Origin of the sequence: Thermogemmatispora carboxidivorans (assembly GCF_000702505.1) — a bacterium.
Classification (GTDB): domain Bacteria; phylum Chloroflexota; class Ktedonobacteria; order Ktedonobacterales; family Ktedonobacteraceae; genus Thermogemmatispora; species Thermogemmatispora carboxidivorans.
In genome coordinates, this window is the sequence record NZ_JNIM01000001.1 from 3,167,986 (window position 1) to 3,225,656 (window position 57,671).

A 57,671-nucleotide genomic window follows, 5' to 3' on the forward strand; every position below is an offset into this window, starting at 1 on the left:
GGTCGCCGAACGCGCCACTGAGGCCACCGTATTGACATTGCCCCGCACCTGGGGCGCGCTCCCCGTAAAGTCCACCGTCAGCTCGCTCCCACGCACCGTCACCGTCACCACAATCGGAATGCACTCCCCCGTGACGCCGTCATCATCCAGATAATCGGTAAAGCGATAGGTGCCATCGGGAATGGCGGCAATGGTGGCCCGCGCCATGCGCGCCGCATAGCCGATCAGGGCCTCGACATGCTCCTCCAGAGCTGCCAGGCCCCAGCGATCAACCAGCTCCTGCAGGCGGCGCGCCGCCGTGCGATTGGCCGCCACCTGAGCCGCCAGGTCGCCACGGCGCTCATCCGGCGTGCGCACATTGCGCAGCAACAAGGCCAGCAAAGCCCGATTGGGCTGGCCCGCCTCCCAGAGCTTGAGCGGAGGAATAATCAGCCCCTCCTGATAGATCTCGGTCGCCAGCGGCATCGACCCCGGCGCCATACCACCGACATCGGCATGATGGGCCCGATTGGCCGCGAAACCGACCAGGCGCTGCTCCTCCTCAACTTCGACAAAGATCGGCGCAATCAAGGTAATATCGGGCAGATGCGTGCCCCCCAGAAAGGGATCGTTGAGAGCGATAATATCGCCAGGCGCAAAATGGTCGAAGGCCACCAGGGCCTCGGCCACCGAATCGGGCATCGAGCCGAGATGGACCGGGATATGGGCCGCCTGGGCTACCAGGCGCCCGCGGGCATCAAAGAGGGCACAAGAGAAGTCGCGCCGCTCCTTGATATTGGGCGAGTAGCTGCTGCGCATCAGCACCGCCCCCATCTCCTCGGCAATGGCCGTCAAGGCGCTGCGAAAGATCTCCAGACTGATGGCATCTACCATATGTGCGACCCCTCCTCAGCAAGCTGAGCTGAAGCGGCCTGCGCGGGCTGACGACGCTGCTGCAGGAGCTGCTGCGCGCCCTCCGGCCCATCTCCGGCCAGCTCAATTAACAGGTTGCCAACAGCATCGACGCGCGCCCTCCAGCCGGGCGGCACCACCGTCGTCGTGTCGTATTGGGTGACAATGGCCGGACCGACGAACTGCACCCCCGGCACCAGCGCGCTCCGCTCATAGATAGCCGCCTCATGCGCCACCGGCCCCCCCTCGCCGGCGAAAATGACCTGGCGCCGTTCCAGCGGCTGAACCACCGCCTCCGGCTGCAGCGGCTGACGCTCCAACACTGGTGGCTCAACGAGGCCGCGCGCCTTGAGACGGACATTGACTACCTGCACCGGCTCATTGGGATCGCTGTAGCCAAAGCGCCGCTCATGGGCCAGATGGAACTGTTGCGCCGCACGCGCGCAGTCGCCCTCGAAAGGAATGGTCAGCTCGTACGACTGGCCGACATAGCGCAGATCGAGATAGCGCTCGATCTGAATCTGCTCCGCCGCGAAGCCCTCAGCTAACAGATCGGCCCGCCCCTGCTCCTCCAGAGCCTGCAGCGCCTCCTCGATCGTGGCCTGGGCCTGCTCCTGATCAATCGGCAGCATCAGCGTGCGCACATAGTCCTTGAGGACGTCGGCCACCAGCATGCCGAGGGCCGAGAGGACGCCCGGAGCCGCCGGGATGAGCACACGCGGGATCGAGAGGGCTGCCGCCAGCTCACAGGCGTGCAGGGGACCAGCCCCCCCAAAGGCCACCAGCGTAAAGTGACGCGGATCAAGCCCACGCTCGACCGAGATCAGACGAATGGCCGCCTCCATATTGGCATTGGCAATGCGCACAATACCCAGAGCCGCCTCTTCCAGCGATGTGCCCAGACGCTCAGCAATCCGCCTCACGGCCTGACGGGCCAGGGCCATATCGAGCCTCCGGCTGCCGCCAAGGAAAGCCTCGGGCAACAGGCGCCCGAGCACCACATGTGCATCGGTCACGGTAGCCTCCGTACCGCCACGCCCGTAGGCCGCCGGTCCCGGGACGGCTCCCGCCGAGCGCGGCCCGACGCGCAGGGCGCCGCCCAGATCGAACCAGGCCAGACTTCCCCCACCGGCACCCACTGTATGGATATCGATCATCGGCAGCTTCGTCGGATGGCCCCCAATGCGCCCATCGGTCGTCTCGGTAATCGCCCCATCGACCAGCGAAACATCGGTCGAAGTCCCCCCGATATCGAGAGCGATCAGGCGCTCGATGCCCGAGGCACGGGCCACAAAGCGCGCACCCACTACCCCCGCCGCCGGGCCGGAGAGCAGCGTCCGCGCCGCCTCGCGCCGCGCCATCGCGCTCGATATCGAGCCACCGTTTGACTGCATGATGCGCAGGCCCGTGCCCGCCGGCAGCGCCTGCTCCAGTTGGCCCAGATAGCGATCGATCAGTGGCCCCACATAGGCGTTGAGCACGAGCGTACTGGTGCGCTCGTATTCGCGAAACTCCGGCAGGACCTCCGCCGAGGCCGAGACGTACCAGCCCCGCTGCCGGGCCGCCTCGGCGACGCGCCGCTCATGGGCTGGATTGGCGAAGCTAAAGAGCAGCACCACGGCCACCGCCTCCACTTCTTCGCGTGCCAGCGTGGCCAGGGCCTCTTCGAGCGATCCCTCATCCAGAGGAATGAGCACCTCGCCGCGCTCATCGAGGCGCTCGACGACCTCAACTCGCCGCTCACGCGGCACCAGCGGCGGCACCTTCTGCACGCGCAGGTTGTAGAGGCTGGGCCGCGTCTGCCGCCCGATCTCCAGCACATCGCGGAAGCCCGCCGTGGTAATCAGACCAGTGCGGGCCCCTTTGCCCTCCAGCACGGCATTGGTGGCCACCGTTGAGCCATGCACCAGCGTGCGCAGGCGCGGCAACGCCCCCAGCTCCTGGAGACCCTCCAGAATGGCCTGCGACGGATCATGCGGCGTCGAGAATACCTTATGAACGCGCAGTTTCCCCTCCTGAAAGAGCACCAGATCGGTAAACGTGCCACCCGTATCAACTCCGGCAAGAATCGCAGTCATTCCTGTACTCCTCGACAGTCCTCTCTCCTCTCCTACGACAAGCAGCAAGCGGGCCAGCCCGGTTCGGCCCGGCCCGCCTCACGCGCTAGCTCAGGGCGCGCCCGTGCTTGTGCGCTGCTCGATCTCCTGGTCGCGCCAATCGGTAATAAACATATACCCTGGGGCATGAGTGATGGCAAGCGGCGGCTGACTCTCCAGGATCACCGCCTGTGGAGTGACGCCACAGGCCCAAAAGACCGGTACCTCGTCGGGGGCCACGGCGATCGGATCGCCCCAGTCGGGCCGGGACAGATCGGCAATGCCCAGAGCCGCCGGCTCGCCGCAGTGCACCGGCGCCCCATGCGCCAGCGGATAGCGCGCCGTCACCGCGCTGGCCCGCGCCACCTGGTCGCCTTTGATCGGGCGCATGCTCACCACCAGCGGCCCATGCAAGCGAGCCGTGGCCTGACAGGGCCGGCCCGTGCGATACATGGCCACGTTGCGCCCTTCCTCCAGATGACGCAGACGGACCCCGGCCTCCAGCAAGGCCCGCTCCGCCGAGAAGGAGCAACCGAGCAGGAAGGCCACCAGATCGGGGCGCCAGAGCGGGAGGAGATCCTCCCGCTCCTCAACCAGCCGCCCCTCGCGGTAGACGCGATAGCGCGGCAGGTCGGTGCGCAGATCGGCTCCAGGCGCCAGATGGCGCGGCTCGGGGTCGCCCGGGGCCGTCATTTCCAGCAGAGGAAGAGCCTGGGGATTGCGCCGACAGAATTCAGCAAACTCCTCAGCCCAGTCGGCGGGCAGAATCACCAGATTGGCCTGCACATAGCCCAGGGCCAGCCCGGTCGTCGGGCGGCGCCAGTGGCCCGCACGGATCAGCTGGCGCGCCTCCGCCGCGCTCAGGCGAGCGAGTTCCTCCATCTGCATGGCAGTCGTCAGAACCTCCTTTCAGATCAAGGCAAGGCACGGCAACAAGTCAGCACCGCGGCCTAATCGACGGCCACCAGACGCTTGCCGCGCGTCTCCGGCAGCAGCAGGAGAGCGATCAGACAGAGGGCATAAGCACAGGCGCCGAAACCGATGGCACCACCCAGGCCAATAGCGCCCGAGAGAAAGCCAATGATCGTCGGGAAGAAGGCCCCCACGCCACGCCCGAAATTGTAGCAGAAGCCCTGGCCAGCCCCACGGGCCCGCGAGGGGAAGATCTCCGCCAGGAAAGAGCCAAAGCCGCTGAAGATACCCGAGGCAAAGAAGCCCAGCGGCGCCCCCAGGACTAGCAGCAGCCCATTTGCCCCCGTCGGGATCTGGGTATAGAGGAAAATCAAGGCGGCGCTACAAATAGCGTAGATGGCAAAGGTCGGACGGCGGCCCAGCCAGTCATTGATATAGCCGCTGGTCACATAACCCACGAAGGAGCCAATAATCACCACCGCCAGGTAGGGAGCGCTGCCCACCACTGAGAGATGGCGCACCGTCTTCAGGAAGGTCGGTAGCCAGGTAAAGATCGCATAATAGCCGCCCTGGGCCCCAATGGCCAGCAAGGTGGCCGGTAGCGTACGCCCAAGCAGGTCCGGCTGAAAAATCTGCAGCAAAGAGCTGCGCGTACTGCGCACCTGGCCCCCGGCAGCTTCTTGCTCAGCGGCGCGCGTCTGCACAAAGACCTCCGGCTCCGGCACACGCGAGCGCACGTAGAGGGTCAGGAGTCCGGGCAAGATACCCAGGCAGAAGGAGATACGCCAGGCAATCGAGGCCGGGAAGAAGGAGAAGACCAGCGTATAGGCTACCAGCGACAGACCCCAGCCGACAGCCCACGAGCTTTGTACCATGCCGAGCACGCGTCCGCGCTGGGCCGGATCAGCGACCTCGGCGATGAGAATGGCACCAGCAGCCCACTCACCGCCAAAGCCCAGCCCCTGCAGCGAGCGGAACAGGAGCAGGAAACCGTAGTTGGGTGCCAGGCCCGAGAGAAAGGTAAAGAGCGAATAGACGGCAATCGTCAGCATCAAGGTGCGGACGCGCCCGATCAGGTCAGCAAAGACGCCGGCCAGGATGCCGCCGAAGGCCGAGACGACCAGCGTCACCGTGGCAATCAGGCCCGACTGACCGGTCGTCAGCCCGAAGGCCGCCGCCGTGGCCGTCAACACAAAGGAAAAGATCTGGTAGTCGAAGGCATCGAGGGCGTAGCCGAGGAAGGCGGCCCAGAAGGCATGCCTGGAAGAGCCGCGCAGGGTGCGATACCAGTCCAGAGAGAGGAGACGGCTACGCTGGGGGGTCACGAGACTGCTGTGGCCTTGCTCAAGGTTCATGGCAGTGGGTCCTCCCGCAAGTCAGCGAAAGACATAAGGCAGACGAGCGGAGCGGAGCGAAGCGAAGCGAAGCCGGACAGACCAGAGCAGGCCCAGGCCTTGCCCCAAGCCTTAAGCGATCCCAAGCCGGGCCGCCCGTGGCCTCTCTTCCCTTCAGCTCAGCTCTGATTTGATAGAGAAGACAGTACCTGAGAGCCGGCCACTGCGCCAGCCCAGCGGGAGGACAAACAGGGATCATCTGCTCTCCTTCCCTTCCCAGCCAACGCCGGAGAGGAGACAAGGAGAGAGCAGAGAGCGAGGAAGAGGAAGGGCCGCGCGCTAGCATAGCAGGCCGGATCAGATCGGGCGGCACCCTCAGCTTTCCAGTAGCCCCTGCTCAGCACGTAGCTGAGCCGGCGGCGCAAAGAAGTGGCGCAGCACCAGGCTGCCCGCTCCGCGGGCCCAGCTCTCGTAGCCCGGCTTCTTGACCGTCAAAAAGCGCAGGCCCCGCCCCATCTGGGCAAAGACATGCTGCTCATAGGTGGTACGCAACGAATCGAGAAGCAGATCGCTGACGCCAAGGGAGGTGTCGGGACTGGAGAGGATGATGCACTCGGGATTGAGCAGATTGACAAGATTGGCCAGAGCTACCCCCAAGAGAAGACCAGCGCGCCCAATGGCCGCCCGCGCCGCCTCTTCGCCAGCCCTGGCCCGCGCAATGACCTCGCCCAGCGTCGGCGTGGGTGGCTGCCAGAGCGGATCAAGCTGCAGCGGGACCGCGCTCGCCGCCTGAACAGCCTCCAGATAATTCTGGACAATACCGCTCTCCGAGACATACGTCTCCAGACAGCCGCGATTTCCACAGTTGCAGCGCCGCCCATCGAGGGCAACCGCCGTATGACCGAACTCACCCGCCCCCCCGAAGGCCCCTCGATAGAGGTCGCCGTTGAGGATCAAACCCAGGCCCACACCACGCCCAATGGCCACAATCAGCGCATGATCGCAGGTCCGCGCCAGCCCAAAGAGCTTCTCGTAGATCGCCAAACAGTTGACGTCGTTATCGACAAAGACCGGTAGACCCAGCCGCTCCTCCAATGGCTCCCTGATCGGCAGCTCCTTCCAGCCGAGAATGTGCGACTGTAAACACCAGCCCCGTTCGGCATCGATCAGGCCACTGAGTCCTAGCCCTAGCCCAATCACGCGCGCCCGCGGCAGCTCACTACTGCTGAGCAGCTCCTCAACAGAGTCCGCTATCAGTTCCACTGCCCGCTGCTGCTGACCAGCCAGCGTCAACGGCCATTGCCGCGTCTCCACCAGGTCACCCGTCAGATTGACAATGGCCGCCGTCAGCGAATCGGGCTGGGGTATAAGGCCAATGGCAAAACCACCCTCCGGGTGTAGCTCCAGCAGCCCGGCTCTGCGCCCCCCAGTCGATTCCATCCCTTCGCGCTCCAGAATGAGCTGACGCTCCAGCAGGCTATTGACGATCTTAATCACCGTCACCTGGCTCAAACCCGAGAGAGCCGCCAGCCGCGGACGCGAGATCGGGGCATGGGAGCGAATGAGATTCAAGACAATGCTCTGGTTGATCCCGCGGATCAAAAAACGATCCGCCGCCTTCCGAGGTTGTCCCTGCGCGGCCAGTTCCGCCACCACCTTTCTTAAGTTAGTAAGAAAAATGGTAGCGCAAAAAACCTGCGGCGTCAAGCCTGAGTCGCTCCTGCCTCAGCACGCTCTCCATCTCAATAGGCGAAACATCCCCCTTCGCAAGCCCAGTCGTTGCACTGTTGCCCTCGCCCATTGACAAGCCCCCTACGCCTGACTATACTATCTACTAATTCCACTTTACTTAAGTTACTTACTTAACTTGCCAGCGCCAGGAATCTCCTCTGAGAGGCGGGCGGTCAGGAAACCTGTCAGCCGGCTGGCAAGTTTGATAAGCGAGCAGAGAAGCACCAGGAAGAAAAGCGTGGCGCAGGCCCGCCATGCCAGTGGCGGCAGGCGGGTCGGATACCCAGGAAGCGCGCTCATCATGGCAGATCGGACTCACTGAGCGCGAAGGAGTGCGGGCAACGGGGCCCACCCAGGCCCATCCGGGTCGCTGCGAAAAGAGGGGCCGCAGCGAGCCAGCGTTTGTCTGCCTGCCGACGCGAGGTGAGGCGATGCGATGCAATGCAATGCGATGCAATGCAGATGCACTGGCCCTCTTGCTTGGGTCAGCAATCCAGAGGAGGATCGACGCCTATGCAGACCACAGACGATCTCGACCTCAAGGCCCTGCTGAATCGGCGCCAATTCGTGCGCCTGGCTGGGGGCGCCACGCTCGGGTTGGCGGCCCTGCTAAGCGGCTGCGGCGGCGAGTCTGGCGGCGGGAGCAGTGGCTCCGGCTCGCTCGCCATTCACTTCCTCTCGGTCCAGCAAGCTGGCACGGGCTGGCCCCTGGTGCTGCAGACCATCACCGCCGACTACGCCAGGAGCCACCCCGGAGTGAGCTTCACTGTTGACTACATCGCTCAGACGAACCTCTATCAGAAGGTGCAGCTGCTGGCCGGACAGGGCGCTCTGCCTCTGCTCTACAACAGTCCGCCTGTTGACACCCTGCTTCAACTGCAGAAGAACGGCCAGGTGCTCGACCTGGAAGCCACTTTCCGTCAACTGGGGGTGCTCGACCAGCTCGTGCCCGCCGCCGTCACCATCATCAAGCAGCTCTTCAATAACCAGCTCCTGGCTCTCCCCTTTGAGCTAAATATCGAAGGCTTCTGGTACAACAAGAGCATTTTCACGCGCTATGGGCTGCAGCCGCCGCAGACCTGGGACGAGCTGGTGCGCCTGGCCGGGCAGTTGCAGCAGCACGGTCTTCAGCCCTTCGCCGCCTCGGGCATTCAGGGCTGGCCCCTGACACGCCTGATCGGCAACTATCTCTTCCGTAAGTATGGTCCCGAGGCTCTGCTGCGCGTCAAAAGCGGGCAGGCGAAGCTCACCGATCCGGGCTATGTTGAGGCCGCGCAGGCTGTGGCTAACCTGGGGAAACAAGGCTATTTCGGCAAGGGCGTCGCCGAGCTGGATTATGATCCCGCTGAGGATCTCTTCTTACAGGGCAAGGCCGCTATCTTCTATATGGGGAGCTGGGCCTTGCGCGACTTTAACAACCCGGCGCGCAATAAGATCGGGGCCGAGGCCATCGGCTATTTCCCCTTCCCTACGGTGGCCGGTGGCAGCGGCAGCAGTGACCAGGCCCCGATGAACGCCGGCCAGACCACCTCTGTGAACCAGGCCAGATATAATAGTGCCGCCGGCGACTGGCTGGCCTACGTCGCCCGTCACTACGGCGATGTCGCGCTCCAGAAAGAAGGGGCCGTCACCGGTTTCGTCGTCCATCAGCAGCCGGCCTCGGTTCCAGCTTTGACGCGGCTGGTGCTTGAGCTGATCAGCCAGGTGAAACAGCCGGTGCTCTGGTTCGAGGCCCTTTTCTCGACCAAGGCCACGACCCTGTCGCAGCAGAATGCGGCTCCCCTGGTGACCGGAGCGATGTCACCGCAGGATTTCATGGCCGCCATTCAGCAGGCGCTTGACCAGGGCTAATCTTCCTCCGCACGGCAGGCGCGCGATCCTGGTGTGAGCGCCGCGTTGTGAGGCGCCGGACCCTTGCCTTATTCGAGCCGGGCCGGGGATGCCCCTTCTCTTGCCTGGCTGTTTGCCCGCCAGCGGTAAGGCTCCGGCGCCTTCCTTACGAGACCACCGCCTTGGGGGAAAAAGAGCCGTCTGCGCTTCCTGTCCTGGGCGGGCTATGCTGACAAGGAGAAGCAAGGAAAGGACAAGCGAGGAAGGGAGTGCTCTTTGTATGGAACAGATCTTGCACAATCGGCGGGCGATCTTGCTCCTGGTGGGGCCGGCTCTGCTGGTCTATAGCAGCGTGGTGCTGCTGCCAGTCGTCTGGTCACTGGTCTATACCTTCTTTGAAGGCAACGTTATCGGTGGCTTCCATTTCGTTGGGCTGCAGAACTACCGCCAGCTCCTGAGTGATGCCGCTTTCTGGCAGGCACTGACTTTTACGCTGAAGTATGCCGTGACGGTGACGGCGGGCCAGATTCTGCTTGGTCTGCTGCTGGCCTTGCTCTATGTGTTCTACCTGCGCCGGGCCTCGGCCCTGGTGCGTACGTTGGTCTTCTTTCCCGTGGTGTTACCGACGGTGGCTGTGGCGCAGCTCTTCGCCAAGATCTTCGCCATCGCTCCACAATATGGCCTGGTGAATGCCGGGCTGGCACTGCTGCATCTTGACGGCTGGATTCAAGCCTGGCTGGGCCAGGGTTCGACGGCTTTTTGGGTGCTGGCTCTCATGGATATCTGGCGCGCAATGGGGTTCTACGCGGTCTTGCTCTACGCGGGTCTGGTGGAGATCCCCGCCGAGCTGATCGAGGCCGCGCGCGTCGATGGCGCCTCCGGCCTGCGCCTCGTCTGGCATGTGGTCCTGCCGCTGCTGCTGCCGATCCTGCTCTCGGCCCTGATCTTCAGTATCAATGGAACGCTGAAGGTCTTTGATAGCGTCCTGGCCCTGACAGGCGGCGGCCCCGGTCAGGCTACTACCCCGCTGACGCTCTATATGTTCAATACGGCTTTTTCCTATGGCCAGTACGGCTACGGCAGCACGCTGGCAATGGCCCTGGCGGTGCTGAGCCTGCTGGTGACCGTCATGATCTTTGGCTCAGCGCGCCGCGATGTGGCTTGAGCCGCGCCTATCAACTAGTCAGCCTGTCTGGCTTACGTCAAGGACCGGCGCCAGTTTCACTGTCGCTGTGAAGCAAGAGATAGGCAGGGAACAATCAGACAAAAGAGGGAGGCCGTTTTCAATGATGCGCTCTGATGTGGCCGCCAGATCGTCTCGGCCTGCTCCGGCCCCTGGTTTCACTCGCGTACCTCGCTGGCCGCCGCGGGGCCAGCGCTCCCGGCAGCCGCGCCGGCGGAGCCACCTGCGTTGGTTGCGGCGCCTTCCTGTGCGCCTTCTCCTGGTGCTCTTGCTCGTGATTGAGGTCTATCCGTTGCTCTGGCTGTTGCTCTCCTCTTTGAAGGAGGACGCGGAGTTCTCGCTCAAACCATTGTGGGCCTTGCCCGCGGGCCTGTACTGGCAGAACTATGTAGAAGCCTGGACTACGGGCAATATCGGCCTCTACTTTCTCAATAGCGTCCTGACCGTCTTTCCAGCTCTGGCGCTGATTCTGGTGCTCAGTGTGCCCGCCGGTTTTGCTCTGGAGGTTATGCGCTGGCGTGGGCGCAATTTCGTACTGTTGCTCTTCCTGGCGGGCATTATGGTGCCGCTACAGATTCTGCTGCTGCCCCTGTTTACGATCTATTTTCGTCTGGATTTGATCGATACACGCTGGGCCTTGATCGTTACGTATACGGGCTTCGGGCTGCCGCTGACGGTCTTTCTGATGGCCGGCTACTTTAAAGCTATTCCGCGCGAGCTGCTGGAGGCGGCTATTCTCGATGGGGCTGGCCTGGCGCAGGTGTTTTTCCGCGTGGCGGTCCCCCTGGTGAGTAATGGCCTGGTGACCGTGGCCCTGGTGCAGTTCTTCTTTCTCTGGAACGATTTGCTTTTCTCGCTGACCTTTATCAGCAGCGACCAATTGCGCACTATTCAGACGGGACTGCTGAACTTCACTGGCCAGTATGGACAGGTGGCCTGGGGGCCGACGTTCGCTGCGGTGAGTCTGGCGGTTTTCCCAACCCTGTTGCTCTACCTGCTGCTCAATCAGCGTGTGATCAAGGGGCTGACTGCTGGTGCTCTCAAGGGTTAAGTCGCCAGGAAGCGAGTGAAGTGAACAGCTCGCGGTCGCTGCCCTTCCGCTGCTGCAATCTCTGTGTCTGTAAGGAGCAAGCATGACCGATCACGAAGGACATCAGTATGAGCGCGACCAGGCGCTGGCCCCCGGCGCCGAGGTTGGAGCAGAGAAAGAGGCGGTGGTGGTACATGTCCGCCGCCTCCGCGTCGAATATCACCAGGAGGCGGCGGTGCTTGGCCTGGGCGTCGAGTGCCCTCGCCTCAGTTGGATTGTTGAGACGGATCGTCCCACCTGGCGCCAGGCCGGCTATGAGGTCGAGGCCTATGATGCCGCTGGCCAGCTTTGGGCGAGCAGCGGCCTACTCCGCTCGCCTGAGTCGGTGCTCGTGCCCTGGCCCTTCGCTCCCTTGCACTCGCGGCAGCGTCTACAGGTGCGGGTGCGCGTCGAGGGGCAGGATGGCAGCCGCTCGCCCTGGAGTGCGCCAGCCACGGTCGAGGCCGGGCTATTGCAGTCCTCCGACTGGGAGGCGCGCTTTATTACGCCCGACTGGGATGAGGATACGACCCGCCCGCAGCCGGCGCCCTTGCTGCGTCGCGAGTTTGAGGTGACGGCGGGACTGCAAGCGGCCCGCCTCTACATTACGGCTCTCGGCGTTTACGAGGCTCAGCTGAATGGGCAAGTTGTTGGCGATCAGGTGCTGGCCCCCGGCTGGACCAACTACGATCAGCGCCTGCTTTATCAAACCTTTGATGTGACCGCGCTCTTGCACGAGGGGCGCAACGCTATCGGGGCGATCGTGGGCGACGGTTGGTTTCGCGGACGCCTGGGCTTTCATGGCGGACGGCGCAACCTGTATGGCGAGCGCCTGGGGCTGCTGGCACAGTTAGAGCTATACTATGCCGATGGACGCTGCGAGCGGGTGGTGACCGACCTGAGCTGGCGCGCCAGCACCGGCCCGATCCGCGCCAGCGATCTCTACGATGGCGAGGAGTACGATGCGCGCCTGGAAGAGGATGGCTGGTCTGAGCCGGGCTACGATGATCGCGCCTGGCGCGGTGTGCGTCTGTTGGAATGGGACCTGACGCGCCTGGCCGCTCCCGAGGCTCCTCCTGTGCGGCGCATCGCTCTCGTAAGACCGCAGGCGATTCTGACGTCCCCCAGCGGGCGTACGATCCTCGACTTCGGCCAGAATCTGGTCGGGCGCCTGCGCCTGCGTGTGCAAGGCGAGGCAGGGCGGCAGATTACGCTGCGCCATGCTGAGATTCTCCAAGAGGGCGAGTTATGCACCCGTCCGTTGCGCACCGCCCGGGCTACTGATCGCTACATCCTGCGCGGCGGCGGCCTTGAGATCTGGGAGCCGCGCTTTACTTTTCACGGCTTCCGCTACGCCGAGGTCGAGGGCTGGCCCGGACCGCTGCAAGTTGATGACATCCAGGCGGTGGTCTGTCACTCCGATCTGGAGCGTACGGGCTGGTTCAGCTGCTCGGAGCCGCTGCTCAACCGCTTCCATGACAATGTCGTCTGGAGCATGCGCGGTAATTTCTTGTCCATTCCAACCGACTGCCCTCAGCGCGACGAGCGCCTTGGCTGGACGGGCGACATTCAGATCTTTGCGCCAACGGCCTGTTTTCTCTACGACTGCGCCGGCTTCCTTTCTTCCTGGCTGCGCGATCTGGCCAGCGAGCAGACGCCGGAGGGTGTTGTTTCCTTCGTGGTGCCCGATGTTCTGCGGCGCATTCCAGCGCTACCTGCAGAGCAGCCGCTGCCGGTGGCGGCCTGGGGCGATGCCGCTGTGCTGGTGCCGTGGACGCTCTACCAGCGCTATGGCGATAGCGAGCTGCTAAGGCGGCAATTTCCCAGTATGCGGGCCTGGGTTGATCTGCTCGATCGGCTGGCTGGCGCGGAACATCTGTGGCGCAGGGGCTTTCAATTCGGCGACTGGCTTGATCCCGCAGCTCCGCCAGAGGAGCCGGCAGCGGCGCGCGCAGCGCCGGAGGTTATAGCGACGGCCTATTTTGCTCGCTCAGCAGAGGTCGTCTCACTGACGGCGGGTGTGCTGGGCCGCCGTGAGGAGGAGGCACACTATCGGGAGCTGGCCGCCCAGGTGCGGGCCGCTTTCCGGCGGGCCTATGTCGGGGCCGATGGCCGTATCCTTAGCGATGCTCCCACCGTCTACGCGCTGGCCTTGCAGTTCAATTTGCTGGAGGATGAGGAACTGCGCCAGGCTGCGGGCCGGCGTCTGGTGGAGCTGGTGCAGGCTGAGGGCTATCACCTGTGCACAGGGTTTGTCGGCACACCCTTGCTCTGTGATGCGCTCTGCCGCGTTGGGGCCGCAGCGGTTGCTTTCCGCCTGCTGCTGCAGCGCGAGTGTCCTTCCTGGCTTTACCCGGTCACAATGGGAGCGACGACCATTTGGGAGCGCTGGGACAGCCTGCTGCCCGATGGTTCGGTCAATCCTGGCGAGATGACTTCCTTTAACCACTATGCGCTCGGCTCGGTGGCCGACTGGTTGCATCGCACGGTTGCCGGTCTGGCACCCGCGGCGCCGGGCTATCGTCGGCTGGTGGTGCACCCGCTGCCGGGCGGCGGCCTGACCAGGGCTGAGGCTCGTCTGCGGACTCCTTACGGCCTGGCGGCGGTGCAGTGGCAGCTTGTCGATGGCTTCTTTGAGCTGATGGTCGTCGTTCCACCGAATACGACGGCCAGCATCGTTCTGCCAGGCAGTGACCAGCCCTACGCCGAGGTGGGGAGCGGTACCCACCGCTGGCGCCTGCCCTACCCTGCCGGAGCCGAGGCGGATTCTATCAGCTCCTAGACCGGAGCCGTGGGTCGCTCAGCTCAGGGCTGGACCCAGGGAGAGATTGGCGGCTTTTCCTCGCACCGCCTGCTCAGCCGGGCCCAGCCCTTGGCTCGTGCGCTCCTCTCTACTGCCGTCCATTGCATTGGCTGGCGCACCCAGCTCCCAGGCCGACGACGATTCGTCAAGGTGAACCTTCGCTTTTCTGTCGAGCATCGAACCGACTGCCCCGGGTTGAGAGGGAAGCGTGCAGTTTCTTCCAGTATTGCTGGAGAGCTGCCAGTCGTCCTGCTTCAGCGGGTCGCCCTCCGTAGCGCTCGGGCAGATAGGCTTGCGTGAGCTGGCCCCCGAACTCTACCAATTGCTGAGCCGAGACCGCTGCCTTATCCTCGCTGACGTTGCCCGTCGCCTGAAGCGAAGCGCGAAGGCGCGCCAGATATTCTTGCGGTGTTTCTGCTGGACAACGTGCCCATGTCCGATCACGGGCAGCCACTTCCTGCAACCAGGCCCGGTAGAGCCAGCGCAGTGAGGTTGGAGCCAGCGGCTCTATCAAGGCTTGCCTTCGACGCTGACGTCGCCTCTGTCTTAGACGTTCGCCGAGTAGCGCCAGTGGATTGAGCATCTCGCGTTCCTCCTCGACCTCAGGTATGAGGGGCCGCCAATGCCCAAGATGGACCACACGGAGCACGAGCCAGAGGAGAGCCCCGATGATCAGGAGAAGCAAGAGCAGACGCCCAGCCATGAGAAGGAGCGGCGGCACAGAGAGATGGCTCTGCCCTTGCTGCGTCAGCAACTGCCGCCGGAGGGTCGCAGGCGAAATCAGGACGGGAGCGGAGGCTGGTCCCCCCTGACGCACAGCGGCCACAACGAGAGCAAAGAGATCAAAGAAAGGCGTCAGTATGAGGACGATGAGCCAGAGGAGGGCCTCGCTTATCCAATCCCAGGCCCTTGCCAAAATGGGAGTGAGCAGCGTGATTGCGCTCTGAAACGTAACGAACGAAAAGATCGTCTCCAGAAGGGCTACCAGCAGCAGGATCAGGAGAGAGAGGAGAAACAGAGCCAGGAGCCAGGGGCGTGTCGGATCAGCAACGGCTCCCGTACCTCCGGCGCGACGCAGACGCTGGCGGCGAATCGTGCTCAGACGTGCCAGCGAGAGCGTCTGCAGGCCGGCGAAGAAGAAGAGTGGCAGCGTCAGACTGAGAGCGGCCAGCAGGTCGCGCCAGGAGGCCAAGAGGGCCAGCATCAGGCTAGCCAGCAGCGCCAGGAAACCCAGGCGGAAGGAGCGCGCCAGCGCTTCATGCTCAAAGCCGAGACGTGCCCGCGCCAAAGCCCGGCGCCAGAGCCAGACGAGGAGCAAGGCAGCCAGGAAAAAATCGATCAGGAATCGGCCTGTCAGTACCTGTGGGAGCAGTGGCCCCCAAACACCTCCCAGAGCCAGCACCAGGGGCAGCAGCCTGGCCGGAGCGCGCCAGCGCGCCAGTGCTGGTCGTCGTTCAGTCCAGGTTTCGACAGAGCGCGCCCACCAGAGCAGAATCAGCCCCCCGAGACAGGCCAGCCAGGCGCTTTGTGGGAAGAGAAGCAAGGGCAATAGCGGCCTGCCTTCCAAGAGCCTGGCAGCCACAAGGAGCAGCGAACTGGCCGGCTGGGCTTCCATCAAGGTGACGCTCAGTGGCAGAGCCAGGCGCTCAAGCCAGTTGGGCGGGCGGCTCGGACTGTGATATCGCTCGGCTCTGTTTTTCCATATCAGCCATCTGGAGCAGCTCACGCCATTGCTCCTTTCCTCGGATATGTTGCACAGGAATCAGTCCAGCGGCCTGCGCCAGCGCCGCCTCAGCTCGCTCATCTCCTTCACCACAGAGCACCAGCTGCACTGCTCTCCCAGAGCGCCGCAGCTCTAGCAGCCGCTCGATGGTACTCTCCTGCAGGACAGCGGCGGCACAGACGAGGATCAGCGTGCCCCCTGTTGACAGAGGCAGTGCCTCCTGCTCCAACAGGGGATCGATGGCAGCTCCCATGTAGGGTAGGAGACGTGCCAGAGTGGTGAGCAGATGTCTCTCCTGCTCGCCACCCCGTGCGCAGGGCACTGTAACGCGCGCATGATAGGTGGCGTCGGCGCTGCGTACCAGTTGACGCCCCTCCTCCAGCTCAGTCTCATCGTCGCCCCAGGGTGCCAACAAGCTGTTGACCAGCAGACCAACCTGGTAGCCGGCTTTCAAGCCCCAGACAGCCAGCGAGGCCGTCAAGCTGATAAGCCACTCCTGCCGCTCAACATCAATACCCATCCACGGCTCACGAAAGGTATTGATGTTGAGCACCAACAGCAGGCGCGCCGTGCTGGCAGGGTCAAAGACCTTGCGATAGAGACCAGCACCACGGGCGCTGGCTTTCCAATGCAGGTAACGGGGGTCATCGCCTGGCTGGTAGGGGCGCACCCCGGCGAAGCGCAGAGGGTCCTCCAGCAAGTGCAGCAGCGAGGTCTGCATCCCAAGAGGAGCCAGAGGCGTCAGTCCAAAGTCTTCGAGCGAAGCCACCAGGGGATAGACTAACAGCCGCACCTGCCGCTCTAGCTGTTCCTGGCGGATGAGCCAGCCGAAGGGATCGCCGGTGCGTACCATGACTGGCCCCAGACTGTAGACGCCCCGCTGGGGACAGTACAATCGGTAGCGACGCCTGACACGCTGAAATCCCCAGATGGCCAGCGTGTTGACAAGCAAGGCCCGCTGCACTTTATAGCTAGGTAGGCTGCGCCCGCTTAAGAGAGGCAGCTGTGCAGGGATCTCGATCTCCACTTCCAGCCACGGTAAAGGCAAGAACTTGCGGTTCTCAACGCCCAGAGTGAGCACAAGCTCCTCTCCCAAGAGGAGAGTGCGGCGATCTAGCTCCAGGTCCAGTCGCAAGTGCTGCAAGGCGCGCCGATACCATAGCTCGGGTACCAGAGCGCAGATCAGCGCAAAAAGGGCCGTCAGGAAGACCAGCGACTGCCGGCTGACGGCGCTCAGCACGAAGAGGGCCACAGCCAGAACCAGCCAGGGACGACGCTTGAGCAGGATCTCGCGCGCCATCTGTTGCGACAGCGTGGGTTCGCTCATGGGCGCTCGCTCCTTGCGCTCCGCCAAGAGTGAGCTGATAGGTCAGGAGTCTCGACCGGAACTGCTGTGCTTTCCAGGATTTCTTGCAGCACCTGCTCGGCTCCCTGACGTTGCAGGCGAGCACGCGTCGTCAGCATCAGACGATGAGCCAGCACGACAGGAGCCAGACACTTGATATCGTCCGGTAACACGTAGTCGCGTCCACGAATGGCGGCGTAGGCAGCGCTGGCACGCTGGAGAGCCAGCGTCCCACGTGGGCTGACGCCCAGACTGATCGCTGGATGATTGCGCGTGGCCCGTACCAGGGTCAGCAGATAGCGCTCGACGTCGGGCTGCCAGTAGAGACGACGAATCTCACGCTGGGTCCTGAGAATAGCCTCCGCGTCAGCTACTGGCTCCAGTTCCTCCAAAGGCTCAACCTCCCTGAAGCGCTGGAGCATCACTAGCTCCTCTTCTTCGCTGGGATAGCCGAGCGGCAGGCGCATCAGAAAACGATCGAGCTGAGCTTCCGGGAGGGAAAACGTCCCTTCCAGCTCAACGGGATTCTGCGTTGCCAGCACCAGATAGGGCTGGGGAAGAGGCCGCGTCTCGCGCTCGATCGTGATTTGCCGCTCAACCATCGCTTCGAGCAGAGCCGCCTGAGCGCGGGGGGTCGCCCGGTTGATCTCGTCGATCAGGACAACATGACTGAAGAGGGGGCCGGGACGGAAGACGAAGGTACTGCTGCGCTGATCGAAGTAGGAAATGCCTGTCATATCGCCTGGCAAGAGATCAGGTGTGCCCTGAATGCGCTGAAAGCTCAGGTCCAACGAGCGCGCCAGCGCTTTCGCCAGCAGCGTCTTCCCAATGCCAGGTACATCCTCTAGCAGCACATGCCCATCGCTGAGCAGGGCCACCAGCAACAGATCAATGACAGCTTCCTTACCAACAATGACCCGCGCGACATTCCGCCGGAGCCTGGCAGCCAGCTCCTGCACCTGCAGGCTGGTATGAATCTGTGAGGCTTTTTTCTCTTCCCATTCCATAGGGCAATACAACCTTATTTCATCGAACATTTCACCATTCAGTACTACAAAAAAAGCTTCTACAGCCCCTTCTCCAAGAGGATGTAGAAGCTATCAGCGCTGGCTAGCGCGATTCATACGGCGAGCTTCATCGCCGTGTATCAGTTGTCTGGCGTTAGTATAGCTCAGGAGAGCACATAATACAAGGAGTCGAGCCGCTGATCATTCTCACCTTGACAGGCATCTGACCACTATGCTATTGTTTCTTAGGAAGTATAGCAACCTGCGATGAAGCCCGCGTAATGCCGCAAGGCTGATGGCTTCTACCCAGTACGGAAGATGAGCCGTGCTGAGTAGAAGCCTTTTTTCATGGGCCGCGGTTGTTCAGAGGGAAGCCGCCTCTTTGGGGCCATTGAGGGGCGGCTTTCCCCTTCCTTCTTTTGCCCGCGAACGTCTGGAAGGCCCAAGCCAGCCCTCAACCCTGGTTTACTAGCCCAGCGCAGGCTCCTTTCCCTCTCTCATCTGTCTCAGCTACTTGCTCCTCAGCCGGGCTTCACCCCTATCTTCCTTCAGGTCAGAGGCAAAGACGCGGGCATAGAGATCACGAGCATAGCCTGTCTCTTCCGGTTCCCCTTCCACTATGCGGAAGGTGCGCCTGCCGTCAGCCTGACGTTCGGCACGTAGGAAGAGCATCTCCGGTCGATGCTCTTGCGCGAAACGACGGGCCAGGGTAGCGAGATGGGTCACATAGCAGACAGTGATGCCATGCTCAACCAGAGCCGTTATCATCTGGTGAGCCAGCTCGCTCCCCTCGCGCTCATTGGTGGCAGCAAAGGATTCGTTGAGCAGGAGCAGGGCATATGGCCTGATCTCGTCAACAATAGCGCTCATGCGGTTGAGTTCTTCATCAAGCTTCCCACTCTTCAGAGTGGTATCCTCGCGTCGGCGAAAATGGGTGAAGAGGCCACTGCAGAGACTGGCGTGGAAGGCGCGCGCTGGTACAAACATGCCACTCTGCAACAGGAGCTGTGCCAGGCCCAGGCTGCGCAGAAAGGTGGACTTTCCTCCCCGATTAGCCCCCGTAATGAGGATTAGACGTTTGCCATCGGCCTGGCCATCGTTGGCAACGATGGCCGTCCGTTGCGTGAGGGCCAGAGCGGGGTCATAGAGGCTCTCGAAGCTGCGACGCTGCTCCTCCGCCGGCGCCACCGCCGGGAAACAGAACGGCAGCTTCCGCTCGGTTAGCGCCTCAGCCAGGTTGAGGCAGCCGACATAAAAGGCCAGTTCGCGGCGCAATAGTGCGAAGAAGCTCAAGATGTGCTCAGTGGAACGTGCCAGGGCGTTGGCTACCAGATTGAGGCCGCGGTTGCGCAGCTCCGACAAGGCCCGCGCTCCGGCCTCATCACGCTCGGGAATGCGGAAGGTGTAGCCCGGTGCTCGCTTTCCTCGACTCAGGAGACGGCTGAACCACGGGCCTTGCGGCGCAGCAACACGGCGCAGGGTATAATCGCGGCCTTTGTTCCCCTGACCCAGGCGCACACTGAGCAGCACGCCATCGCGAAAGTGCAGCTCACGCAGGTGGTCCTCAACACGCGCGAGATAGTCATCACTTAGCTCGCGCCGCAGCATAGCACACAGTTCACGCAAGCCCTCGGAGCAAAAGGCCTCTGCCTGCTCGTCAGCAATCGCACGCAGCTTATGCAAGACAGCGAAGAGCAGTTCCAGGATCTGAACCGAGCGCATGAGCATGAGACTGGGATCTTTGAAAAAAATGAAAGAAGCTTTGCGCTCGCTCTCCTGCGCCTCAATGGTAAGCTGGTAGAGGGAGCGAATCAGGGCCGGCTGGCGTAGACAGTCTTCTAGCACGGCCTGCCGATAGCGGACGGTCTCCAGATCGCTGACAAGGCTGGAGAGGATCACTCTCCTGGCCGTCTCGAATACGAAACGGTCACCGCGGGCCATCGCATTGAGCACCGTTTCTAGCTCCAGATCCTGCACGAGGTCAGCGGCATGAGGCGGCAACGGTTGCGTGACATCAAGGTCACGGTCACGATAGAGCAAATGTACTTTCATGCTTGCAGTCGCTCCTTGAGACAGGCAGAGGTCAGACGATATTTCTGGGCCAGGGCCAGGGCATAGGCCAGGCCATCGGCTGGACGACGCAAGAGGTGAAATGTGCGGCGCGCCGGATCGCCCGGGTCAACTTCGGCCACCATGCTCACCGTCTGCTGGCTGTAGGAAGCTAGCTCATCGAGAAAGGTCACCCAGACACCAAGGACATCGAGAGCGAGCAGGCGGCGCAGAAGCTGCTGCGAGAGAAAGAGGGCATCTTGCAGCGTCGTGGAAGTAAAGATCTCATTGAGAATGATGAGGCTGGCGGGAGTGGCCTGCTCCAGGATAGTACGCAGGCGGACAAGGTCATCCTCCAGCTTGCCACGCAGGTTCTCAATCTGTTCCTCGCGTTCAAAATGGGTGAAGATGCGGTCGGGCAGAAAGAGGCGAGCGCTGCGAGCAGGCACAGGGCAGCCCAGAGAGGCCAGGTAGTAGAGCTGACCCACTGCGCGCGCAAAGGTGGTCTTTCCTCCCTGATTAGGACCGGTGACGATCAGCATACGCTCCCGCCCAGCGAGGGCAAAGCTATTGGAGACAACCTGGCCCCCCTCTCGTAGGAGGAGGTCGGCTAGTGCCAGGTCAAAACAGTCTTCGGCAGCCGATGCTTTTTCCTCCAGAGAGAGCTGAGGATAGCAGAAGGGTAGGCCACGCCGCCGGAAGGTGGCCAGGTATTCCAGATAGGCCAGATAGAACTGGATTTCGCGCTCAAAGCGCGCAATGGTCTCGTCGAGATACCGCTGATAGCGCAGACAGTAATCATCTAACTGAGCAAACACCGTGGGATAGAGACGGGCCACCCGTTCGAGAATCTGAGCCTCAACGTGATTCATCTCCTGCCAATCGATCAACTTGACACTGTAATCCTTAGCTGCCCCTTGTTTAAAGCGGGCAAAGGTTGCCCCAATCTCAGCGCTGTAGTCCTCTTCGCCGGCATAGAGCCGCACAGTAACAGCGTCGCCCTTGATGTGCAGGCAGTAATGGACCTGAGCCAGGGCCTCCATGAGGGCCTCCGTCTCTTGCTGCAGGGCCAGAAAGGCGGGCGAGGTCAGGTAGCCCTGAAGATAGCTCAGGAAAGCCCGCAGGCCGCGTGACTCGATCGGAAGCTGTTCCAAACCCCGCGTCAAGGTGACCAGAGCCTGACAATAATGGTCAATGGCGTCGAGCCACCAGCGTTCTTGCTGATAACGGTAGTAGAGCTTCTCCGCCTGCTCCCGATAGCGGTGCATCGTACGCATGTGCTTCGAAAATTGATCGAGGAGGGCAAAAACCTCCGGCTTTTCGAGATCGCGCATGACCTCATGGCGATAGGCGATGAGATCGAGATCGCGCAGAGGCGTGTAGAAGAAAGGCCTGAGACGGTAATCCGCTTTCGGGGTCGTGATCGACTCGATGATACGTTCAAGCTGAAGGTCGCTGAAACAGGGAGGCACCGGATTGGCCTCGGCCTGCTGACCTTGCTCGCTGTCAGCAAACAGGATACTGCGAAAAACCATGTGTGAGACAAGCCTCCCGTACAGATACTCAGGTGTCTCGATCTTCCGCCCTGATTAGGAGCAGAAGCTTCTCCGAGAGAAGAGGTAACGCCTTGGGGACGAGCTTATCTTGCAGGGGCGCTAGCGTTGCTGGAACATAGGGAGAATTCGCCAGCGTCTGGTCCTGACGGCACGGCGCGCGGCAGACGAGGCAATTCTGGCAGGCAGAAAGCAGGTTTCGACAAAAATAGCTTCTACCCCTTAGCCAGCCACGCACTGGCACGCGCCAGCGCACCCAAGGCTGTGAGTAGAAGCCATCAGCCTCCTGGCCTGGCCACCCTGCCCCCTTCGACAGCAAGCGCAGGACAGCACCCAGCCAGTCAGCGGTAATGCGGGCCTCATCGCTATGTAGTTGTTGTCTAGCCTCCTCGTGTTGAGAGGCCGCATCTCTTTTCAGTATAGCCATGTACTTCGAGAGGCGTCAAGCCAGGTCTACGCTAGCTTAGCGGTGGCAGCTTCCCCATCGGGTAGCTCCTCAGTCGTTTTTGCCCTAGAGATCAACAGGAAGAAGGCGTCCCAGCAGCCAGCAAGGTAGTGAGTAGTGACGACGCAGCTAAGCCGCTCCCCGGGAGAGCATCGCCCTCATCCGCCTCTGTCTGCTCTCTCTCGCCGAGGGCCGCCGAGCTATTCTACTTGCTTGCTGTGCCTCAGCATGCTATCATGGGAAATATCTGCCGAAAAAATGCGCTGTTGCCGTCAGAGAGTCTGCGAGCCGGCCTTGAGGAGGTAAAGCACAGATGATGAGCAAGCCCGACGAGGGTATCCCACCTTCAACCTACGTCATCGATCCAGAGCAGGCAGCCGAGCTGGCACGCCTGATGCAACAGGAGCGGGTGGTGACCGAAGGGATGGGAGGTCTCTTCCCCGAAGGACAGGAGTTCCCCGAAGATGGGCGGGTGCTGGATCTGGCGTGTGGCCCCGGCGGTTGGGCGCTGGAACTGGCGTTCGCTTATCCCCAGCTGAGTGTCTACGGCGTCGACATCAGCGCTTCCATTATCGAGTACGCCCGGGCGCAAGCCCAGTCGCGCCGCCTGGAGAATGTGCACTTCCGCGTGATGAATATTCTGCAGCCGCTGGCTTTCCCCGATGGCTTCTTTGACCTGATCAACGCGCGCTTCATCGCCTGGTTTATGACGCCAGCAGCCTGGCCCCGCTTGCTGGCAGAATGTCGGCGGCTGCTCAAGCCCGGCGGGGTGCTGCGCCTGACCGAGGGGGAGCCACCGCTGACGACCAGCGCCGCCTTTGAAGCCCTGATGGACCTGGCGACTCGCGCGCTCCAGCGGGCCGGCCAGAGCTTCTCACCAGATGGACGCCATGTCGGCATCACGCCCATGCTGCCCCGCCTGCTGCGCCAGGCCGGCTTTGAAGAGGTGCGCCTGCACGCCAGCGCCATCGAATGGTCGAGCGGTACCCCAGCCCATTACGGCTTCTTCAAGGACTTCTTGATCGCCTTTGAGATCGGGCGTCCCTTCTCGATCAAGCTGGGGCTGGCTACCCTGGAGGAGCTGGATCGGCTAACCCAGCAGGCCGTGGCCGAGATGCAGCAAGATGAGTTCTGCGCCGTGAGCCTGCTGCTGACCGCCTGGGGCCGCCGTCCCCTCACAGAGCCAGCTCCAACCTCAGCATCAGCTAGCCAGCACGAGGGATAGGCCGGCTGAGAGCAGTCCCACAGTCGCATCCAGTGCTCACCCCGGCCCCGGCATTCTCCGCGGCTGGCCAGGCGAGACCAAGCCCGGAAGGACCACAGCCTCATTCTAGCGTGGCCCGGCCTTGTAGCCGAAATCGGGAATGGCCTGCCAGCGCGCGCGCAGGGTATGGGCCGCCAGCTTGGGCCGCCGCTCACGGGTAAAGATCCCCTTGCGATTGCCCTGCACGCGCGTGATGCCCTGCTCCGTCTGGAAATCGGCGAAGTTCCAGACATGCTCACCGATAACGGCGGGGCAGGCATCCAAGACCTCATGATAGATCTGCAACAGCGCCGCCTGGTACTCTTCCGAGAACATGGTCGGCGGCTCGTCATGCATGCCGGCAATGGCATCGGCTCCGTACTCGCTTATGAGAATCGGCTTGCCCGGCAGACGCTTCATCCACTCCTCCAGCTCGGCCCGCAACAAGGCTCGCGCTGCCTGGAGGCGTCCCCCGTGGACGTACCAGCCATAGTAGCGGTTCAGGGCAATGACGTCGAGCAGGTCAGCCACGGTATCACTGGCCGGCGTGGCCCACATCTGCAAGGCAATGGTCAGCGGACGGCGCTGCGGATCAAGCTGACGCGCCAGACGCAGCAGCGGCTCAAAGTAGGCCCGCGCCCCCTCCTCTTCAGTGGCCGGTTCGTTGGCCACCGACCACATGACAACGCAAGCATGGTTTTTGTCGCGGGCGATCAGTTCGCGCAGGGCCTGCTCATGCTGTGCCGCCGTTGTCAGCTCTCGCCAGGTCTGGCGCCGCGCGCTAGCCGGGCCAGAACCAAGGTTGAGGTGAAGGCCTACCGCTGGCACCTCATCGATGACGACCAGGCCCAGACGGTCGGCCAGCCGCATCAGCTCCTCGGCATAGGGATAGTGCGAGGTGCGGAAGGAATTGGCCCCAAGCCAGCGCAAGAGCTGCAGATCTTTGACGCAAACGACCTCGTCGAAGCCACGCCCGTGAATCGGGAAATCTTCATGCTTGCCGCAGCCCTTGAAATAAAAAGGCTTGCCGTTGAGCAGGAACTGCCCTTCCTCGACGGTCACCGTGCGCACTCCAAACGGCTCCTCGTAGCTGTCCAGAGGCTCGCCACCCCCGTCAGGGTCCCAGAGTTCGACCAGGCAGCTGTAGAGGTAGGGCCGACCTGGCTCCCACAGCTGCACATCGTTGATGCGTAGCTGACCTGCAGTCCCTTGACCACTGGCCACCGTCCGGCCCCCGGCATCCAGCAGCCTCACACGCACAGCGACCTCCTCGCGCCCGGCTCCATCGACGACCACGCGGTAGGTGACCAGGCCATCGGCCCTGTCGAGGGCGCTGGTGAGTACAATATCGCGGATGTAGGTGGCGGGCGTCGTGTAGAGACGGACCGGGCGATGGATGCCGGCGTAGTTGAAGAAGTCGAAGTTGGGGATGTTCGTGACCAGTTGGCTGCCGTCAGGGAGCTGCTCCTCGCGATAGTGGGCAACGGGCAGGGTGCTGTAGTCAAGAGTGGTGTCAACCAGGACGGTCAGGCGGTTCTTGCCCGGCTGAGCGAGGGCGTTGATCTCGGCTTCGAAGGGCGTAAAGCCACCGCGATGGGCGACCAGCGGCTGCCCGTTGAGGTAGACCTGCGCGGTGTGGGCTACCGCGCCAAAGCGCAAGACCAGGCGCCGCTCCAGCAGACGGCGGGGAATGATCAGCTCGCGCTCGTACCAGATGCGCCCAACGTGCTCGCGATCGCCGGCTGCGGTGCTCAGTTCGTTAAAGGAGGCCGGCACCGGCATGGGCACACTCTCGCGCAGGGGCCGCTCATACCAGCGCTCGGCCAACCCCTGACCTGGGTCATGACGAAACTGCCAGATGCCGTTGAGATCAAAGACCTCCCGCGTGACGGTCATCATGGGATAGAGCATCGCGCGCTTTCCTCTCCTTCCCCTCAGCTGCTGCTCCTGCTACTCATGACCGGGACGATCCTGCCTGCTCGCTGCTTCCCTCTCTATTGTAGCCCCAGAGCAGCCCCAGCCCCAGCCGCAGTCGCAGTCGGCCAGTACATCAGGTTCGTTCAGGCTTCCCCCTCCTCTGGCTTGCGTCCCCAGACGGTGAGGAAATTCCAGACGGCGCAGAACTCTTCCTGCTGCATTTCAGCGACCACCTGCTGGTAGAGGCGCGCCAGCTCTTCACGGGTGGCCACGCCCGCGCGCACCATGAATGGCTGAATGAGGTCCAGAAAGACCAGGTAGTCCTTGAAGAAAGGATAGTGATAGGGGGTATCCGCCGACCACTCGATGGCACAGGGACGCAGGCGTACATCGACAAAGCCGGCCCGGCGTACCAGACGCGGCAGGACGGGCGTGATGCCGAAGTGGCGTCCGTCGGGCGAAAAGCTGAGCCCCGCGCGCTTCATGGCCAGCGCCCCCAGGGCAGCAAAGTGCTCAAAGGCCGGGCTGGTCGTCAGCACCGGCTCCATCTCGGTCAGGCGGACGATTCCACCAGGCTTGAGCAGGCGCCGGCACTCCGCCAGCAGCCGGGGCCAAGCCTCGGGTCGCATGAAGCCGCACATCAGGCGTCCGTTGACCAGATCGAAGGAGGAGTCGGGGAAAGCGAGCGGCTCCATGACATTCATAACGCGAAAGTGAACATTCTCCAGGCGACGCGACCAGGCTTGCGCGTTGGCGTACTCGACAATCGGGGGACTGATGTCAACTCCAATGACCTCAGCGTGCGGATAGGCAAAAGCAACCTCCAGGGTCCAGCCCCCAGGGCCACAGGCCAGATCGAGCAGGTGCCCATCTTCGGGCAGCTGCAGCCCTTCGGGGAAGAGTCCCCCCAAAGCCTCCGTTAAGATGCGATCCTGCTGCATGAGGCGCGCCAGCTCGGCGGCCTGCTCCGAGTCGATGACGTAGGTGTTCTGGCCCGGCTGCGCCTCATTGCGCTCATCCATGCGCTCCCTCCTTCTTCTCATCTCAGTCGACTGGCCCACGATCAGCCAACTGGTGTGCGCGCATTGTGCTGTCGCGCCTTACGAGCATGGTACCATACCTGTAACAAGGGCGCAAGCCTATTTCAATCTACAGATGCAAGGACAGGAGATAGACGGCTTCCGAGGACAAAAGGTCTACCCGGCGGCGCGACGACAGCGAGCGCCAGCGAGGCTGTGATGCCTTTGTGAGGGCGAAAGCACCGGGCGTGATAAAGTGGTGATTCTCTCTCTGCTAGAATGAAGGAAATCCGCTCTGGAGAGGAGAGGATCGGAGCATACTGGGCTGCTTGCTCGACTGGCAGAGGCGCGCCTCCCGCCCTCTGAGCAGAGGGGCAGAGCGCCCAGCCGGGAAGGGAGTCAGGAGAGGGAGAGGAGCCGCTATGAGCTATCGCGATCGCTCTTTGTTTGCCAATGAAGCCACGCAGGCGGAGCGGGGCACGGCTCTGCAGAGAGAGCTGCTGACCCTGCTGCCAGCCCTGACAACGGCGCCGCCGGCGGAGGTAGCCGCGGCCTTGCTGCAGGCGCTGCGTGAGACAACAGCCGCCGAACACGGCGCCTTCTTCTTACACTGGGAAGCCTCCCACCCAGCAACAGAGGTCCCGCGACAGGTGGAGAGGCTGCAGCTGCTGGCCGCGCAGCGCCTCGACGAGGAACAGGCCCGGGCCCTCGTCAGCGTGGCCGGCTCCGGCAGTCCCCTTACGACAGCCAGCTCCGACGCCGGCGCCTTGCCCCTGCGCCGGAGCCAGGTGCAGACTGCCGAGGCCGTCTGGCTGCTGCTGAGTCTGCCGCTCGTGCCATCGCGCACAGAGACAGGAAGAGGCCCCACTCTGGCCAGGCCAGCCCTGGTGGTGCTGCTGGGACGCGGCGGCCAGCCAGCCTCGTTGGCAGACTGGCTGGCAGAGAGCACGGCGATTGTCACCACCAATCAGCAACTGCTGGCCGCGCTGCTGCGCCAGGCGTTGCTCACGGAGCTGCTGGCCGGAGCCGGAGCTGGTCAGGGACCGCCTGCCTCAGCGAGCCTGGCCACGCCGATTGGCCCTCAAAGCGAGCTGCTGGCGACGCTCAGCCATGAGCTGCGCAGCCCTCTGGCGGTGATTCGGGCTGCTGTCTCCACTCTGCTGCGCCACGAGCGCCGCCTCCCTCTGGCCGAGCGTCGCCTACTCCTGGAGAGCGCCCAGACGGCTGGCGAGCACTTGATCCAGCTCTGCGATCGCTTTCTGGAGTTGAGCGAGCTGGAGGCCGGGCTGCTACACCTGGAGCCGACCGCCGTCGACCCGCTCAGCGTGGTGCATGAGGCCCTGCTGGCCGCTGAGCAGCGCTTGCCCCCCGAGCAGGCGAACGCCTTTTCTTTCCAGGTGATGCCGCTCGATGCCAGCGGCTCACCAACAGAGGGCGTTCCCCTGGTGTTGGCCGACCGCCGCCGTCTGCGCGAGATCCTTGATCATCTGCTGGAGAACGCTGTCCGCTTCTCGCCCGAGGGGGGCGAGATCCGCGTAATCCTGCGTCCGCAGGCCATCCCTGCGACTGGAGAGGCGCAGCCCGCACCGGCGGTGGAGATCTGCGTCAGTGACCAGGGGCGGGGCATTCCTCCGGAGCAGCTTCCGCAGATTTTCCAGCGCTTCTATCGCGGCGATAGCGGCCTGGCGCGCCAGACCGGCGGCCTGGGGCTGGGTCTGGCGCTCTGCAGATATCTGGCCGAGCTGCAGGGCGGCCAGATCTGGGCCGAGAGCGAGTCGGGACAGGGCAGTACCTTCCATCTGCTCCTGCCGGCCCTCACCGGCCCTCAGCCTCAGCCCCTGACTTCAAGCCGGTTGGTTTGATCCGACAACAACGCGCTCATAAGAGGAGGATGACCGGAGCATGGTGCGTAAGATAACAATCTTGTGCGTTGACGACGATCCCCATCTCTTGCGCCTGGTCTCGCGCAATCTGGAGCTGGAAGGCTACGCCATCCTGACCGCCAGCGACGGCGAGCAGGCCCTGACTGTCTTCAAGGAGCAGCAGCCGGACCTGATCCTGCTCGATGTGATGATGCCCCGCCTGGATGGCTTCAGCGTCTGCCAGCGCGTGCGCGAGTATTCCGGCGTGCCCATCATTCTGCTAACGGCCCGCGGCCAGGATCAGGATAAGGTGCGCGGCCTGGACCTGGGCGCCGACGATTACCTGACGAAACCTTTTAGCATCGAGGAGCTGCTGGCCCGCGTGCGCGCCGTGCTGCGCCGCGCCCAGTTCAGCAGCGGCGAGCGCGTCAGCGGCCTGCGTTCGATTATCGCGCTCGGCGATTTGATTATCGACGATACGCGCCATGTGGTGACGCGCGCCGGGCGCGAGATCGCGCTGACGCCGACCGAGTATCGGCTGCTGGCCTACCTGGCCCAGCACGCCGGACGAGTAGTGACCCAGGACCTGCTCTTAGAGCGCGTTTGGGGGGCGGAGTATGTCGGCGAGAGCCATATGCTGCAGGTCAATATCAATCGTCTGCGGCGCAAGCTGGAAGATGACCCGGCTCACCCGCGCTATATCCGTACAAAAGTCGGCGTTGGCTACATGCTGGTCGCTCCCGACGACCTCGCTTCGTAACGTACGCCAGCCTCAACACTGGCCGTAGCCGGGCCGGAGAAGACAAAAAGAGAGAGCCAGGCGCGATCGCACCTGGCTCCTTTGCTGCAGCATCGCTATATGTGAGCGCGGCTGCGCTGCCCATTATTGACTCCGACTAGCGACCTCCGGCTCCAGCCTCCAGCGGTTGCGTGCGCTGCGCGCGCAGGCGGCTCAGCAGCGAACCGGTCCAGGGTGTGCCCAGCAGCGGCAGCAGGATGCTATCCAGTCCGTAGTAGCCGGCGATGCGCCAGGCCAGCATCAGAAGCAGGCCGAGGATGCCCAGCACTGGGTTGATGCTGACTGCCCCAGCAAGCAGAAAGTTCAGGTTCATGAAGACGCCGAAGAAGGCGGCGATGCCCGTCAGGGCACCGAAGATTAGGCCCAGACCAACCAGGACCTCGCCAAAGGTTACCAGGTAGGCAAAGAGGCCGGCATTGGGCAGGACAACCTGCTGCAGAAAGGCTGCGTACCAGCCCTGCACCGCCGGGTGTGGCCCGCTGCTAAGCGCCAGCGCTCCCTTGACAAAGCCTTGCAGAGCCACACCGTCATGGCCGCTCAAGATCCACGGGCTGCTGACGCGCTGGCCAAAGCTAGCCCCAACGGCGAAGTTGTAGCCGGTGAGCTTCTCCAGTCCAGCGGTCAACCACTCATAGCCGACGTAGAGGCGCACGAGCAGCCATAGCCAGGCCATGCGCGTGTCGGCGAAGAGGAAGCGCGCCAGCGGCGGCTCAGGGATCTGCGTAACGGAACGCGGCTTCAAGACGCTGATGATTTTCATGGATGGTCCTCCCTCCTGTATCCAGACGAACCAGCGATTCTTCTGCATGACTCCAGCCATCTCGCCTGCGCAGTCTCCGCTGCCCGCCCCACTGGGACGAACAGCGGAGGACGTTCGCAATCAGGCTGTCCCCCTCTTCCCCGCCCCCGCTCCCGCCCTCCCGCCACCCTTACCACCGCCTCCAGGAGGGAATATAGCCCATTCCACTCACGGGCCGCTCTCGGCCTCCCTCGCTTCCATCACAGGAGCGTCACAGCCCCTGCACCGGCTTTCCTTTCCTCTTCCCTCTCTGCCCGGTGCCTCTCTAAGCATGACTATAAGACTTACAACAGCGCCTGGGGCCGGTCCGCCGACCTCAGTCAGCCCAGCCGTCAGGCACGTCATAGGCAGTGAGACCAGCGCTGGAGCTGTGATGTTTCCGAGAGAACGGCAGCCGGCTTTGTGAGCCAATTGACACCTGGCAGCGCTACTGTTGCTGATGCGGGCCGAAGCAAGCCGTAAGTCGGCTCGGCCCACACCACAGCCCACAGATGGTGCGATCGTTCAGCCTGGACAGGCAAGTCAGAGGAAGAAGCGTACCAACCATCCCTGTTCATAGATAGGAGGCAGCAGAATGGCATCGTCAGAAGAGGGAAAGACTGCTCTCGAAGAGCAAGAGCAGGGGCCACAGCCGCAAGCCACAGCGGCGGCTCCGGCCAGGGACGAACAGGCCTCAGCCCAAGGCCCCATCATTCTGGAAGCGGGCAGCTATCGCCCGGAGATCTACCGCCAGTTGGCAGCCGGGAGAGGCAGCGTCGTTTTTGTGCGCCGCCGCCAGCCGGGGTCTGCCTACCCCTGGCGCCGCATCATAGCGCCCCTGGCCGTCCTGGTCGCCGCCCTGCTCGTCATGGTGGCCGTCCTCAGCTTCGGCCTCGGCAGCACTCTGGCCAGCGGCGGTGGTGCGACCAGCAGCGCCAGCTCAGATCAGAGCGCCACCATGAGCGGCATGAGCAACATGAACACGGGCAGCCAGGACGCTGATGCCACCGCCACGGTCGCGGCTCTGCCCCGGGCCACCCAGAGCCAGGGCAACCAGCTCGCCACGTATGTGCGTGACCCCGACGGGGCCAAGCATTTCACCCTGACCGCCGAGCAAGTGCTTTGGGAGGTCGTCAAAGGGACCTGGGTGCCAGCCTATACCATCAATGGCACGGTGCCAGGACCGATGATTCGCGTCGCCGCCGGCGACCACGTGCGCATTACGGTGATCAACCACTTCCATGAGGCGACAAGCATCCACTGGCACGGCCTGGAGGTACCCAGCCAGCAGGACGGTGTACCCGGCCTCGGCCAGCAGCCAATTCAGCCAGGTCAGCGCTACGTCTACGACTTCACGGTCCACGACCAGGATGTCGGCACCCACTGGTACCATAGCCACTATAACGACCTGAATGAAGTGGCCGGCGGCTGCTATGGGGCCTTCATCGTTGACCCACGCCCTGGCTCGCCCCAGGCCCGCGTGGAGGTCCACGCCGACGTCGACTATACGGCCTTCATCGGTACCCTGCCCGGCGGCTACTACGTCATCAATGGCAAGAGTTTCCCTGATACTCAGCCGCTGCACGTCAGGCACGGCCAGACTGTGCGCCTGCGCCTGATCGGGGCCGATACGCTGGGCATCCACCCGATGCACCTGCACGGTCACATCTTCACGGTGGTCGCTCAGGATGGCCACCCCTTATCTCAGCCGTACCAGCGCGATACCCTGCAGGTGGCCCCCGGCGAGACCTACGACCTGGTCTTCACGGCCTGGGCCGCCCCGGGCAGCAGCTACCCCTTCCATTGCCATATCCTCTCGCACCTGATGAACCCAGGGCAAAATGAGAGCGAGATGGGCGGCCTGGTCATGCTGGTGATCTACGACCGCTAGCAGATGGCTGCTCGCGTGCCGCTGAGGCACAGGTTCCTGTGAAGCCCCACCCAAAGGAGCAAGCGCCTGGATCAGAGGATGATCCAGGCGCTTCCTTTCGTCTGTGAAGGCTGTGAAGGCAAGATGACAGCACAAGGCTGCTCTTTGTTGGGCCAGTCAGAATCAGGCACCGGCCTCCCTCACGGGGGGCGCCGCCGGTGTGGTCTCTTCATCTTCCGGCAGCTCACAGCCTTCCTCACTCTCCTCGCCCAGGAGCGGCAGGCGTACAAAGAAGGTCGAGCCTTGCCCCTCTTCTGACTCAAACCACAGGCGACCGCCGTGCTGCTCCACCAGGGCACGGGCCAGATAGAGGCCGAGACCCGTTCCTTCGATGCCCCAGGCGCGCGCATTCTCGGCCCGCATGAAACGCCCACCGATCTGACCCTGCTGATGGCGGGGGATGCCAATACCGTGATCCTGCACGCTGATCAGCACCGCCTGCCCGTCGCCCTCGCGCCCTATTCTGACCTGAACCGGACCCCCTTGGGGGCTGTATTTCATGGCATTCTCGACAAGATTGGTCAGGACCTGCTCCAGGCGATGGGGATCGATCAGGGCCACCAGTGGCTCCGCCGGCGCCTGCACCTCTAGCTGATGGCGTTCGCTCGTTGGCTGCAGGCGCCGCACCACCTGGCGCACAAGGGGGACAATGTCGGCTGGCAGGCGCTGGAGCTGCAGACGCCCGGCCTGCAGGCGGCTGAGGTCGAGCAGCTCCTCGGTCAGGCCAGCCAGGCGCTTCGTGCCCTGCTGAATCTCTTCCAGGGCCTCGCGCTGCCAGGGGGCCAGCGGGGGACCGTGTCCGCGCTCGGTCTGGCGCAGGAGCATCTCGGCATAGCCGGTCAGAGCCGCCAGCGGCGTGCGCAGCTCGTGGGCGGCGATGCTGATGAACTCGTCCTTCAGCTCCTCCGCCTCTTTGAGCGGCGTCACATCTTGATGAATGACCAGGGCCAGCGGCTCCCCAGGCGCTAGTTGCCGCAACAGCTCGCCTTGCAGGGCCTCCGGCGGCACGTGCAGCGGGAGGGCGCTCACCAGGACCGGCAGAGGCGAGCCGTCGGCACGGCGGATCTGCTCTTGATAGAGCGCGATGGCTCGCTGCTCGCGGAGTACGCGCAGGGTGACCAGCTCCTCGGGCGCCAGGGTCTTGCCCCGCATATCGCTGATGATAATGCGATGGGCCTGCAGAAATTCGAGAAAAGGCTGCCCGAACGGCCAGTCCACTCCCCACACCCGGCGCACCGCCTGATTGGCCAGCACAAGACGGGCCGTGGCGCCAGCCACCAGGGCGACCGCCAGGGGCAACGCCTCAAAGAGCTGCTCCAGCAGCGAGAGATGGCCGGCCAGCATGGCCCGCGCCTCCCGTTCGCGCTGGCGCCGCTCGCTGATGTCGCGATTGATCTCCAGGGTGGCCAGAACCTGGCCCTGCTGGTCGCGTACCAGGGCCTGGCGGCTCTCGACCACCAGCAGGCGCCCATCGCGAGCGAGCTGGGTCAGCTCACCTTCCCACTGGCCATCACGCTCCAGGGCAGTGCGTACCGCCCCTTCTCCGCCGGGGAAGTCGGTCCTGAGCAGGCGCGTGCTGATACGCCCCAGGGCCTCCTGCGCCGGCCAGCCGTAGAGGCGCTCGGCTCCGCGATTCCAGAGCAGAATACGGTCGAGGGAATCACGCACAATGATGGCATCGTAGGCCTGGTTGAGCAGCTCCCCCTGAACGCTCAGGTTCTGTAGCAGAAGGGTACGCTCGCGCTCAGCCCGGCGCTGGGCCGTCATGTCGCGCACGGCAGCAATGACGTACAGGCGGTCGCCGACGTGCAAGGGGCTGAGGCTGATCTCTACCGGGAACTCGCCCCCGTCTTTGTGGCGGGCAAAGAGATGTAAGCCAATGCCCATCGGACGCAGACGCGGGACTCGGAAGTACTGGGCCGCATGCCGGCGGTGGATCTCGCGAAAGCGCTCCGGGAGAAGGAGATCCAGCGTCTGGCCAAGGAGTTCCTCACGGCTATAGCCAAAGACCGCCGTGGCCTGGGCGTTGGCCTGGACCAGGTGCCCTTGCTCGTCTACAACGATGAGGGCATCAGGCAGAAGGTCGAGAAACTGGCGAAAGAGCACAGAGGTGACGTCAGCAATGCCTGGGGGAAAGGTCGAGGACGCGGGCACTGGCTGCCCCGGCGTCTGCTCCGGCGCTCCTTGAGGATCGTGCGCTGTCATGACTCCTCCGCTTCCCACGCAAGCAGGCCGCCAGACCGCTCAGGGAAGGGATCAGACGGCTGCTCTCAGGTTGCGTTGCTGCCTGTCAATGCTGCTAGCTCTCGTCAGAAGGATTATAGCATCGCCGCTCGCCAGCGACAAGCGCGACTCTCGCCTTCTCTTCTCGCCTCAGCCCTCTCCCGAGAGGCCCTGGCCGCTTTCCCTCCCTGTCCCAGCCTGCACCAGAAGGGAGGAAGCAAACGGTTCAGGCTCAGGCCCAGGCTCAGCGGACGGAACAGGAGCCGTGCGCGCCGCCTGATAGGCCCGCAGGATCGAACGAGCGGAAACGTAGCCAAGCAGGCGCCGGGAGCCAGCGCGCTCCTCCACAACCGGTAACCAGTCGTAGCGCTGGTCCACCAGCATGGCCAGCACCTGATCCAGCGGGTCTGTGGGCGCAACCGCCAGGGCTTGCCGCGACTCAAGCAGTTCCGTCACGCGCCTCCGCTCCCGCTCGCTGGCTTCCACGGCCAGCACCTGCGCCAGCGTCAGCCTGCCCAGCCAGGCCCCTTGCTCATCGATGACCGCCGCACTGGCAACCTGCCACTTCCGCAGCAACGACTCCGCCTGAGAGAGCGTGAGAGCGCCTGGCAGCACAGGCTCAGGAGGCAGCAGGGCCTGACGAACCTGGAGCAGCGAGAGCAGCGGAAAGGCCCAGCGCCGGCGATGGGCCGGCGAATCGGCGCGCGTCTTCAACTGACTGCTGTAGATCGATTGCTCGCCGACGGTCAGCACGGCTACCCCCACAGCCAGCATGGCCGGAGCCAGGAGCGAGAGATTACCCGTCATCTCAGCCACCATCAGCATGACCGCCAGCGGGGCATGAGCGATCCCGCCGAAGAGCGCCATCATGGCCACGATCACAAACGGAGCAGGCACCGCCGGTAAGCCTGGCGCCAGGGGACTAAGCAGGCGCCAGAACGCCGCCCCCACGGCAGCCCCGATCACCATGCCGGGACCGAAGATGCCCCCCGAGCCACCCGAGCCGATGGAGAGGCCGGTCGCCAGGATCTTGAGGAAGGGGAGCGCGAGCAGCACCCAGAGCGGCCAGGCGCTCAGGCCCGCTTGCATCCAGAGCTGCACCCAGCCATAGCCCATGCCCAGTACCTGGGGAACCGCCAGGCCGATGAGACCCACCAGCAGACCGCCCAGAGCCGGTTTGAGCCAGCGCGGGAACGGCAGACGGTGAAAGAGGGCCGTCAGTCCGTAGAAGCCCGTGGCATAGGCCCGCCCAACCAGGCCGCAGCCTACTCCCAGCAGGCCATACCAGAAGAGCTGCAGGGGCGAGCTGAAGGCCAGGTTGGCGGGAACGGCAAAGATGGGACTCCAGCCGGAGAAGGCCCCAAAGACACTATAGCCGACAATGGAGGCGATCAGCGCCGGCAGAAGCGCCTCAACCTCTAGATCGTCCTTGTAGAGGATCTCGGCAGCCAGCACGGCCCCCCCAAGCGGCGCCCGAAAGATGGCGCCAATACCGGCGCCGATCCCTGTGGCAATCGCCAGACGGCGCTCGTGGGCCTCAAGATGTAGCAGCGTCGCCAGGAGGGAGCCGAAGCCAGCGCTGATCTGAGCGGCAGGCCCCTCACGCCCGCCAGAACCACCGGAGCCAATGGTGATGGCCGAGGCAACGAGCTTGATGAGGGGAACACGCGCCCGGATCGGCCTGCCCTGATGAAAGGCCGCGATGGCCGCATCGGTCCCGTGCCCTTCAGCCTCGGGCGCCCAGAGAAAAACGATGAGGCCGGCCAGCAGACCACCACCGGTCGTCACCAGCGGCAGCAGCCAGGGACGAGCTGCACCCCACAATGGCGCCCAGACCGTACTGCCTTCACCAGTCGGATCAGGCGGTCGATAGCCAATCAGTACGCCAAGGAAAAAGGCGCTCGCCAGGTGAATGGCCTCGAAAAAGGCGATGGCCCCCAGACCAGCTACCAGACCAATGGCACTGCTGAGTAGCAGCCATTTCCAGAGCAGATAAGGACGCTCTACTCCTTTCTCGCGACGCTCCCGGCCCCCACGACGCTCCCAGCGCCGAAGGCCGACGATCAGTCTCTCGCTCAGCATGCGGTATCTGCCTCCTCTGTATGATGATGGGTGGGTGGTCAGTCAAAATCAGAGCCAAAAAGCGAGCAGGGAGGGCGCGCCACCGCGCTTTATTCCTGCCGATCAGGGGAGCGGCGGGCTGAGGGCGCGAGACCATGCAGGATGAAGTCGGCCACCGCCCCGGCCTGGTCCGCGAGCACAGAGGCCGGGTAGCCCAGGACGCGCGCCGCCAGGACGTAGGATTCGGTCACCGAGAGCACCATCAGGGCGCTGGCCTCTAGCTGCTGGACGCTCAGCTCGCCCCGCTCCTGACCCTCGGCGAGCAGACGGGCAATGGCCGCGACGTACTCCCTCAGTAGGGCCGTCGCCTCTTGTTGGAAGAGGCGGTTGACGCCATAGAGCGCGCTCATGAAGACGTGGAAGCTATCGCTCTCTTGCTCCGCTAGCCTGACAAAGGCGAGAAAGAGACCCTCCAGGCGCTGCTGCACGCTCTCCCCCGCCGCCAGAGCGGCACGGATCTCTTGCAGGTGGGCCTGAGCAATGAAGCGCAGCATCTCTAGAAATAAGGCTCTCTTGCTCTCAAAGTAGAGATAGATGGTCCCCTTGCCAATCCCGGCCTGCTCCGCAATGAGGTTGATGTTGGCCTGCTCAAAGCCCAGGCGCGCGAACTCCCGGGCCGCTATGCGCAGGATACGCTGGCGCGTGGCTTCGCGCGTCTGCTCGTCGACGATCTTCGGCATGGTCTGGCTCCTTGACAGCGGCTGCCTCCGCTTGAGGGTCCACCGTTTTTGGTGAGTGACCGGTCACCCATATTCAGGGTACGCCCAGGCCACACCACTTGTCAAGGGCAGGCAGAGGGGAACCAGGAGAAGAGCCAGGAAGCCACTCCAAAGGAGGGTAGACAGGCAGTCCAAAAAGAGCGGTGCCGCGACTGAATCAGAGAGTCAGCCACGGCACCCGCCTCTGACCGAACGAGGAGTCCCCGGGAGAAAGAGGTTGTGTCTGTGCCCCTCCTCTCCCGGGCCGGGTCCTTCCCTTCGCTTGCTTCATGCCCGGCTTGCTGGCCACGTCAGGTACGGCGGCACCCCCTTTGCCCTGCTGTCTCCACCGCCGCTCCCTTTCTTGACGGCAAGCCTCTTTGTGCTTCTCTCTCCCAGGTCACCGCTCCTCGCCCTGCAGAACCCGCCAGGCAGGTTCTGCAGGCTGGGGGAGGGAGCGAAAGCATCCTTGCATTTCTGTTGGTGACGAAATCGGTACCGCAAACGATTACGTAAGCGGTTTCAAATAGAATATAGTCGGGGAATGGGCTTTTGTCAAGGCCCCGGCGAAAATTTTCAGGGGGAGAGATGGGTGAGGTGGCGCGAGGAGCGCGAGGAGATGGGTGCGGAAGGAAGGCCCAGGCTCGGGCAGAATGGCCGGCGATGGTGTAGAATGGATCTGCTTAGGCTGAGTGACGCTGACCAGGGTGGGTCGGTCGAGCCAGGAGGGGCGGCGGCGCTGTCGCCCTGGCCAGGCGGCTCGCATGGGTGGGGACCGATGCCATCAAGTGCGAGCGGAAAGACAGTGTAGAAAGGACGATGTTGCACGTCAATGACAGAGGCTTTCGATAGAGATGCTGTGTTGGGGCAGGTGTACCGCGAGGTGGAGGAACGTTTTCTGAGGTCGGGGAGGGTCGATCTGGCGCACGGCTGGGATCATATTGAGCGTGTCTATCGGCTGGCGCTGGCCATTGCGCAGCGCGAGGGGGCGGATCGCTTTGTGGTGGGGACGGCAGCCCTGCTGCACGATCTGGGACGGGTCGCGCCAGAGGAGAGGGCGCTCACTGCTCAGGGGCCTGCTGCCTCGGAGCGGCATCATGCTGATCTGTCGCAGGAGTTGGCCGCTGAGCTGCTGGCCGCTTATGGGGTGCCGACAGCGGAGCGCGAGGCGATTCTGCATGCGGTGCTGGCCCACAGCTTTAGCCGCGGGATCGAGCCGCAGACGCTGGAGGCGCGGGTGGTGCGCGATGCAGACCGCCTGGATGGGCTGGGGGCGATCGGGGTGATGCGTTGGGCGATCACGGGGACGCTGCGGGCAACGGCGGAGACGCGCCCGTATGATCCGGCTGATCCGTTTGCGGAACGGCATACGCCCGATGATCGGCGCTATCTGCTGGATCATTTTTATACGAAGTTGTTGCACCTGGGAAAGACGATGAGTACGGCTACGGGGCGGGCGCTGGCTCAGGAGCGCCTGGCGTTTATGCAGCGCTATCTTGAGGAGTTTCGGCGAGAGCTGACGCTGGCTGGCCTGCCCGGCTGAGATGAGACCCGGCCTTCGGGAAGGCCGGGCGGCTTGCGACGGGCGTTTAGTCTTTCTTCTCGCCGCCACCGTCGGGCTGCTCGTCGCTGGCAGCGGGCGGTCGTTCGTACAGCCCTTCCAGGCCCTCGGATGGGGTGTCGAGGAAGAAGAGGCGCAGGCGCCCGGGCGGGGTGCCGAGGACTTCGTGGAAGATTCTGGTGGCTTCACGGGCAAAGGCCCGTTTCTGGTCGGCGCTGAGCGGCCTGTCGTCGGCGCGCAGTACTTCGAGCATGGGCATCGGCGTCCTGACTCCTTTCTGGTTTGGTCTGGCCTGATCTGGCGCTGCGTTGCTACCTGTTGGCCCCAACAGGCAAGGCGCTGGCGGGCCAGGGCTGGCGAGCGCGCACCGGCGCTCATCTGCGGCGCTGGCTGTATTGTATGCCGCCGGCCACGGTTCTGGCAAGCCAGGCAGAGAGCAGGCAGGACCAGGGAAACTGCGACGCGATGGCTGGCGTCTGTGCCAGACTGAGAGGAGAGGGGTGGACAGCAATCTGCTGCTATGCTATGGCCGAAGCGGAGAGTGAAAGGAGATGCGCGATGCTTGTTCTCAAGGTGACTATTATGGAGGGCCGCAGCGCAGAGCAGAAGGAGCGTTTGATCCGGCTGCTCTCGGAGGCAGCAGGGCGCGAGTTGGGCTATCCGGTGGAGGAGGTGCGCGTCATTATTTATGAGGTACCAAAGCGCAATTGGGGGATCGGCGGTCGTTCGGTGGCCAGCCGCGAGGAGGGCGGCGGCTAGGGCCGGCGCCGTGCCGATGCGGCGGCTCGTTATGTGCGGATGATGGGGACCAATTTGGGCCGCTCCCTTGCATCTCTGGGGGAGTGTGGCAGGCGTTTCTGTTCACCCTGAGAGCACCAGCTCCCCCAGCTCCCTCACTCGCTTCTCCCACGGCCACCTCTCTAGCGCCCTCTTCCAGTTGCTCACCAGCTCCTGCCTCCTCTTGCCGCTCCCCAGCCTCCTCGCCCCTTCCGCTCCCTCTACCGTGTAGCTCACGTACTCCTCTAGCTCCCCCCTCCCTATCGCCGCCTCCCCCCTCCTGTTCACAATCTCTAGCCGAATCCGCTCCGGCACCGCTATCCGCCCCCGCCAGCCTTCAATCTGCGCCAGCGCTCGCTCCGCCTCCATCGCATGCTCCTTCTCCTCCCCGTGCCGGCTCAGCTCTAAACGTACCCAGCCCTCTCGCAAGATCAGTCGCCACTCTCCCTCATCCGCCTGCAGATACACCGGCAGCTCCTCCTCACCAGGGCCAGGCCCACTACCCACCGCCTTCGCCCGACTCACCTGCTCCAGCGCCTCTCTCCTCTTCCCCTGCCGGGCATATGCCAGCGCCAGCCCCGTGTGCACGGTCCGATGCAGCACCGGGGGGACAGAGCTGAGCAAGCTACTCGCCTCCTCTAACACCCGCTGCATCTGCAGCGGCGCATTCAGGTGATAGTAATCCTGGCCAAGATAGGTCAGAGCTTTGACCAGTAAAGCGGATTTATCTGCTAATCGACTAAGTGCTGTACTTTCTCGGTCATGGCCCAGCTCTTGCAGAAACCCGAGGTTATGATAGGCAACAAGCCCAAGAAGGAAATGCCCCTGTGCCGCCAGATAGGCCGCTTCTCGCTGCACCCCCGACGGCTCATATGCCCACTTCCTCAGCAGCGGCAGATAGCTCCCTACCGTCCTCTCGACCGCCTCTAACTCCCCCTCATTGAGCAGATGCCAGCAGGCTGTGATACTCCCCGCCACCACCGGCAGCACCTCCTCTCTCACCCTCCCCTCCTTCATCCCCTCCCACTCCCAGCCCCAACCTCCTCCTCCGCTCCTCAGCCCCAGCAGCACCTGCGGCATCCCCGCCAGCAGCAAGAGCGCTTGCCTCCTCGGCAGCCTCCTGCCTCCTTCTCCCTCTCCTTCCTTCATCGCTCCCTCTCCTCTCTCTTCCCGCTCGCCTGCCTCTCTCTACCTCTACACCCCTAGCACCAGCTCCCCCAGCTCCCTCACTCGCTTCTCCCACGGCCACCTCTCTAGCGCCCTCTTCCAGTTGCTCACCAGCTCCTGCCTCCTCTTGCCGCTCCCCAGCCTCCTCGCCCCTTCCGCTCCCTCTACCGTGTAGCTCACGTACTCCTCCAGCTCCCCTCTCCCTATCGCCGCTTCCCCCCTCAGATTAAGAGCTTCCAACCTAATACGTCCTGGCACACTGACCACGCTCACCATCTCCTCAACGCCTGCTAGCCATCGTTCCGCTTCGAGGAGATGACTCTTCTGCTCTCCATATTCACCGAGACGTAGGTGAATATATCCCCCGTAGAGAGGTTCCCTGTAAGCGCCTTCGTCGAGCAACACACACACTGGTAAAGACTCGGTCCCTTCCCATCCCTGGAAGTGCTCTCGAGCCATCTCGAAAGCTTTCAAGGCTTCTCCAGCCATCCCCCGATCTGCATAGGCCCGTGCTAGGCTCATGAAAGCCCTCCCGCGTAAAGGAGCGGGCACAGTTTCGGCCAGACTACACGCCTCCTGAAAGCTCTCCAGCATCGACTCACTCTGGCCAAGCCAGTAGCAGGCCGTCCCTCGGTCGATCAGCGCTTTTACAAGCAACACAGGCCCACTAGCAAGACGACTTAAACTGACTGCTTCTTCACAAAGGTACTTTCTTCGCTGGAACTGTAGCCGATGGTAGGCAATTAAGCCCTCTAGCAAGCACGCCTGCGCCGCCAGATAGGCCGCTTCTCGCTGCGCCCCCGACGGCTCATATGCCCACCTCCTCAGCAGCGGCAGATAGCTCCCTACCGTCCTCTCGACCGCCTCTAACTCCCCCTCATTGAGCAGATGCCAGCAGGCTGTGATACTCCCCGCCACCACCGGCAGCACCTCCTCTCTCACCCTCCCCTCCTTCATCCCCTCCCACTCCCAGCCCCAACCTCCTCCTCCGCTCCCCAGCCCCAGCAGCACCTGCGGCATCCCCGCCAGCAGCAAGAGCGCTTGCCTCCTCGGCAGCCGCTGCCCCTGCGCAGCCCTTGTCTCTGCCTCGTGCTCCCTGCGCTCGCTCATCTTCAGCTCCTCCTGGATCTCTCTCTCCAGTTCCTGCAGGCTCCCTCGCCGCTCCCTCCCCCACACCAGCGGCCAGACCAGCACCCTCACCCCACACTCCCCCTCCTCCTGCTCCCTACCCAACGGCAGCAGCCTCCCCTGCAGCTCAGGCTCCCCCTGCGGAACCTCCTTCCTGCATCTCTCCTCTCGCCGCTCCTCCGTGCTCGCTCCCTTACTTCCCTCCCAGTATACCACAGCCTCCCCCTGCACCACCACCAAGGTCCTTCCCTCGCCCTGCTCCCTCAGCCTTCTCACCTGCTCCTTCCCCTCTGCCGTCAGCGGCACCCCCTCCTGCTCCAACCTCTTCAGCCCCGCCTCTAATACTCTCTCCGCCCTCTCCCTCTCTCCCTGTCTCATCCACCAGCCATACACCTCTAACAGCGCCTCCTCCTTATACGGCTCCTCCTCATACAACTGCCGATACTGCTCCCCCGCCTCGCTCGCCATCCCCGCCCTCTCATAGAGCCTTCCCAGGGCCAGCCCTGCTCTCCAGCGCTCACCCGCCACCCACTCCCGATACGCCACCGCCCACAGCGCCCCCTGCCCCTCCAACAGCCGACCCCGCCGAAACAGCCTCTCCGCCTCCTGCAAGCACGGCAAGGCCTCCAGGCTCTCCAGTCCCCTTCCCCTCGCCTCCCTCACCAGCCCCAGAGCCTCATCCACATCCGTCCAGATCCAGCCCTGATCAGCCAACTGATACCCCTGGCCACACGTCTGCAACAACTCCCTTCGCCCCAACAGCTTCCGCACCTGCCCGGCCCCCGTCAACGGATAGCGCTCCATCGCCTCACTCGGCTCCTCCCTTGGCCACAAATCCGCCAGCAACTGCTGCCGCTCCACCCTGCGCCCATGCGCGCACAGCAAGCGCTGCAACAGCGGGCGTGCATAAAAATACGTTCGCCACACACTCCCCGGCAGCGCCCGCCACCCCCCATCGGCCTCCCTCAGCTCCACCTCAAACGGTCCCAACATCCAGACCCGCACCAGGGGCAGAGCATCACCGGCCCTCACCAGAGGCTTGTTTCCGGCCATCGTCGTCTCACCGCCTTCTCATTCTCAACCGGCGCCCAGCCCATAGTCAGCGGCAGACCACTCAGCGCCTCCCAGGGCCAGGCCGCGGCAAGCATCACGCACCACATCGCGCGGCACCTTCGCCGCAGCATCCATAACGTGCCATATTCAACACCGTATGCTTTGATTATAGCAGATACATCTGCAAATAGAAAAGTAGTTTCCATCACCAGTCGTCCATATTACACAAGAACAAGAGAGAAGCGAGCGGGCGGCTTTAGTTAGACAAGAAGGAGCATCATCGTCTGCTACCGACGTCAGGAGTGCCACCTCTACTTTTGTTGCAAGCGCGCCCTGCTATAGCAATAAGCAGCGGTGTGGCGCTCGCCCGCAGGAGGCCCGCAGGCTCCTCGCCTCTCCCCGGGTGATTAGCTGCCTGGCGGGCGCCATCCGTACCTGAGCGACCGGGCGAGCGGGCGACCGACCCAGGCCCCAGTCGGCAGGCGCCCCATAGCGAGCGGACTGCTGGTCAAGCAGACAATCGGGCGGTCACGCGCTCAGCGCGACAGAGTACGCGATAGCAGAGAAACAGCCTGGAAAGGAGCATCGCCATGTCAGGAACAGTAGACATCATTGACGACTCAGCCATCTCTCGTCTCATCATTGCCCTGGCCCTGCGGCGAGCCGGCTTTCAAGTACGCTGCCACAGCGACAGCCTGGCCGCCCTGCAAGCCATCGCGCGCGCCGAAGAGCCGCCGGCGCTCCTCCTCATCGACCTCATGCTCCCCAAACTGAACGGCTATGAGCTGACCCTCCTCCTCCGCAAGCAGCCGCGGCTCTCGACCATCCCCATCGTCCTCATGAGCGCGCGCCACGGCCTGCGCGAGCGCCTGCGGGCCCGACTAGTGGGGGCCAGCGCCTTCCTGGCCAAGCCCTTCAACATTGGGCACCTGGTCGCCCTGGTGCGCCGCCTCACCGCCGCCAGCGCGCCGCCGGGCGGCTCGGTAGCTCCCCCTATACCCTCACCACCGCCACTCGTCCCGCCCCTGCTGCACGCCCCCTTTATCGTCGGCAGTCAGACCCTACCCACTCCTGTCCCCGCCCCCAACGGTAGCCGCCGACCAGACAGCTAGCAGCCAGAGAGCCTTCGCCCAAACCGAACGCGCCCCAACAGGTCAACCCCTACCAGCGCAGAGGCTGAGAAGAAAAGGAGGTCATAGCAGAACATGAGCCAGCGCCAAGGCTATCATCGCAAATGGGGACCGCGCGAGCCAGGGCCTCCGCGGCCTCGCGAATGGGAGGTCCTGCTCCTGCTGCGCCAGGGACTGGAGGACGAAGAGATCGCCAGGCGCCTGGACATCACCGCCAGCACCGTACGCGGTCACATCTATCGCCTGCGCGATCGGCTTGGGGCCAACACCCGGTCCGAGCTGCTGCGGCGCATCCCCTGGGAGCAATGCCCGCCCGAGCTACTGCCTCCCGAGGCCGGGGACCAGGGCCACCTCTAGTCAGAGCAGACAGACGCACGCAGAGGGGAGGGCGATCTCGCGCCCACCCCACCCGTTGCGCGTCGCGGCTCTCTCACCCTCGCCGCCTTATCTACCCGCTCACCAGGACCTGCCTCTCCACATGCACAAGTTGTCCCTGCACCAACCGCTTTTTTCACCGCCGCAAAGAATACTGCTCCCGATGCTGTCAATGTACTGGCATAGCGGGCGTCTTTCTCCGACGCTCACCGCTGGGGCCTGACCGACATCTTCTGTCACAAAAAAAAGAGAGACCGCCAGCGTTTCACTAGAAAAAGGCGCGCTTGCAGTCCCTGCGCTCCGGGGGAATGAGCTGTGAGGGTCCAGCGACGCGCCCCAACTGGTCCAGCCAGCCAGCCAGCCAGCCATTCAGCAGAACCGTTGTCTTGACACCTGGGGAGGGCGCTTTCTCCTATGAGTACACTTCATCAAAGTGAGCGGCACCTGGCCGCTGTCAACTACAGCCGGCTCTTCGAAGCCATCGGCACCCAACTGAAGAGGGTACAACGAGAGCAACACCTGCTAAAAAAGATCCTGTGGATAGAGGAGAAGCGGCTCATCTTTAACCTGGGAGCCCTGGCCTATGCGATAGCCAAGGAGACCAAGCCGCTTCCCCAGACCATTGAGAGCGATTACAGCGCGGGCTACTCCAGCGTTTACTTCGCCGACGACAAGGCGCGGAGCAAGTTCAGCAGCGATCTGGAGCAACACATCTGGCAACCGCTATGCCAGATGTTCACGACTATCTGCCACCTCTCCAACCAGGAGCCTGCCAAATACGCTCACAGTCTCTTGCAGCCGCTCAGCAGCTTTGCGAACACGGGCGACTTCAACCTGGGAACAAGCAAGAAGAAGGGCAATTATCTGCTCTATCCTCTCAGCGAGCCAACGTCAGTCAAGCGGCGCCGCCTGCACTTTCAGAAGCAGCCTGGCCTCACCCATGAGACGAAGCTGAAGGGTCACAAACTGACCATCGACGTTCAGGGAATCAGAGATCTCAGAGCACACCTCATTCAGGGCATCAGCGCCCACCTTGAGGCCCTGCACGAGAGCCAGCAAGACGATAATAAAGATAAAGAGGAACTGAAAGAGGCCCAGGCCATCCTGAACCAAGAAGAAGGGCCCGTCGCCGCCCAGATCAGCCGCCTCTGCGAGACCATCACCGATGAGGTTCTGGCCCGCATCCAGCGCACCGCGCGCCTCCACTATCTCGATTACATCAGGCCGGGCCTCACCAACGACCCCAAGGCAGGCGAGCGGGAGCGCAGAGCCGCTGGCCTGCTTCAGACCCTGATCGAGCGCCTGCGCCAGCTTGAAGCCTACATCCAGCGCTATCCCGACAGCCACTACACCGTCTCCTACGGCCAGACCCAGCAGTCCATCAACCTGCGCGACCTCTTCTCACGGGCCGACGCCTTCGATCCGCTGCCCATCTTCGGCGAAGTTGTCGGGCAGCTTGGCGAAATCATCAACGAGCAGCAAGGACTCAAACGCTTCATCCACGGCCTGCGCCTCAAGCTCAACGGCAACGTCCATGTCCACGGCGGCGAAGGAGAGCCGTCCTTTGACTTCCATCTGGCCCTGCTCCAACCGGGCAAATCTGCCTTCGAAGAACGCCGGAAAGAAGCCGAAAGCAACGGCACTCTTGACGCCTTCTACACGCGCATCGTCCGCGTAGCCGTCCTCTACTTCTTCGCCTTCAAGCACTGGGAAGCCCCTGCCTACCAGCCGGAGAAGGACTTTGAACAACAGCTATTGCCCGTCCTGCGGGGCGGCACCCAAGAGGAGAAGGACGCAGCCCTCCAGCGACTGGCTGCTGAACTGGAGCCGAAGGGGTCCCAAGCTCAGGGGCGCAAGAGCACCTCAGCCCTGCTGCAAGAGCTGCGCAGCGTGCTGGTTGCCTCCCTCAAAAAAGCCGGCAACCACTCGCGCCCCTACCGCACCAACCTGGTGGTCTCCCTGAACAGCGGCCTGCTCAATCGCGACCCCGAGCAGATTTTCATCCAGCACCACATTTTCGCTGACGAGACCCTCTTTGACGAGGCCCACCGGCGGGAGCTGCTCAAATACATCAGCATTGAGGAGGCCAGGATCAGCAGCGACGTCCTCTGTAAACTCGACGTCAGCCTCCAGATCGAACCGCTCTACTTCCTCCAGAGGACAGAGGCCCACGAGGAGACCAGCCGTGGCTACTCGATGAGCTACGACCTTGGGCAACTGCAGGCTCTGCCCGTCATCCTGGTCCCCACAGAGCAGGATCAGCAGAAAAAAGACCTCAATAGGAAACTCTTCCAGCAGTGCTTCGGCGGCCTGCGGCACATCGCTCTCGGCTACGGCTACCACTACCAGGGGCTGGCCACCCGTTCGGCGGAGGCCTTTGTCTACCGCATCACCTACATCCTACTGGCCTACCTCTTCATCAAGCTGGTCGTCAAGAGCGCCTTTTCTCAGCAGGAAAGGCAGGAAGACAAGCTCTTTCTTCCGCTCATCTGCATTCACACCAGGAAAGAAGAGGCCGGCCAGGAGCACTACAACGACGAAAGCATCCTGCACAGCATCACCAAAGTACTGGAGCACTTGCTCGGGGCCGACTACCTGACCAGTTCACAGGGCATGCACAAGCAGACCCTGAAAGCAGAAGGGAATGACCTCCATCGGCTCAAAAGTGCCCTCTGCTCGCTCTACTCGTCCCTGCCACACCGCTTCAAGCCTACAAGAGCGCCCGCCACAGCCACCAGCCCTGACCAGGCTCAGCAAGGGCGCCTCGACAAAGTGGCCATCCTGGTCGTCTCCAGCCGCAAATGCGACTACAGTACCCAGGCGCGCGATGACTACCTGGCCACCATCTACGGCGAAGTACTGGGCCTGGAGCGGAAAGGGAGCGACCTGGTGCTGCGTCGGCTCAGAACCTTCGCCGACAATCACCCCTCTGAGAGCATGCACACACGGCCCGACATCATCATCGAACAGGCGCACTACTGCGCTCAGCAGGGCTACCGTCACCTGCTCTACGTGGCCCACGCCCCCTACAGCCGTACCCTGGGCCTCACCAAAGGCGGGGCCCACGAGCTGTTTTTCATGAGTCAGGAGATCATCCAGGCCATGCGCGAAGCCGCCAGCGACCTGCGTGTCTACCCCATCTTCTGCGACCTCTACTACGTCCTGGATCTTTCGCCCGGCACCGCCAAGCAAGATCAAGAGTCGCTCTATATTGACGAGCTGCGCGAGCTGGCCGACGTCGTCAACGACCCCAGCAAGCGCACCGTCATGTTCCTCAACCTCTACACCGGCTACAAAGTGCCCGCTGGAGTCAGAGCAGGCGTGTCGCAGGAGCGCGTCTACAACGGCGTCATGGCTTACTCCACCGTCACCAACGTTTACGACCAGGACCCCAGCTACGAACAATACATCTGGTCCGACCTGCTGGCCCCCGATCAGCCCGGCACCATCAAGCACGACCTGATCGAGGCCATCACCCTCCTGCACTTCATGCGCTTCGAAAAGCCGTCCTCCCCAATGATGAAGCTTGACCCCTACAAGCGCATCATTGGAGACCGCAGCATCGGCGCCCAGGCCATCATTCCCCACATGAGAGGCCAGTGCCGTTTCAACATGCTGGGCTTCCTGGCACACGTTCGCTCAGTCCTGAGCGCCCTGGAGGAGAAGCAAGATCATCCGCCCCGGAAAGAGCGTCAGGAGCACCCCGAAGCTACTACCCACCGAGATGGAAGAGGAAGAGCATGACGAGCACCACACCAACAGCCCACCAGGAATCGCCACAGCCAGCTCAGTCCACCCCTACCGGCCAGCGCTCCTTTGCCGAGGACATGGGGCGGCTCTTTGAAATTGGCTTCGCCACCGGCCTGCTCACCGCACTGGAGCAGGCGCCTCACCTGCCCTGCGGGGCCCGCGATTACTACCGCCAGGAGCTGGCCCACCTCCACTTTGAGCCGCTCTACAGCCAGCTCAGCAAGCGCAGCCGCGTCTTCAGCACCTGGGATCGCGACCGACTGCGCCGCTGGGCGCTCTTCATCCTGCTACGTGGCTACCTGGGCGGCCTCACCTTCTTCCAGGAATTCCTGGCGGCTTGTACAGCTACGAACCGCGCGACACCAGAAATCATCTACCTGCAATGCCGCTTTCATGGCCCCAACAGCCTGGACACCTACGGGAAAGATGAGACGCAAGCCTTCGCCGAGCTCCTGGCGCAACTGCGCCAGCATGGCTATGAGCTACCTCCCAGCGAGCAGATCTACGAAAGCTATCGCGGACGCGGCCAATTTCCTCAAGCCGACCTGCTGCTCCTCCTGCGGCAGGGCAAGCGCTGGCATCTGCTCTGCATCGACCTCTCGGTCTTCAGCGTCCGCAGTCTCGGCGACGCCGTCAGCCTCACCGCAGTCGACGAGATCCGCGGCCTGCTACTGCGCGAGCTACGCTACATGCGCACCCGCAGCGTCTTCTCCAACCTCAGCATCGACACCGATGCCGCCCTGGTCAGCGGCCAGGAACTGCTGGCCACCGGTCTCAAGCGCTACTTCCAGGCCTTCAGCCGCCAGGACAAAGAGAGCTACAAGCTCATCCAGGCCGCCAGCTACGCCTACAGCTTCTACCACTTCCTCACCCAACACAAGATCGTCCAGCCAGAGGACCACATCACCTTTCACATCATCGGCTACACCGACCGCAGCAGCAACAGTATGACCCTGCGCCGCGACCAGCTCTCCGTCCTGGAAACCTGCGCCGAGATCTACCGCGAGCGCGACAAGAGCCAGGAAATCGAAGCCAGCCGCCAGCAATTGCTGACCGTCATCAGCAACTACGTCCGGCGCTCCTTCCAGGAGGGCAGATACTTCATTCGACAGCTCCTGGAGCAGCCCGGCCAGGAAGACGGCCTGTACTGGATCTCTCATGAGGAGCAGCTCACCGACTTTGTCTGCATGGACGCCCCCTTAAGCGCCGAGCAGGTGACGCCCGAATTACAGGCCCTCTTCCCCGACACACCCTGTGAGGGGCGCAAGCTGCGCGATCTACATGCTGAGCTTGTCCTTCACGAACTAGAGCAACCTACTCCCTACCTCTTCCTGACCGGCACCCCCGGCATCGGCAAAACCACCACCATCGTCAACTTTCTCAAAGCGCGCGCCAGGCAAGGCGAGGGCTTTCTGTTCATCTACGTCAGCCCCCGCAAACAGGTCAACCTCGACATCATCAAGAAGTTTCAAGAGGACAGTCCAGCTCACCCACGCTGCGACACCCTGCTGGCCCTGACAACCAACTCCGCCCACATCCAGGCCAACAGCGGCAGACGCACCGTCCACTACTACTCATCTCAGCCGCAAGGACGTTTCACGCTGGGAGACGTCGACTTCCTGCCCGCAGATGGCCCCGATGCCCAGCAGCAACGACCGCGCGAGCGCCGATTAGAAGAAGTCGAGGAGGGCCTGCTCATCGACCGCGGCCAGAGCGTCAACGGTGTTCTCAAGAGCCTCTGCGCAGCCATCGACGCTGCCCTGACAGGGCAGCTCTCCAACACCATCGTCGCCACCGTAGCCGTCCAATCGCTCCGGCGCACCAGCCACGAGCAGGCCACTACGCTGCAGCACCTCAAGCGTATGTTTCAGAGCCTCCTCAAGAAGGGCGTCCTACAAGAAGCAGCACTGGAGCAGCTTGGCCAACGCATCAAATACGTTTTCTTTATGATCGATGAGGTTACCGGCGACGAAAGCGGCGCAGCCTTCGTCGAGGGCATTCACAGTCTGCTCAGTCAGTACCAACTCTTCAACAACCCAGCCATCTGCTGCAAGGTCATCGTAGCCGACGCCTCGATCGTCGACCCCCAGCTCATTCAGCGTCACCTGGAAGACAGCGCCTACGAACCGGACAAGATCTACTTCCGGCGCGCCGGCCAGCCGCCACAGCCTCTGAGCCGCAGCGCTTTTCGTTTTAAGCGGCAGGAGGCCGTCGGCATTAACGCCAACGGCTACCCGGCCAGCGCCCTACGCCTGCGCTATCGGGTCGGCCTGGAGATCCAGTCATACGAAGACGGGGCCGCCTTGCGCGTCACCAGCCAACAACTCAAAAACGGGCTGCAGCAGCGCATCCTGGACGACCTGCAAGCCATCCTTGAGCAGCCCGAGGCCCCGCAGGTCCTGGTCTACATCCAGGACAAGCAGCGTCTGGCAGAGTTGATTACCGAGCTTCAACACCGCCTGGGGCGCTTCCAGCTCTACGAAGACTACCTGGTCATTCACGCCAACATCTCTGAGGAAGTGAAACAGAAAGTCAAAGACTATCAAAATCAGGTGCGCGCCATCTTCATGACCGCCTCGGCCAGCCGTGGCCTCTCCTTCGAGCGCGCCCGCGAAATCCTGGTCGACGTGCCACGCTTCGCCATCGAGCAGAACTTGATGGAGATCCTCCAGGTCATCTACCGCGGGCGCGGCGGCGATCTTGACCAGACGGAGAAGAGCATCACTTTCTATCTCACCGATCGCTTCCTCTACAGTCGGAGCGAAGAGCGCGAGCCGGCCCTGCGCGAGAGCCTGCTCGCCTTGCTCAACATCCTGCTCATTCTCAAGACCGCCCTGCTGACGCGCATCAAAGGCGAGGGTCAGATCGGGAGCAAGCGCTACCTGATGATCCCCATCGGCGGCAAGGCCGTGCTCTCCGCCGGCGAGAGCCTGACCTCACGCCTGGGGCGCCTGGTCGATCAGCTCGATGACCTGCGCCACCAGCATCCCGAGAACCCAGCCTTTCGCGAAGTAGCCGAGTACCTGATTAGCCTCCTCAGCGAGGCACGCATCGAGCTGAGTCCGCCTGTCTCAGGTCGACGCGCCCGCCAGCAAACGAGGCCAGCGGCCCAGCAAGACAAGGGTCCCGACCACCCTCGCCCATATCTGAGCATCCTGGAGCAATTTCCGCACGAGTTTGAGCAGGCCGTCATCGGCGGCTTCGAGCACCTGCTGAGGCTCCCCCCCCTGGAGCGCGCCTACATCGCCGGCAGCCTGCTGATTGTGCCCTTGGGAGAGCGGCGCCTGCGAGAAGATTACTGGATCAGCCTGCTGCAGCTCCTGCACACCGGCCAACACGACAAGGAGCTGCTCAGGCGCATGGAGCGACTGCGACAGGAAGAACACTGCAACGACGAGGTTCGCCTCTTGCTCAGGGAAGCCACGCTACTCATCAAGGAGCTGCAGCGCATCGCCTGCGAGCATACCGTCATCCCCCACCTTGGACAGGAGACACAGCACGGCGATCAGCACTACGCTATTCCATTGCATACTCTCCTCTTCAGTGAGGTCTTCCGCAGCGCCTTCCAGAACCAGCGGGAGAGCTTGCTCGATCCTTCCAGCAGCTTTCGTCGGCTGCTCGAAAGCTACTTGCGCGCCCTCTATCCCATCGATAGCACTCTTCCCCTAGGCCGCCATTACGAGCGTTTTCCCTTTGTGATCTTCCGCAGCTACAACTTGCCCGAGGCGCGGCGCAAGATCTTCCTGGATCACTACCTGTTCATGTCCCACGAACTCAATATCATCAATATGCTGCTGGCCAGAAGCGATCAGGAGGAGCAGCCCTAAACGAAGAGAGAAAGAAACATGCTTGTCAAGTGTGAGACAGGCTGGTATGCTTTTGCAGGAAAGGGCAAGTTAGGCAAGACCTTCCCCCGCGGGCCGGTGACGACTGCAGCGGACGCCGCAGGCACGGAAGGATGAGCATGCCCTGGCTTGCTCTCTTCTCTCCCAAGCATCACCAGATGAGCTGAACAGAAGAAGAGGAGATCTGCTAGTATATGTCTGCTGCTGAAGAACCCACGGCCCCCAGCCAGCCCGCCAGCGAGGGGGGGACCTATTTCATCGATGCCGAAGAGGCGGCAGAGCTAGCCCGCCTGATGCAACAGGACCGCCTGGTCACCGAAGCAATGGGCGGCCTCCTGCCCGAAGTGGAGACGCTGCCAGCCACCGCCCAGGTGCTTGACCTGGCCTGCGGCCCCGGCGGCTGGGCCCTCGAACTGGCCTTTCACTATCCCGAGGCCGAGGTCATCGGCGTCGATCTCAGCCCGAGCATCGTCGAATACGCCAATGCGCAGGCCCGCTCGCGCAACCTCAGTAACGCCCACTTCGCCGTGATGAACATCACCCAGCCCCTCGCTTTCTCCGACGCCTCTTTCGATCTGATCAACGCCCGCTTTCTGGCCGGCTTCATGCGGCCTCAAGATTGGCCGCGCCTGCTGGCCGAATGCCGTCGCCTCCTCAAGCCCGGCGGCCTTCTCCGCCTCACCGAAAGCGAGTGGGGCCTGACCACCAGCCCGGCCACCCAACGCTACTACGCCCTCTGCTCGGAAGCGCTCAAGCGGGCCGGTCAAAGCTTCTCCCCCGACGGGCACCTCCTGGGAATCACCCCCGTCCTGGCCCCCCTGCTGCGCCAGGCCGGCTTCAACGAGGTCCGCCTGCGCGGCGGCGTGCTGGAGTGGTCCAGCGGGACCCCCTACCACTACAGCACCTTCAAAAATATATCCGTCATGTTCGATCTACTGAAGCCCTTTCTTGTGAAGACGGGCGTGGCACGGGCCGAGGAAGTGAACGCGCTCTATCAGCAGGCGGTAGCAGAAATGCAGGCCGACGACTTCTTTGCGGTCTGGTTCTGGGTAACCGCCTGGGGACGCCAGCCATGAAGAATCAGGGCGGGCGTCCGTCATCAGCCGCAATCAACAGGCTCTTCTTCTTGTCGGTCTGACAGCAAGAGCGGAAAGGAAGAGAGAGAGAGAGAGAGAGACCAAACCATGACTGATATGCGAGAAAACGAGGGTTTTGCGCCAGCCGGAGCGTCTCAGACCGATTTCACCTATCCTATTGATACCGAGAAGGTGGACGAGTTAGCCCGCCTGATCCAGCAAGACCGTCTCGTGAACGAGGCAATGGGCGGCCTCTTCCCCGAAGGCCAGACCCTCCCCGAAGGCGGGCGCCTGCTTGACCTGGCCTGCGGTCCTGGCGGCTGGGCCTGCGAAGTCGCCTTTCAGCATCCTTCCGTCGAAGTGATCGGCGTCGACATCAGCCCCAGCACCGTCGAGTACGCCATCACTTACGCCCGCTCGCGTGGCCTCTCCAACGTCCACTTCCAGGTGATGAACGTCATGGAGCCGCTGGCCTTCCCCGACGCCTCCTTCGACCTCATCAACGGGCGCGCCCTCTTCAGCTTCATGCAGCCCCAGGACTGGCGGCACCTGCTGGCTGAATGTCGCCGTCTCCTCAAGCCCGGCGGCATCATCCGCCTCACCGAAAGCGAGTTCCCTCTCACGAGCAGCCCGGCCACCGAGCGCTATTTCGCTCTGATCGCCGCCGCCCTCCAGCGCGTCGGTCAGAGCTTCTCGCCCGACGGGCGTCACGTCGGCATCACCCCCGTCCTGCCGCGCCTGCTGCGCCAGGCCGGTTTCCAGGATGTCCGCCTGCGCGCCGGCGCCGTCGAGTGGTCCAGCGACAGCCCCATGCACTACGCCTTTTTTAAAGATCTCTTCGCCCTCTTCCAACTGATCAAACCCTTCCTGCTCAAGACCGGCGTCATCGCTCAGGAGGAGCTGGAGCCGCTCTATCAGCAGGCCATCGCCGAGATGCAAGCCGACGACTTCTACGCCATTGCCACCGGTCTCACCGTCTGGGGGCAGCAGCCCCACGCCAGCGCTTAAGGAAGCTCACAGCCTGCTCTGTCAGCGTGGCAGCCAGCAGGATCAGACGCCAGCCACGGGCGGCGCTCAGTCAGCAAGTCAGGAGCAAAGAAAGGAGCACCAGGCACATGACAGCCTTTGAGCCAGAGTCTCAACCCCAGCCCCAGGCCGGCACCTACCCTATCGACGCAGGCCAGGCCGAAGAGCTGGCCCGCCTCTTGCAACAGGATCGCCTGATCACCGAAGCAATGGGCGGCCTCTTCCCCGAAGGCCAGACCCTCCCCGAAGGCGGGCGCCTGCTTGACCTGGCCTGCGGTCCTGGCGGCTGGGCCTGCGAAGTCGCCTTTCAGTACCCCCATGTCGAAGTGATCGGCGTCGACATCAACCCCAGCACCGTCGAATATGCCAGCACCCAGGCCCAGGCCCGTGGCCTCTCGAACATCTCCTTCGAGATCATGGATATCACCCAACCCCTGGCCTTCGCCGAGGCCTCCTTCGACCTCATCAACGGACGTTCCCTCTTCAGCTTCATGCGGCCCCAGGACTGGCGGCACCTGCTGGCTGAATGTCGCCGTCTCCTCAAGCCCGGCGGCATCATCCGCCTCACCGAAACCGAATTCGGCCTGACCAGCAGCCCGGCCACCGAGCGCTATTTCGCTCTGATCGCCGCCGCCCTCCAGCGCGTTGGCCAGAGCTTCTCGCCCGACGGGCGTCACGTCGGCATCACCCCCGTCCTGCCGCGCCTGCTGCGCCAGGCCGGTTTCCAGGATGTCCGCCTGCGCGCCGGCGCCGTCGAGTGGTCCAGCGACAGCCCCATGCACTACGCCTTTTTTAAAGATCTCTTCGTCCTCTTCCAACTGATCAAACCCTTCCTGCTCAAGACCGGCGTCATCGCTCAGGAGGAGCTGGAGCCACTCTATCAGCAGGCCATCGCCGAGGCCCAGGGCGAGGATTTCTGCGCCGTCTGGCCCTGGCTCACCGTCTGGGGGCAGCAGCCCCACGCCAGCGCTTAAGCTGCCCTGCCGCCAGCTCTGCTGACGGCTCCCCTACCTGGGCCAGCGCACAAGCCAGGTCCAGGCCAGGAGCAGCACCAAGAGCAGCGTGAGAAGGAGTCCCCATCAGGCACACCATGAATGAGCCGCGGCGGTCTCCTTCTCCCCCCTTTCCTGCCCTCCCCCTCCCTAGAACTCAGCCACCGCCGGGATAATCTCCTTCGCAAAGACCTCCAGCGGCCTCAGCTCGTACAGATCCGGCAGATTGACAATGGCATGAGTGAAGCCCATCGCAGCCAGGTCCTTCAAACGCGCGCGCACGCTCTCCGCCGTATCGTTGCCCGAAAGATGGACGGTCAACAGAAACGTCTTCTCGATCGTCCCATAATCGCGGCCTATCGCCTCGCAATGCTCTTTGAGCGCATCGAGGGCCTGCTGCATCTTCTCTTGCCCGAGACGCGCAAGGATATTGCAGGCATCAGCATACTGAGCCACCAGGCGCATCGTCTTCTTGGGGCCTGAGCCACCGATCATCACGCGCGGATGCGGCTGAGAAAGCGGGCGAGGATTATTCGTAATGGCGGGCGCGACAACATGCTTCCCCTCAAAGGCGGTCTGATCGCTTGCCCACAGCGCCTTTGCCAGCTTCAGCGTATCCTCCAGCAGCTCAAAGCGCTCCCCCAGCGGCGGGTAGGGAACACCCCAACCACGAGCCTCCTCCTCATACCAGGCGGCCCCCACACCGAAATAGGACCGTCCACCAGAGAGAATATCGAGCGTATTCACCGTCTTGAGCAAAATCGAGGGATAGCGATAAATTACCCCCGTGACCAGCACCCCAAGATAGGCCCGCTCCGTCAGCCCGGCCAAATAGCCGAGCGCGGTATAGCACTCCAGCATGGGGTCGCTATACGTTTCCCCGAACAAGCCCTGAATCTGATAGAAATGATCCATCAACCAAAGGCTATAGAAACCCGCCTCCTCCGCCCTCGTCGCCACCTCCTTCAACCTGGACCGGATTGCAGCCGTCCCACCAGGGCCCTTGAACGACGGAATCTGCAGTCCAACGTACATCAAAAAAACCTCCTCTGAGAGTTACCCTCTGGCAGCCAGCAAGCAGACCTTGGGCAGCACCAGCCCAGCCCTACCAACAGCGCCGGAAGCTCCGCCACCCTCCAGCAAGCGAGCCAGACCTGTCGCCAGGTTAACGCTTTACTATACATCCCCCAGACCATCGGCGTTTGGCCAATCATAGCGATTCTTTGGCGGATTCTCCAACGTTCTCCCTCCGAAGCCGAAGCGCCGGCCCCCAGTCCGCAGCAGACAACAAGAGAGCAGGCCGAGAGTGGTCAGCGCCACTACACGCGCCTGCTCCCTTCTCTGCCCGGACCTTGCGAAGACAGGTCAGCCAGACTAGCCCTTGACTGAGCCAGCCAGAATGCCGCGGATAAAGTAGCGCTGCAGCGCAAAGAAGATCACCAACGGCAGCGCCATCGACAAAAAGGCCGCCGCCGTCAGCACCTGATCATTTTCGCCATAGGAGCCGACCAGGCTGGCCACCGTCAGCGTCATCGGCGCGCTCTGCGGATTGCCGCCCAAGAAAATCAAGGCCACCAACAGATCATTCCAGACCCACAGAAATTGAAAGATCACCAGCGAGGCCAGAGCCGGCAGCGACAGCGGCAAGACAATCGTCCAGAAGAGGCGGAAATTCGAAGCCCCGTCGACATAGGCCGCCTCCAGCAGATCTCGCGGCAAAGCGGCGAAGAAATTGCGCAACAGGAACATGGCAAAAGGCAGCCCAAAGGCCGTATGAGCCAGCCAGACCGCCGCATACTGCCCCGTCAACCCGATATTCGTAAAGACCTGCAACAACGGCACCAGGGCAATCTGCAAAGGAATAATCTGCAGCGTAATGACCCCGAAAAAGATCGCCTTGCGCGCCGGAAAACGCATCCAGGCGAAAGCGAAGGCAGCAAACGAGCCGATCAGAGCAGGCAGGACCGTGCTCGGCACCGCGATAATCACACTATTGATAAAAGCGCGCCCCAGGCCCTGCGCCGTGATCACCTGGACATAGTTCTGCAGAGTAAAATGCCAGGGCGGCAGCAGGGCCGTCCACCAGCCCGTCGTCGAAATCAAGCCGGGAGGACGAAACGAGCTAATCAGCAAGCCCAGCGTCGGCAGCGACCAAACGGCAGCGATCAGCAGAGCGATTACCGTGATCACCTGATCGCCCAGGCGGCGCAGCCAGGTCCGGCGCCCGGGCAGCGGGCGCCGCCGGGCTGGCGCCAGCCCTGGAATCAGCGGCTGCTGTACCTGCTGTCCGATCATGCCTGGCCTCCTTCCTCCAGTCGCATACGGCGAATATTCAGGTACATCACAGGCAGAATTGCCAGCGTCAGCAAGACCGCCAAAGCGCTGGCCAGGCCATAGTCCTCAAAGGTAAAGAGCTGGCGGTAAAACTCGACCGCCACCACATCGGTGTTGTAATTGCCACCAGTCATCACGTAGACAATATCGAACGTCTTTAAAATGTTGATGATCATGGTGGTCGTCACCACACCGATGGTGGGACTAATCATCGGCACAATCACCCGCCAGAAGAGGACCCAGCGATTGGCCCCATCGATGCGCGCCGCCTCTATGATCTCATCGGGCAGCCCCTTGAGGGCCGCCGAAAAGACCACCACGCAGAAGCCGGTCCACATCCAGACATAGACAGCGATCAAGGCAAAGGTGTTGACGCTGGGATTCACCAGCCACGGCTGTGGGGGCAGCTTGAAAAGCCCCAACATGGCATTCAGCAGGCCGATCTGCGTCTGATCAGGAGAGCGATAGAGATAGACCAGGCGCCAGATGATACTGGCGCTCACCATCGAGATGGCCATCGGAATAAAGAGCGCCGATTTGACCAGGCCCTCGACCTTGACCCGATCCACCAGAACCGCAATGACCAGCCCCAGCCCCACCGTCAAGAGGGTGCCGAAGAGCAACCAGAGCAGGTTATTCTTGAGCACGGCCAGCATCTCAGGATCAGTAAAGATCGCCTGATAGTTTTTGAGGCCCACAAAGCGCGTCGAATCGGCATTCTCGAAGCTAAGCTGAATAGTGTTGATGAAGGGGTAGACGAAAAAGAGCAGCAACAACATGATTGCGGGGGCAATCCAGGCCCACGCCTCTACCGGCAAGCGCAGCCGACGTCGGCGCGGAGGCAGCGCCACGGGAACAGCCTTTTCAATGGAGAGATCCATAGCGGTCACTCACTC

General features: G+C 62.9%; 39 protein-coding genes and 2 riboswitches (1 of these 41 running past the window's edge). Of the genes, 17 read left to right on the forward strand and 22 right to left on the reverse strand.

Annotated features, from left to right (window positions below; genetic code table 11):
- The 5 genes from N688_RS12425 to N688_RS12445 form a co-directional block, all read right to left on the reverse strand.
- Positions 1-873, reverse strand: the 5' portion of a protein-coding gene (locus N688_RS12425) for a hydantoinase B/oxoprolinase family protein (protein WP_052889578.1). It extends 735 nt beyond the left edge of the window; only the first 873 of its 1,608 coding nucleotides appear in the window; it begins with the start codon at positions 871-873; the stop codon falls past the left edge of the window.
- The gene (locus N688_RS12430) at positions 867-2,969 is read right to left on the reverse strand and encodes a hydantoinase/oxoprolinase family protein (protein WP_081838794.1); all 2,103 of its coding nucleotides are present in this window, start codon (positions 2,967-2,969) and stop codon (positions 867-869) included. The genes N688_RS12425 and N688_RS12430 overlap by 7 nt, the downstream gene beginning before the upstream one ends.
- Positions 2,970-3,059: 90 nt before the next feature.
- Positions 3,060-3,875 (reverse strand): putative hydro-lyase, encoded by an 816-nt coding sequence (locus N688_RS12435; RefSeq protein WP_202901912.1) that lies wholly within the window; start codon positions 3,873-3,875, stop codon positions 3,060-3,062.
- Positions 3,876-3,937: 62 nt separating this feature from the next.
- On the reverse strand, positions 3,938-5,254 hold the full coding sequence (locus N688_RS12440; RefSeq protein WP_081838795.1) for an MFS transporter: 1,317 nt from the start codon (positions 5,252-5,254) through the stop codon (positions 3,938-3,940).
- Positions 5,255-5,608: 354 nt separating this feature from the next.
- Positions 5,609-6,940: an ROK family protein gene (locus N688_RS12445; RefSeq protein ID WP_156025403.1), complete on the reverse strand. Its 1,332-nt coding sequence runs from the start codon at positions 6,938-6,940 to the stop codon at positions 5,609-5,611.
- A gap of 537 nt (positions 6,941-7,477) precedes the next feature.
- Here N688_RS12445 and N688_RS12455 point away from each other — a divergent pair.
- The 4 genes from N688_RS12455 (at position 7,478) to N688_RS12470 (ending at position 13,828) form a co-directional block, all read left to right on the forward strand.
- Complete coding sequence (locus tag N688_RS12455) at positions 7,478-8,815, forward strand: ABC transporter substrate-binding protein (protein ID WP_052889581.1); 1,338 nt, start codon at positions 7,478-7,480, stop codon at positions 8,813-8,815.
- 259 nt (positions 8,816-9,074) lie between these two features.
- On the forward strand, positions 9,075-9,959 hold the full coding sequence (locus N688_RS12460) for a carbohydrate ABC transporter permease (RefSeq protein ID WP_052889582.1): 885 nt from the start codon (positions 9,075-9,077) through the stop codon (positions 9,957-9,959).
- Positions 9,960-10,080: 121 nt separating this feature from the next.
- Positions 10,081-11,028 carry a carbohydrate ABC transporter permease gene (locus N688_RS12465; RefSeq protein ID WP_202901913.1) on the forward strand — a complete coding sequence of 316 codons (948 nt, stop codon included), beginning with the start codon at positions 10,081-10,083 and terminating at the stop codon, positions 11,026-11,028.
- An 82-nt stretch (positions 11,029-11,110) separates the two neighbouring features.
- Positions 11,111-13,828, forward strand: a complete 2,718-nt coding sequence (locus N688_RS12470; protein ID WP_156025404.1) for a glycoside hydrolase family 78 protein — start codon at positions 11,111-11,113, stop codon at positions 13,826-13,828.
- A 166-nt stretch (positions 13,829-13,994) separates the two neighbouring features.
- Here N688_RS12470 and N688_RS12475 read toward each other — a convergent pair whose 3' ends face one another.
- The 5 genes from N688_RS12475 to N688_RS12495 form a co-directional block, all read right to left on the reverse strand.
- The gene (locus N688_RS12475; protein ID WP_162179554.1) at positions 13,995-15,575 is read right to left on the reverse strand and encodes a DUF4129 domain-containing protein; all 1,581 of its coding nucleotides are present in this window, start codon (positions 15,573-15,575) and stop codon (positions 13,995-13,997) included.
- On the reverse strand, positions 15,496-16,899 hold the full coding sequence (locus N688_RS12480) for a DUF58 domain-containing protein (protein ID WP_052889584.1): 1,404 nt from the start codon (positions 16,897-16,899) through the stop codon (positions 15,496-15,498). The genes N688_RS12475 and N688_RS12480 overlap by 80 nt, the downstream gene beginning before the upstream one ends.
- Positions 16,896-17,924, reverse strand: a complete 1,029-nt coding sequence (locus N688_RS12485; protein ID WP_052889585.1) for an AAA family ATPase — start codon at positions 17,922-17,924, stop codon at positions 16,896-16,898. Before N688_RS12485 ends, N688_RS12480 begins: the two co-directional genes overlap by 4 nt.
- Positions 17,925-18,001: 77 nt before the next feature.
- A riboswitch (Fluoride riboswitch) is annotated at positions 18,002-18,068 on the reverse strand.
- A 110-nt stretch (positions 18,069-18,178) separates the two neighbouring features.
- A riboswitch (Fluoride riboswitch) is annotated at positions 18,179-18,236 on the forward strand.
- 198 nt (positions 18,237-18,434) lie between these two features.
- Positions 18,435-19,976, reverse strand: a complete 1,542-nt coding sequence (locus tag N688_RS12490) for a MutS-related protein (protein WP_052889586.1) — start codon at positions 19,974-19,976, stop codon at positions 18,435-18,437.
- Positions 19,973-21,508, reverse strand: a complete 1,536-nt coding sequence (locus tag N688_RS12495; protein ID WP_052889587.1) for a MutS-related protein — start codon at positions 21,506-21,508, stop codon at positions 19,973-19,975. The genes N688_RS12490 and N688_RS12495 overlap by 4 nt, the downstream gene beginning before the upstream one ends.
- A 776-nt stretch (positions 21,509-22,284) precedes the next feature.
- On the opposite strand from N688_RS12495, the gene N688_RS12500 reads away from it, so the two are divergent.
- The gene (locus tag N688_RS12500; RefSeq protein ID WP_052889588.1) at positions 22,285-23,196 is read left to right on the forward strand and encodes a class I SAM-dependent methyltransferase; all 912 of its coding nucleotides are present in this window, start codon (positions 22,285-22,287) and stop codon (positions 23,194-23,196) included.
- Positions 23,197-23,301: 105 nt separating this feature from the next.
- Here N688_RS12500 and uidA read toward each other — a convergent pair whose 3' ends face one another.
- Together uidA and N688_RS12510 are read right to left on the reverse strand one after the other, a co-directional pair.
- Positions 23,302-25,125, reverse strand: coding sequence for a beta-glucuronidase (uidA, locus tag N688_RS12505; protein ID WP_052889589.1), 1,824 nt, complete (start codon positions 25,123-25,125; stop codon positions 23,302-23,304).
- A 149-nt stretch (positions 25,126-25,274) separates the two neighbouring features.
- Positions 25,275-26,153 (reverse strand): class I SAM-dependent methyltransferase, encoded by an 879-nt coding sequence (locus N688_RS12510; RefSeq protein ID WP_052889590.1) that lies wholly within the window; start codon positions 26,151-26,153, stop codon positions 25,275-25,277.
- A 419-nt stretch (positions 26,154-26,572) separates the two neighbouring features.
- Here N688_RS12510 and N688_RS12515 point away from each other — a divergent pair, with 419 nt between their 5' ends.
- Both N688_RS12515 and N688_RS12520 read left to right on the forward strand, forming a co-directional pair.
- Entirely contained in the window at positions 26,573-28,012 is a 1,440-nt protein-coding gene (locus N688_RS12515; RefSeq protein ID WP_052889591.1) for a sensor histidine kinase, read from the forward strand.
- Between the two features lie 40 nt (positions 28,013-28,052).
- Complete coding sequence (locus N688_RS12520; protein WP_052889592.1) at positions 28,053-28,772, forward strand: response regulator transcription factor; 720 nt, start codon at positions 28,053-28,055, stop codon at positions 28,770-28,772.
- Positions 28,773-28,908: 136 nt separating this feature from the next.
- Here the strand turns inward: N688_RS12520 and N688_RS12525 are convergent, their stop codons facing one another.
- On the reverse strand, positions 28,909-29,571 hold the full coding sequence (locus N688_RS12525) for a DoxX family protein (protein WP_052889593.1): 663 nt from the start codon (positions 29,569-29,571) through the stop codon (positions 28,909-28,911).
- A 613-nt stretch (positions 29,572-30,184) separates the two neighbouring features.
- Here N688_RS12525 and N688_RS12530 point away from each other — a divergent pair.
- Positions 30,185-31,480, forward strand: a complete 1,296-nt coding sequence (locus N688_RS12530; protein ID WP_052889594.1) for a multicopper oxidase family protein — start codon at positions 30,185-30,187, stop codon at positions 31,478-31,480.
- Positions 31,481-31,642: 162 nt separating this feature from the next.
- Here N688_RS12530 and N688_RS12535 read toward each other — a convergent pair whose 3' ends face one another.
- From N688_RS12535 to N688_RS12545, 3 genes are all read right to left on the reverse strand, one after another.
- Complete coding sequence (locus N688_RS12535; RefSeq protein ID WP_052889595.1) at positions 31,643-33,724, reverse strand: PAS domain-containing sensor histidine kinase; 2,082 nt, start codon at positions 33,722-33,724, stop codon at positions 31,643-31,645.
- A 168-nt stretch (positions 33,725-33,892) separates the two neighbouring features.
- On the reverse strand, positions 33,893-35,824 hold the full coding sequence (locus N688_RS12540) for a chloride channel protein (protein ID WP_081838798.1): 1,932 nt from the start codon (positions 35,822-35,824) through the stop codon (positions 33,893-33,895).
- Between the two features lie 89 nt (positions 35,825-35,913).
- Positions 35,914-36,543 carry a TetR/AcrR family transcriptional regulator gene (locus N688_RS12545; protein WP_052889596.1) on the reverse strand — a complete coding sequence of 210 codons (630 nt, stop codon included), beginning with the start codon at positions 36,541-36,543 and terminating at the stop codon, positions 35,914-35,916.
- Positions 36,544-37,393: 850 nt separating this feature from the next.
- On the opposite strand from N688_RS12545, the gene N688_RS12550 reads away from it, so the two are divergent.
- Positions 37,394-38,104 (forward strand): HD domain-containing protein, encoded by a 711-nt coding sequence (locus N688_RS12550; RefSeq protein ID WP_052889597.1) that lies wholly within the window; start codon positions 37,394-37,396, stop codon positions 38,102-38,104.
- 46 nt (positions 38,105-38,150) lie between these two features.
- Here N688_RS12550 and N688_RS12555 read toward each other — a convergent pair whose 3' ends face one another.
- Complete coding sequence (locus N688_RS12555; protein ID WP_052889598.1) at positions 38,151-38,381, reverse strand: tautomerase family protein; 231 nt, start codon at positions 38,379-38,381, stop codon at positions 38,151-38,153.
- 266 nt (positions 38,382-38,647) lie between these two features.
- Between N688_RS12555 and N688_RS12560 the strand changes: the two genes are divergently transcribed.
- Positions 38,648-38,881: a tautomerase family protein gene (locus tag N688_RS12560; protein ID WP_081839210.1), complete on the forward strand. Its 234-nt coding sequence runs from the start codon at positions 38,648-38,650 to the stop codon at positions 38,879-38,881.
- Between the two features lie 102 nt (positions 38,882-38,983).
- Here N688_RS12560 and N688_RS12565 read toward each other — a convergent pair whose 3' ends face one another.
- Entirely contained in the window at positions 38,984-40,048 is a 1,065-nt protein-coding gene (locus N688_RS12565; protein ID WP_052889600.1) for a hypothetical protein, read from the reverse strand.
- 45 nt (positions 40,049-40,093) lie between these two features.
- Complete coding sequence (locus tag N688_RS22840; RefSeq protein WP_156025405.1) at positions 40,094-41,998, reverse strand: AfsR/SARP family transcriptional regulator; 1,905 nt, start codon at positions 41,996-41,998, stop codon at positions 40,094-40,096.
- An 839-nt stretch (positions 41,999-42,837) separates the two neighbouring features.
- On the opposite strand from N688_RS22840, the gene N688_RS12575 reads away from it, so the two are divergent.
- From N688_RS12575 to N688_RS12605, 7 genes are all read left to right on the forward strand, one after another.
- Positions 42,838-43,359 carry a response regulator gene (locus tag N688_RS12575; RefSeq protein ID WP_052889602.1) on the forward strand — a complete coding sequence of 174 codons (522 nt, stop codon included), beginning with the start codon at positions 42,838-42,840 and terminating at the stop codon, positions 43,357-43,359.
- A 93-nt stretch (positions 43,360-43,452) separates the two neighbouring features.
- Positions 43,453-43,734: a response regulator transcription factor gene (locus tag N688_RS12580; RefSeq protein WP_052889603.1), complete on the forward strand. Its 282-nt coding sequence runs from the start codon at positions 43,453-43,455 to the stop codon at positions 43,732-43,734.
- 432 nt (positions 43,735-44,166) lie between these two features.
- Positions 44,167-47,496, forward strand: a complete 3,330-nt coding sequence (locus N688_RS12585) for a hypothetical protein (RefSeq protein WP_052889604.1) — start codon at positions 44,167-44,169, stop codon at positions 47,494-47,496.
- A complete protein-coding gene (locus N688_RS12590; RefSeq protein ID WP_052889605.1) occupies positions 47,493-51,329 on the forward strand; it encodes a P-loop NTPase family protein in 3,837 nt (1,278 codons plus the stop codon). Before N688_RS12585 ends, N688_RS12590 begins: the two co-directional genes overlap by 4 nt.
- A 212-nt stretch (positions 51,330-51,541) precedes the next feature.
- On the forward strand, positions 51,542-52,423 hold the full coding sequence (locus N688_RS12595) for a class I SAM-dependent methyltransferase (protein ID WP_052889606.1): 882 nt from the start codon (positions 51,542-51,544) through the stop codon (positions 52,421-52,423).
- Between the two features lie 108 nt (positions 52,424-52,531).
- Positions 52,532-53,431: a class I SAM-dependent methyltransferase gene (locus N688_RS12600; protein WP_052889607.1), complete on the forward strand. Its 900-nt coding sequence runs from the start codon at positions 52,532-52,534 to the stop codon at positions 53,429-53,431.
- Between the two features lie 107 nt (positions 53,432-53,538).
- The gene (locus N688_RS12605) at positions 53,539-54,423 is read left to right on the forward strand and encodes a class I SAM-dependent methyltransferase (protein ID WP_052889608.1); all 885 of its coding nucleotides are present in this window, start codon (positions 53,539-53,541) and stop codon (positions 54,421-54,423) included.
- A 168-nt stretch (positions 54,424-54,591) separates the two neighbouring features.
- Here N688_RS12605 and N688_RS12610 read toward each other — a convergent pair whose 3' ends face one another.
- From N688_RS12610 to N688_RS12620, 3 genes are all read right to left on the reverse strand, one after another.
- Positions 54,592-55,476 carry a TIGR03560 family F420-dependent LLM class oxidoreductase gene (locus tag N688_RS12610; RefSeq protein ID WP_052889609.1) on the reverse strand — a complete coding sequence of 295 codons (885 nt, stop codon included), beginning with the start codon at positions 55,474-55,476 and terminating at the stop codon, positions 54,592-54,594.
- A 339-nt stretch (positions 55,477-55,815) separates the two neighbouring features.
- Positions 55,816-56,736 (reverse strand): carbohydrate ABC transporter permease, encoded by a 921-nt coding sequence (locus N688_RS12615; RefSeq protein ID WP_081838801.1) that lies wholly within the window; start codon positions 56,734-56,736, stop codon positions 55,816-55,818.
- The gene (locus N688_RS12620; RefSeq protein WP_081838802.1) at positions 56,733-57,656 is read right to left on the reverse strand and encodes a carbohydrate ABC transporter permease; all 924 of its coding nucleotides are present in this window, start codon (positions 57,654-57,656) and stop codon (positions 56,733-56,735) included. The genes N688_RS12615 and N688_RS12620 overlap by 4 nt, the downstream gene beginning before the upstream one ends.
- Positions 57,657-57,671 lie beyond the last annotated feature (15 nt).

Coding starts and splice junctions, on each gene's coding strand:
- N688_RS12430 (WP_081838794.1), bottom strand. CDS start 2,969: ATGACTGCGATTCTTGCCGGAGTTGATACGGGTGGCACGTTTACCGAT.
- N688_RS12435 (WP_202901912.1), bottom strand. CDS start 3,875: ATGCAGATGGAGGAACTCGCTCGCCTGAGCGCGGCGGAGGCGCGCCAG.
- N688_RS12440 (WP_081838795.1), bottom strand. CDS start 5,254: ATGAACCTTGAGCAAGGCCACAGCAGTCTCGTGACCCCCCAGCGTAGC.
- N688_RS12455 (WP_052889581.1), top strand. CDS start 7,478: ATGCAGACCACAGACGATCTCGACCTCAAGGCCCTGCTGAATCGGCGC.
- N688_RS12460 (WP_052889582.1), top strand. CDS start 9,075: ATGGAACAGATCTTGCACAATCGGCGGGCGATCTTGCTCCTGGTGGGG.
- N688_RS12465 (WP_202901913.1), top strand. CDS start 10,081: ATGATGCGCTCTGATGTGGCCGCCAGATCGTCTCGGCCTGCTCCGGCC.
- N688_RS12470 (WP_156025404.1), top strand. CDS start 11,111: ATGACCGATCACGAAGGACATCAGTATGAGCGCGACCAGGCGCTGGCC.
- N688_RS12480 (WP_052889584.1), bottom strand. CDS start 16,899: ATGAGCGAACCCACGCTGTCGCAACAGATGGCGCGCGAGATCCTGCTC.
- N688_RS12485 (WP_052889585.1), bottom strand. CDS start 17,924: ATGGAATGGGAAGAGAAAAAAGCCTCACAGATTCATACCAGCCTGCAG.
- N688_RS12490 (WP_052889586.1), bottom strand. CDS start 19,976: ATGAAAGTACATTTGCTCTATCGTGACCGTGACCTTGATGTCACGCAA.
- N688_RS12495 (WP_052889587.1), bottom strand. CDS start 21,508: ATGGTTTTTCGCAGTATCCTGTTTGCTGACAGCGAGCAAGGTCAGCAG.
- N688_RS12500 (WP_052889588.1), top strand. CDS start 22,285: ATGATGAGCAAGCCCGACGAGGGTATCCCACCTTCAACCTACGTCATC.
- uidA (WP_052889589.1), bottom strand. CDS start 25,125: ATGCTCTATCCCATGATGACCGTCACGCGGGAGGTCTTTGATCTCAAC.
- N688_RS12510 (WP_052889590.1), bottom strand. CDS start 26,153: ATGGATGAGCGCAATGAGGCGCAGCCGGGCCAGAACACCTACGTCATC.
- N688_RS12515 (WP_052889591.1), top strand. CDS start 26,573: ATGAGCTATCGCGATCGCTCTTTGTTTGCCAATGAAGCCACGCAGGCG.
- N688_RS12520 (WP_052889592.1), top strand. CDS start 28,053: ATGGTGCGTAAGATAACAATCTTGTGCGTTGACGACGATCCCCATCTC.
- N688_RS12525 (WP_052889593.1), bottom strand. CDS start 29,571: ATGAAAATCATCAGCGTCTTGAAGCCGCGTTCCGTTACGCAGATCCCT.
- N688_RS12530 (WP_052889594.1), top strand. CDS start 30,185: ATGGCATCGTCAGAAGAGGGAAAGACTGCTCTCGAAGAGCAAGAGCAG.
- N688_RS12535 (WP_052889595.1), bottom strand. CDS start 33,724: ATGACAGCGCACGATCCTCAAGGAGCGCCGGAGCAGACGCCGGGGCAG.
- N688_RS12540 (WP_081838798.1), bottom strand. CDS start 35,824: ATGCTGAGCGAGAGACTGATCGTCGGCCTTCGGCGCTGGGAGCGTCGT.
- N688_RS12545 (WP_052889596.1), bottom strand. CDS start 36,543: ATGCCGAAGATCGTCGACGAGCAGACGCGCGAAGCCACGCGCCAGCGT.
- N688_RS12550 (WP_052889597.1), top strand. CDS start 37,394: ATGACAGAGGCTTTCGATAGAGATGCTGTGTTGGGGCAGGTGTACCGC.
- N688_RS12555 (WP_052889598.1), bottom strand. CDS start 38,381: ATGCCCATGCTCGAAGTACTGCGCGCCGACGACAGGCCGCTCAGCGCC.
- N688_RS12560 (WP_081839210.1), top strand. CDS start 38,648: ATGGCCGAAGCGGAGAGTGAAAGGAGATGCGCGATGCTTGTTCTCAAG.
- N688_RS12565 (WP_052889600.1), bottom strand. CDS start 40,048: ATGAAGGAAGGAGAGGGAGAAGGAGGCAGGAGGCTGCCGAGGAGGCAA.
- N688_RS22840 (WP_156025405.1), bottom strand. CDS start 41,998: ATGGAGCGCTATCCGTTGACGGGGGCCGGGCAGGTGCGGAAGCTGTTG.
- N688_RS12575 (WP_052889602.1), top strand. CDS start 42,838: ATGTCAGGAACAGTAGACATCATTGACGACTCAGCCATCTCTCGTCTC.
- N688_RS12580 (WP_052889603.1), top strand. CDS start 43,453: ATGAGCCAGCGCCAAGGCTATCATCGCAAATGGGGACCGCGCGAGCCA.
- N688_RS12585 (WP_052889604.1), top strand. CDS start 44,167: ATGAGTACACTTCATCAAAGTGAGCGGCACCTGGCCGCTGTCAACTAC.
- N688_RS12590 (WP_052889605.1), top strand. CDS start 47,493: ATGACGAGCACCACACCAACAGCCCACCAGGAATCGCCACAGCCAGCT.
- N688_RS12595 (WP_052889606.1), top strand. CDS start 51,542: ATGTCTGCTGCTGAAGAACCCACGGCCCCCAGCCAGCCCGCCAGCGAG.
- N688_RS12600 (WP_052889607.1), top strand. CDS start 52,532: ATGACTGATATGCGAGAAAACGAGGGTTTTGCGCCAGCCGGAGCGTCT.
- N688_RS12605 (WP_052889608.1), top strand. CDS start 53,539: ATGACAGCCTTTGAGCCAGAGTCTCAACCCCAGCCCCAGGCCGGCACC.
- N688_RS12610 (WP_052889609.1), bottom strand. CDS start 55,476: ATGTACGTTGGACTGCAGATTCCGTCGTTCAAGGGCCCTGGTGGGACG.
- N688_RS12615 (WP_081838801.1), bottom strand. CDS start 56,736: ATGATCGGACAGCAGGTACAGCAGCCGCTGATTCCAGGGCTGGCGCCA.
- N688_RS12620 (WP_081838802.1), bottom strand. CDS start 57,656: ATGGATCTCTCCATTGAAAAGGCTGTTCCCGTGGCGCTGCCTCCGCGC.